This window comes from Rhodococcus sp. WAY2 (genome assembly GCF_009859915.1).
In the GTDB taxonomy this organism is placed as follows: domain Bacteria; phylum Actinomycetota; class Actinomycetes; order Mycobacteriales; family Mycobacteriaceae; genus Rhodococcus_F; species Rhodococcus_F oxybenzonivorans.
Window position 1 is genome coordinate 2,126,315 of the sequence record NZ_CP046572.1, and the last position, 57,146, is coordinate 2,183,460.

Annotated in this window: 53 protein-coding genes and 1 pseudogene (1 of these 54 cut by a window edge); 35 read left to right on the forward strand and 19 right to left on the reverse strand. The window is 66.3% G+C overall.

What is annotated here, in order from left to right; translation table 11 throughout:
• The first annotated feature begins 197 nt into the window (after positions 1 to 197).
• Positions 198 to 527, forward strand: coding sequence for an ANTAR domain-containing protein (locus tag GFS60_RS09905; protein ID WP_109328269.1), 330 nt, complete (start codon positions 198 to 200; stop codon positions 525 to 527).
• 75 nt (positions 528 to 602) lie between these two features.
• Here the strand turns inward: GFS60_RS09905 and GFS60_RS09910 are convergent, their stop codons facing one another.
• From GFS60_RS09910 to GFS60_RS09920, 3 genes are all read right to left on the reverse strand, one after another.
• Entirely contained in the window at positions 603 to 1,466 is an 864-nt protein-coding gene (locus GFS60_RS09910; RefSeq protein WP_201453540.1) for a class I SAM-dependent methyltransferase, read from the reverse strand.
• A gap of 71 nt (positions 1,467 to 1,537) precedes the next feature.
• A complete protein-coding gene (locus GFS60_RS09915; protein WP_159920844.1) occupies positions 1,538 to 2,491 on the reverse strand; it encodes a DUF808 domain-containing protein in 954 nt (317 codons plus the stop codon).
• Between the two features lie 645 nt (positions 2,492 to 3,136).
• Positions 3,137 to 3,958, reverse strand: coding sequence for an alpha/beta fold hydrolase (locus tag GFS60_RS09920; protein WP_159920846.1), 822 nt, complete (start codon positions 3,956 to 3,958; stop codon positions 3,137 to 3,139).
• Positions 3,959 to 4,207: 249 nt separating this feature from the next.
• Here GFS60_RS09920 and GFS60_RS09925 point away from each other — a divergent pair, with 249 nt between their 5' ends.
• Positions 4,208 to 4,810: a C40 family peptidase gene (locus tag GFS60_RS09925; protein ID WP_159920848.1), complete on the forward strand. Its 603-nt coding sequence runs from the start codon at positions 4,208 to 4,210 to the stop codon at positions 4,808 to 4,810.
• Between the two features lie 61 nt (positions 4,811 to 4,871).
• On the opposite strand, the gene GFS60_RS09930 is transcribed toward GFS60_RS09925, so the two are convergent.
• On the reverse strand, positions 4,872 to 6,458 hold the full coding sequence (locus GFS60_RS09930; protein ID WP_159920850.1) for a GMC family oxidoreductase: 1,587 nt from the start codon (positions 6,456 to 6,458) through the stop codon (positions 4,872 to 4,874).
• Positions 6,459 to 6,488: 30 nt separating this feature from the next.
• Positions 6,489 to 8,231, reverse strand: coding sequence for an aldehyde dehydrogenase family protein (locus tag GFS60_RS09935; protein ID WP_159920852.1), 1,743 nt, complete (start codon positions 8,229 to 8,231; stop codon positions 6,489 to 6,491).
• Positions 8,232 to 8,429: 198 nt separating this feature from the next.
• Between GFS60_RS09935 and GFS60_RS09940 the strand changes: the two genes are divergently transcribed.
• The 8 genes from GFS60_RS09940 (at position 8,430) to GFS60_RS09975 (ending at position 17,581) form a co-directional block, all read left to right on the forward strand.
• Entirely contained in the window at positions 8,430 to 9,608 is a 1,179-nt protein-coding gene (locus tag GFS60_RS09940; RefSeq protein ID WP_159920854.1) for a PucR family transcriptional regulator, read from the forward strand.
• Between the two features lie 86 nt (positions 9,609 to 9,694).
• A complete protein-coding gene (locus GFS60_RS09945; protein WP_159920856.1) occupies positions 9,695 to 11,638 on the forward strand; it encodes an acyl-CoA thioesterase/bile acid-CoA:amino acid N-acyltransferase family protein in 1,944 nt (647 codons plus the stop codon).
• Positions 11,638 to 12,939: a glutamine synthetase family protein gene (locus tag GFS60_RS09950; RefSeq protein WP_159920858.1), complete on the forward strand. Its 1,302-nt coding sequence runs from the start codon at positions 11,638 to 11,640 to the stop codon at positions 12,937 to 12,939. Before GFS60_RS09945 ends, GFS60_RS09950 begins: the two co-directional genes overlap by 1 nt.
• 154 nt (positions 12,940 to 13,093) lie before the next feature.
• Positions 13,094 to 13,498, forward strand: a complete 405-nt coding sequence (locus tag GFS60_RS09955) for a hypothetical protein (protein ID WP_159927026.1) — start codon at positions 13,094 to 13,096, stop codon at positions 13,496 to 13,498.
• Entirely contained in the window at positions 13,495 to 15,843 is a 2,349-nt protein-coding gene (locus GFS60_RS09960) for a WXG100 family type VII secretion target (RefSeq protein WP_159920860.1), read from the forward strand. The genes GFS60_RS09955 and GFS60_RS09960 overlap by 4 nt, the downstream gene beginning before the upstream one ends.
• Positions 15,840 to 16,586: a hypothetical protein gene (locus GFS60_RS09965; protein WP_236603424.1), complete on the forward strand. Its 747-nt coding sequence runs from the start codon at positions 15,840 to 15,842 to the stop codon at positions 16,584 to 16,586. The genes GFS60_RS09960 and GFS60_RS09965 overlap by 4 nt, the downstream gene beginning before the upstream one ends.
• A 99-nt stretch (positions 16,587 to 16,685) precedes the next feature.
• Positions 16,686 to 17,156: a MaoC/PaaZ C-terminal domain-containing protein gene (locus tag GFS60_RS09970; protein WP_159920862.1), complete on the forward strand. Its 471-nt coding sequence runs from the start codon at positions 16,686 to 16,688 to the stop codon at positions 17,154 to 17,156.
• Positions 17,157 to 17,248: 92 nt separating this feature from the next.
• On the forward strand, positions 17,249 to 17,581 hold the full coding sequence (locus GFS60_RS09975) for a hypothetical protein (protein ID WP_159920864.1): 333 nt from the start codon (positions 17,249 to 17,251) through the stop codon (positions 17,579 to 17,581).
• 51 nt (positions 17,582 to 17,632) lie between these two features.
• Here GFS60_RS09975 and GFS60_RS09980 read toward each other — a convergent pair whose 3' ends face one another.
• Entirely contained in the window at positions 17,633 to 17,995 is a 363-nt protein-coding gene (locus GFS60_RS09980) for a VOC family protein (protein WP_159920866.1), read from the reverse strand.
• Positions 17,996 to 18,241: 246 nt separating this feature from the next.
• Between GFS60_RS09980 and GFS60_RS09985 the strand changes: the two genes are divergently transcribed.
• From GFS60_RS09985 to GFS60_RS10040, 12 genes are all read left to right on the forward strand, one after another.
• Positions 18,242 to 19,000 carry a TauD/TfdA family dioxygenase gene (locus GFS60_RS09985; protein WP_159920868.1) on the forward strand — a complete coding sequence of 253 codons (759 nt, stop codon included), beginning with the start codon at positions 18,242 to 18,244 and terminating at the stop codon, positions 18,998 to 19,000.
• Positions 18,997 to 20,013 (forward strand): AurF N-oxygenase family protein, encoded by a 1,017-nt coding sequence (locus GFS60_RS09990; protein WP_159920870.1) that lies wholly within the window; start codon positions 18,997 to 18,999, stop codon positions 20,011 to 20,013. The genes GFS60_RS09985 and GFS60_RS09990 overlap by 4 nt, the downstream gene beginning before the upstream one ends.
• Complete coding sequence (locus tag GFS60_RS09995) at positions 20,010 to 21,323, forward strand: KamA family radical SAM protein (protein ID WP_159920872.1); 1,314 nt, start codon at positions 20,010 to 20,012, stop codon at positions 21,321 to 21,323. The genes GFS60_RS09990 and GFS60_RS09995 overlap by 4 nt, the downstream gene beginning before the upstream one ends.
• Positions 21,320 to 22,804, forward strand: a complete 1,485-nt coding sequence (locus GFS60_RS10000) for a GNAT family N-acetyltransferase (RefSeq protein WP_159920874.1) — start codon at positions 21,320 to 21,322, stop codon at positions 22,802 to 22,804. Before GFS60_RS09995 ends, GFS60_RS10000 begins: the two co-directional genes overlap by 4 nt.
• Positions 22,801 to 23,856: an Ldh family oxidoreductase gene (locus tag GFS60_RS10005; protein ID WP_159920876.1), complete on the forward strand. Its 1,056-nt coding sequence runs from the start codon at positions 22,801 to 22,803 to the stop codon at positions 23,854 to 23,856. Before GFS60_RS10000 ends, GFS60_RS10005 begins: the two co-directional genes overlap by 4 nt.
• Positions 23,853 to 25,079 (forward strand): ATP-grasp domain-containing protein, encoded by a 1,227-nt coding sequence (locus GFS60_RS10010; RefSeq protein WP_159920878.1) that lies wholly within the window; start codon positions 23,853 to 23,855, stop codon positions 25,077 to 25,079. The genes GFS60_RS10005 and GFS60_RS10010 overlap by 4 nt, the downstream gene beginning before the upstream one ends.
• Positions 25,076 to 26,344, forward strand: a complete 1,269-nt coding sequence (locus GFS60_RS10015) for a GNAT family N-acetyltransferase (protein ID WP_159920880.1) — start codon at positions 25,076 to 25,078, stop codon at positions 26,342 to 26,344. Before GFS60_RS10010 ends, GFS60_RS10015 begins: the two co-directional genes overlap by 4 nt.
• Positions 26,341 to 27,261, forward strand: coding sequence for a branched-chain amino acid transaminase (locus tag GFS60_RS10020; protein ID WP_159920882.1), 921 nt, complete (start codon positions 26,341 to 26,343; stop codon positions 27,259 to 27,261). The genes GFS60_RS10015 and GFS60_RS10020 overlap by 4 nt, the downstream gene beginning before the upstream one ends.
• A gap of 153 nt (positions 27,262 to 27,414) precedes the next feature.
• Entirely contained in the window at positions 27,415 to 28,008 is a 594-nt protein-coding gene (locus GFS60_RS10025; protein ID WP_236603426.1) for a hypothetical protein, read from the forward strand.
• A complete protein-coding gene (locus GFS60_RS10030; RefSeq protein WP_159920884.1) occupies positions 28,005 to 29,312 on the forward strand; it encodes an MFS transporter in 1,308 nt (435 codons plus the stop codon). Before GFS60_RS10025 ends, GFS60_RS10030 begins: the two co-directional genes overlap by 4 nt.
• 4 nt (positions 29,313 to 29,316) lie before the next feature.
• The gene (locus tag GFS60_RS10035) at positions 29,317 to 30,573 is read left to right on the forward strand and encodes an ATP-grasp domain-containing protein (protein ID WP_159920886.1); all 1,257 of its coding nucleotides are present in this window, start codon (positions 29,317 to 29,319) and stop codon (positions 30,571 to 30,573) included.
• A 114-nt stretch (positions 30,574 to 30,687) separates the two neighbouring features.
• Positions 30,688 to 31,503: an oxidoreductase gene (locus GFS60_RS10040; protein ID WP_201453542.1), complete on the forward strand. Its 816-nt coding sequence runs from the start codon at positions 30,688 to 30,690 to the stop codon at positions 31,501 to 31,503.
• 322 nt (positions 31,504 to 31,825) lie between these two features.
• On the opposite strand, the gene GFS60_RS10045 is transcribed toward GFS60_RS10040, so the two are convergent.
• Complete coding sequence (locus tag GFS60_RS10045; protein WP_109328315.1) at positions 31,826 to 32,044, reverse strand: hypothetical protein; 219 nt, start codon at positions 32,042 to 32,044, stop codon at positions 31,826 to 31,828.
• 168 nt (positions 32,045 to 32,212) lie between these two features.
• Positions 32,213 to 32,689: a DUF1707 SHOCT-like domain-containing protein gene (locus GFS60_RS10050; RefSeq protein ID WP_159920890.1), complete on the reverse strand. Its 477-nt coding sequence runs from the start codon at positions 32,687 to 32,689 to the stop codon at positions 32,213 to 32,215.
• Positions 32,690 to 32,792: 103 nt separating this feature from the next.
• On the opposite strand from GFS60_RS10050, the gene GFS60_RS10055 reads away from it, so the two are divergent.
• The 3 genes from GFS60_RS10055 to GFS60_RS10065 all read left to right on the forward strand — a co-directional run bounded on the left by GFS60_RS10055 (position 32,793) and on the right by GFS60_RS10065 (position 37,203).
• Complete coding sequence (locus tag GFS60_RS10055) at positions 32,793 to 33,326, forward strand: PadR family transcriptional regulator (RefSeq protein WP_159920892.1); 534 nt, start codon at positions 32,793 to 32,795, stop codon at positions 33,324 to 33,326.
• 246 nt (positions 33,327 to 33,572) lie between these two features.
• On the forward strand, positions 33,573 to 35,927 hold the full coding sequence (locus GFS60_RS10060) for an arylsulfatase (protein WP_159920894.1): 2,355 nt from the start codon (positions 33,573 to 33,575) through the stop codon (positions 35,925 to 35,927).
• Positions 35,928 to 35,937: 10 nt separating this feature from the next.
• Positions 35,938 to 37,203: a cation:proton antiporter gene (locus tag GFS60_RS10065; protein ID WP_159920896.1), complete on the forward strand. Its 1,266-nt coding sequence runs from the start codon at positions 35,938 to 35,940 to the stop codon at positions 37,201 to 37,203.
• 18 nt (positions 37,204 to 37,221) lie between these two features.
• Here the strand turns inward: GFS60_RS10065 and GFS60_RS10070 are convergent, their stop codons facing one another.
• Both GFS60_RS10070 and GFS60_RS10075 read right to left on the reverse strand, forming a co-directional pair.
• Entirely contained in the window at positions 37,222 to 38,829 is a 1,608-nt protein-coding gene (locus tag GFS60_RS10070; protein ID WP_159920898.1) for an SLC13 family permease, read from the reverse strand.
• Positions 38,830 to 39,074: 245 nt separating this feature from the next.
• A complete protein-coding gene (locus GFS60_RS10075) occupies positions 39,075 to 39,455 on the reverse strand; it encodes an SHOCT domain-containing protein (protein ID WP_201453543.1) in 381 nt (126 codons plus the stop codon).
• A gap of 195 nt (positions 39,456 to 39,650) precedes the next feature.
• On the opposite strand from GFS60_RS10075, the gene GFS60_RS10080 reads away from it, so the two are divergent.
• From GFS60_RS10080 to nhaA, 3 genes are all read left to right on the forward strand, one after another.
• Entirely contained in the window at positions 39,651 to 40,352 is a 702-nt protein-coding gene (locus tag GFS60_RS10080) for an alpha/beta fold hydrolase (RefSeq protein WP_159920900.1), read from the forward strand.
• Between the two features lie 106 nt (positions 40,353 to 40,458).
• Positions 40,459 to 40,899, forward strand: coding sequence for an SRPBCC family protein (locus tag GFS60_RS10085; protein WP_159927032.1), 441 nt, complete (start codon positions 40,459 to 40,461; stop codon positions 40,897 to 40,899).
• Between the two features lie 27 nt (positions 40,900 to 40,926).
• A complete protein-coding gene (gene nhaA / locus GFS60_RS10090) occupies positions 40,927 to 42,789 on the forward strand; it encodes a Na+/H+ antiporter NhaA (RefSeq protein ID WP_159920902.1) in 1,863 nt (620 codons plus the stop codon).
• Positions 42,790 to 42,791: 2 nt separating this feature from the next.
• Here nhaA and GFS60_RS10095 read toward each other — a convergent pair whose 3' ends face one another.
• On the reverse strand, positions 42,792 to 44,051 hold the full coding sequence (locus GFS60_RS10095; protein ID WP_159920904.1) for a protein kinase domain-containing protein: 1,260 nt from the start codon (positions 44,049 to 44,051) through the stop codon (positions 42,792 to 42,794).
• Between the two features lie 334 nt (positions 44,052 to 44,385).
• Here GFS60_RS10095 and GFS60_RS10100 point away from each other — a divergent pair.
• Positions 44,386 to 44,670, forward strand: a pseudogene (locus tag GFS60_RS10100) (WhiB family transcriptional regulator); the annotation flags it as partial.
• A 111-nt stretch (positions 44,671 to 44,781) separates the two neighbouring features.
• Positions 44,782 to 45,111 carry an amphi-Trp domain-containing protein gene (locus tag GFS60_RS10105; protein ID WP_159920906.1) on the forward strand — a complete coding sequence of 110 codons (330 nt, stop codon included), beginning with the start codon at positions 44,782 to 44,784 and terminating at the stop codon, positions 45,109 to 45,111.
• A gap of 26 nt (positions 45,112 to 45,137) precedes the next feature.
• On the opposite strand, the gene GFS60_RS10110 is transcribed toward GFS60_RS10105, so the two are convergent.
• The gene (locus GFS60_RS10110) at positions 45,138 to 45,485 is read right to left on the reverse strand and encodes a hypothetical protein (protein ID WP_159920908.1); all 348 of its coding nucleotides are present in this window, start codon (positions 45,483 to 45,485) and stop codon (positions 45,138 to 45,140) included.
• 127 nt (positions 45,486 to 45,612) lie between these two features.
• Between GFS60_RS10110 and GFS60_RS10115 the strand changes: the two genes are divergently transcribed.
• On the forward strand, positions 45,613 to 47,004 hold the full coding sequence (locus GFS60_RS10115) for a plasmid pRiA4b ORF-3 family protein (protein WP_159920910.1): 1,392 nt from the start codon (positions 45,613 to 45,615) through the stop codon (positions 47,002 to 47,004).
• 98 nt (positions 47,005 to 47,102) lie between these two features.
• On the opposite strand, the gene GFS60_RS10120 is transcribed toward GFS60_RS10115, so the two are convergent.
• Positions 47,103 to 47,744, reverse strand: coding sequence for a hypothetical protein (locus GFS60_RS10120; RefSeq protein WP_159920912.1), 642 nt, complete (start codon positions 47,742 to 47,744; stop codon positions 47,103 to 47,105).
• 337 nt (positions 47,745 to 48,081) lie between these two features.
• Between GFS60_RS10120 and GFS60_RS10125 the strand changes: the two genes are divergently transcribed.
• From GFS60_RS10125 to GFS60_RS10135, 3 genes are all read left to right on the forward strand, one after another.
• Positions 48,082 to 49,155 (forward strand): DNA polymerase IV, encoded by a 1,074-nt coding sequence (locus GFS60_RS10125; RefSeq protein ID WP_159920914.1) that lies wholly within the window; start codon positions 48,082 to 48,084, stop codon positions 49,153 to 49,155.
• Positions 49,156 to 49,914, forward strand: a complete 759-nt coding sequence (locus GFS60_RS10130) for a DUF6920 family protein (protein ID WP_236603427.1) — start codon at positions 49,156 to 49,158, stop codon at positions 49,912 to 49,914. It abuts the gene before it with no gap.
• A 77-nt stretch (positions 49,915 to 49,991) separates the two neighbouring features.
• The gene (locus GFS60_RS10135; protein WP_159920916.1) at positions 49,992 to 51,344 is read left to right on the forward strand and encodes a wax ester/triacylglycerol synthase domain-containing protein; all 1,353 of its coding nucleotides are present in this window, start codon (positions 49,992 to 49,994) and stop codon (positions 51,342 to 51,344) included.
• Positions 51,345 to 51,382: 38 nt separating this feature from the next.
• Here the strand turns inward: GFS60_RS10135 and GFS60_RS10140 are convergent, their stop codons facing one another.
• The gene (locus tag GFS60_RS10140) at positions 51,383 to 52,033 is read right to left on the reverse strand and encodes a response regulator transcription factor (protein ID WP_159920918.1); all 651 of its coding nucleotides are present in this window, start codon (positions 52,031 to 52,033) and stop codon (positions 51,383 to 51,385) included.
• A 100-nt stretch (positions 52,034 to 52,133) separates the two neighbouring features.
• Positions 52,134 to 52,580 (reverse strand): pyridoxamine 5'-phosphate oxidase family protein, encoded by a 447-nt coding sequence (locus tag GFS60_RS10145; protein WP_159920920.1) that lies wholly within the window; start codon positions 52,578 to 52,580, stop codon positions 52,134 to 52,136.
• Positions 52,581 to 52,755: 175 nt separating this feature from the next.
• Between GFS60_RS10145 and GFS60_RS10150 the strand changes: the two genes are divergently transcribed.
• Positions 52,756 to 54,462, forward strand: coding sequence for a sensor histidine kinase (locus GFS60_RS10150; RefSeq protein ID WP_159920922.1), 1,707 nt, complete (start codon positions 52,756 to 52,758; stop codon positions 54,460 to 54,462).
• A gap of 58 nt (positions 54,463 to 54,520) precedes the next feature.
• Here the strand turns inward: GFS60_RS10150 and GFS60_RS10155 are convergent, their stop codons facing one another.
• The 4 genes from GFS60_RS10155 to GFS60_RS10170 form a co-directional block, all read right to left on the reverse strand.
• On the reverse strand, positions 54,521 to 55,420 hold the full coding sequence (locus tag GFS60_RS10155; RefSeq protein ID WP_159920924.1) for a universal stress protein: 900 nt from the start codon (positions 55,418 to 55,420) through the stop codon (positions 54,521 to 54,523).
• A gap of 41 nt (positions 55,421 to 55,461) precedes the next feature.
• Positions 55,462 to 56,454: an Acg family FMN-binding oxidoreductase gene (locus GFS60_RS10160; protein ID WP_159920926.1), complete on the reverse strand. Its 993-nt coding sequence runs from the start codon at positions 56,452 to 56,454 to the stop codon at positions 55,462 to 55,464.
• 105 nt (positions 56,455 to 56,559) lie between these two features.
• Positions 56,560 to 56,835, reverse strand: a complete 276-nt coding sequence (locus tag GFS60_RS10165) for a hypothetical protein (protein ID WP_308202135.1) — start codon at positions 56,833 to 56,835, stop codon at positions 56,560 to 56,562.
• 231 nt (positions 56,836 to 57,066) lie between these two features.
• Positions 57,067 to 57,146: the end of an MBL fold metallo-hydrolase gene (locus tag GFS60_RS10170; protein ID WP_159920930.1), read on the reverse strand. It continues 919 nt past the right edge of the window; only the last 80 of its 999 coding nucleotides appear in the window; its start codon lies beyond the right edge, outside the window; it ends in the stop codon at positions 57,067 to 57,069.

Here is a 57,146-nt window from a genome sequence, read left to right on the forward strand (position 1 = left end):
CCGACTCGACGTCGAGGGCGGCCGCGCCGACGTGGATCAGAGTATTGGACACTTGTCTAGGTGGCAGCCGCCGTGACGTGTGCTAGAACTATTCGGGCATCGGTAGTGACATGACTCACACTTTATGACCGCTTGGGATTGGTTGCCGGCACACCGGCGCATCCCGGCCGATGCACGAGAGCAAAGGACAACGTCACATGATCGAGGACACCGCGGACTTCTCCCTCACTCCTGTTGCCGGCCCCACTCGCCTGATTCCCCGACGGCGTCCCGACGGTCGCGAGCTTCTCGCCACCGCGAAGGGCATCCTGATCGCAGCGCGCCGCTGCAGCGATGCCCAGGCATTCGATGAACTCCTCGACGTTTCCCGCCGCCATCACCTGACCGTTCTCGGTGCCGCCCGAAGCTTGGTCGACCTCGCCGCCGGATCCGCGCCCCATCGCCGCACAGCTGACGCCGTCCGGTTCGACGAGTGGGAGCAGCTGCTCGCCCAGCTTCCCTCACATCCGCACGCGCACGCGAGCTGACGCAGCAGACACGGTTCGCGTGTGAAGGCAAGGTCGGATTCGCAGATTCCGCGCTCGCCACTGATTGACAGATAGCTACCCGGCAGGGGGCGAAGTAGTGCCCGTGCCCCTGCCGCCGCGAGGGTTGACCCACCGCGCCTCACTGTGATCCCAATAGCGGCCCCGATCGTTGGGTTGTGCGCGCCCTACGAGCGGTGAACCGGGCGCCGCTGTGGCCGTCGCGGTCCCCGCCTGTGGTTCCGTGTAAACGCCGAGCGAACCGCTGGCTTGCCCGCGTCCGACGAAAAGGCTGCGTTGAGGCAGTCTGTGCGCGCGCAGGACCACGTCGTGGGTGTGGTGCGCTCCCGCGCCGCCGCTGATCGAGCGCTCCCGCACCTCGTTCACATCGATGTGCCAGCTGGTATCCAGTAGCTCCGCCACATCACCGGGTGCGACCCAGTCATCGGGATCGAAGCCGTGCTCGCGTGCCGCATGCCCGTCGCGCATGTCGTGATGAACAACCAGCAAGATGCCGCCGGGTGCGACCGCGGAGACCAACGCTCGTTCGGCGGCATGGTCGGCTGTGCTGCGTAAGGCGGGGTACTGAGCTGAGACCAGGTCGAAACCATCCGCGGGCAGATCGGCATCGAGTAGGCCGCTGCACACCCAGGTGATGTCGGTGTTCTGGTCGGCGGCATGTGCCGCCGCCCGATCGAGCGCGACTCGCGAAACGTCCAGCGCGGTCACTGCCCATCCTTGGCGGGCGAGCCAGAGGGCATCAGCGCCTTCACCGCAGCCGACATCGAGGGCGCGCCCGGGCGGTGCGCCGGTCAACTCGGCGACAAGTGCGCCGTTGGGTTCGCCGCTCCACACTTGATCCCGCTCGTTGTAGCGCGCATCCCATTCGGCTGCCTCGCTCAATACTGACGTGACCTCGATGACCTCGCCGGAATCTTCCATACCGACACAGTGCAATAGCTGCGACCATTCTGGCGAAGGTTCTTGCCGCATCGGCAAGAACCCCGGACGCGTCAGTGCGCCGAGACGCTCTTCTTCCGCTTCGGTATCAGGTGCATGATCAGGACGACGATCGCGCCGACGACGAGCCCGACGAGGGCAGACACCACGGTCCCCGAAGTCCAGGACAGAGCCCCACCGAAACCGCCGTGCGCGAGGTCGCTGAACCAGTGTTCGACATCGTGGAGGCGATCGGCCGGCCAGTGGAATCCTGCCTCGCCGACATTGACGAGCAGGATGTGGCCGCCGACCCACAGCATCGCGGCGATTCCGACCACGGTGAGCACCGCCATCACCTTCGGCATCGCGGCGACGAGGCCTCGGCCGATCCGCTGACTGAACGTCGACTCGCGTCGGGCGAGCGCCAAGCCCACGTCGTCCATCTTCACGATCAGGGCGACCACACCATAGACCAGGATGGTGATGAGGAACGCCACGACGATGAGCACCAGCAGCCGAGTGACGAACGGTTCGCTCTCGACCGAGGACAGGGAGATCACCATGATCTCGGCGGACAGGATCAGGTCGGTGCGGATCGCGCCGCTGACCATGCTTTTCTCGAGCTCGGGGCCCTGCAGCACTACCGGCGCATCTTCGTCGCCGTGGTGCCCACCGGTGATTGCTTCGTAGACCTTCTCAGCTCCCTCGTAGCACAGGAACAGACCACCGGCGATCAGCAGATAGGGCAGTGCCTGCGGCAGGAACTGACTCAAGATCATCGCCACCGGCAGGATGATCAGAAGTTTGTTGCGGATCGACCCGATCGCGATCTTGCGGATTATCGGCAATTCGCGATTAGGGGAGAACCCATGGACGTAGCGGGGGGTGACGGCGGTGTCGTCGACGACCACACCCGCTGCCTTGATGCTGGCCTTGCCTGCCGCGGCTCCGATGTCGTCGACGGATGCCGCAGCCACTTTCGCGAGTGCCGCGACGTCGTCCAACAGGGCGACGAGACCACCAGCCACGGGAACCTCCCACAGTTCAAAATGTGCAGAGCCGATCGAATGACACGCGGTCGCGGGTCGATACCGAACGCTACCGAATCCATGGTCCCACGCAACAATCATGCGGGCGCCGCTCGATGTGCCGCGTGCGGGCGCGGAGCCATGACGCTCCCTCGCACCCGAACCGAGAGGGTGGCCATCTCGTCACCCAGGGGCATCTGGTCGCGGGTTCCGCTGTCGCAGACGATGGAATCACCGCCGAACACGGTGACCCCGGCGGCCCTCGAGTTCTCGGAAGGAACCCGCCCATGTCGAAGAGTGGAACTACTCGCGGACGTATCGCTGTGCTGATCGCGGGGGCTGCGGCCGCGTTGTCGATCTCGGCCATCGGCCCTGTGGCCGTGGCGTCCGCTGTCCCATGCAAGGGAGTCAGCTGTCACGACACCAATCCCAAGCCGCCTCCCAAGGATCTCGGCGACGGAGGTTGCCAATTGTGCCCACCTCCCAGTCCCGGCCCTGGGAATTTCCCGACGCCTAAACCTCCGACTCCCGCGCCCCCGCCGTCGTGACGGTGACCTGAGTATTCACTGCCGAGTGCGGCCCCCATCGATGACCGGTGGGGGCCGCACTGTGGTGTGACAACCGCGGTTGCGGGGGCGATGCCACTCACATGGCGTCGAGCGCCCGGCCTATCGCGTCGGCGAACGCGGTGGGATCGTGGATCAGCCAACCGTGACCGCCCGCCACGGTGAGAACCGGTGGATTGCGGAGCGCTGACCTCAGCGACTCCAAGCTGGCCACCGGGATCGTACGGTCACCGAGGCCCCACAACAGCGTCACCGGCAGTCCTCGGTTCGCGAGAGTTCTGAGTTCGGTGCGCAAGTCCGCACGCCGGGCCAGATGTGCCGTCCGCCACACCGCACCTGGATCGCGCACGGTGTTGGGGATGAAACCGTTGACGAGGGATGCTGCCGTGTGGACGATCGACCGGATCGACAGGGCCTCGCCCAGCGCCGATGCGCCCCAATCCCACAATGGTCTTTCACCGATGTGCCGGATTGCCTGACCGCCGGCAGACCATGCCCCGCCGCCGACGGAGTTGACGAGAACGACTCGTGCTACCCGCTCGGGAAGGTCGTGGGCAGTCTGAATCGCGACGCCACCGCCGAAGGAGTGGCCGACCAGGGTCACCGGCTCGTCGATTCCGGCCGAGTCGAGAAACCGTCCGAGCCAGGCGGCGTAGCCCGCGAAGCTGCGCGCGTGCGGTGGATGGTCGGGAGTCCCTCCGAAACCGGGAAGTGTCGGTGTGACGACGCGATGTCCCTGTCGGACGAGGGTCGAGAGGCCGCGGCCGTACACCCGCGGGGTAAGTCCCCAGCCGTGGAGGAAGACGATGGGCGGACCCTGCGCCACCACGGTGAGGGTCGGGGCCTTCGGACCTGCGAGCGGCTCGAGGATCTCGGGTTCTAAGTTCTGGGTCAGTGACACGCTCCCCAGCGTGTCCGGCGGGTGTTCCGGCGGTAACGGCCGAATTACCCGCGGACATACCTGTTTTGCATTTTCGTCACGACCGGTCTGTTCGTTATAGCCCTGTGATCTACGTGGTTTTCCGAAAATAGGTATGTGTATGGGCCATTCGGCCGTTGCCCGCTGAGCCCGTGACCGCGATGTTATAAAACGTCTCGTCCGATCGGCACGAAAGTCGTCGGACATCGAAAAAATGAAGGACTCAGCTCAATGGCCAAGCATAGATTGCGTCGGGGCAATCGTCTGCAGATTTCGACCGGTGGCGTTCTGGTTGCCACCGCGGTGGGGCTGGGAGCATTCACGCTCCCTGCTGCCCCTGCTGCAGCGGAGCCGATCACCATCCCAGGTATTGGGACGTTCGACGTTCCAGGTGTACCGCCGCTGCCGCCCGCGCCGCAGGCGCCGGCACCGAACCCCGCTCCACCATCGAACCTGCTACCCGACCTGCCATCGGCCCCCGCCATGCCCTCCACCCGTGGTGCGCAGGCGCTGACAGCCGCCCAGTCGAAGATCGGCTCACCGTACGTGTGGGGCGCCACCGGACCGAACGCTTTCGATTGCTCCGGATTGATGCAGTGGGCATACAAGCAGGCGGGTGTCTCGATCCCGCGTACCACCTACGACCAGGTGAACGGTGGGACGCCTGTCGCCAAGGGAAATCTTCAGCCTGGCGATCTGGTCCTGTTCTACGGGGCGTCGCATGTCGGGATGTTCGCCGGAAACGGCATGGTGGTCCACGCCCCCAGCTCCGGCCAGCCGGTGAAGCAGGCACCGCTCGATTCGATGCCGTTCCATTCGGCCCGCCGGTACTAGGCGGCTCCGCCGCCCGTGCGCCTTTCTGGTAGCGGCAACTACCAGAAAGGCGCACGGGGCGCTAGCGCCCTATGAGGTCGGCGGCACGTTCCCCGATGAGCACGGCGGGTGCGTGTGTGTGGCCCCGGATAATCGTGGGCATGATCGACGCATCGGCGATGCGCAGGCGCTCGACTCCCCGCACCCGTAGGTCCGGGGTGACGACGCTGGCGGGGTCCTTGCCCATCCGGCAGGTGCCCACCGGGTGGTATAGCGTGTGCGCGTTCTCGGCGAGTGCGCGTTCCAGTATTTCCTCGAGCGGAGTATCCGGCTCGACCGAGGGCCGAATCAGTGTGCCCAGCTTCGACTTCAGCGTCGGAGCCGAGGCGAGGGCATCGCACAGGCGCAGTCCTTCGAGCATGGCTCGCCGGTCCGCGCCCTCGGGGTCGCTGAGGTAGCGGGGATCGATGATCGGATTCGCCGCAGGATCCGCAGACCGCAGGGTGATGGTGCCGCGACTTTCCGGTTTCACCAGAATGGTGCCGATGACGGCGGCGTGGCCGGTGGCCGGGATCAGCCCCTCGTCGAAGAACGGTGCGGGGCCGTAGATCATCTCGAGGTCGGGTAGTGGCAAGTCGTCCCGGCTCCTCACGAACCCGTATGCCTCCGCGACATTGGAGGTGAGCATGCCGCGTCGGCGCGTGAGGTAGTTGATCAGCTCGGGGATCTTCTCCGCCGCGTACAACGAGTCGGAGTCCACGCTGTAACCGAGGAACGAGACGAGGTGATCCGCCAGGTTCTTCCCGACCTCGGGAAGGTGGTGCTGCACAGGGATGCCGTGCTCGCGCAGCTGCTGCTCGTCACCGACACCGGACAGCATCAGCAGCTGCGGCGTGTTGATCGCCCCACCGGCGAGTATCACCTCTTTCGCCGCCCGGACGGTGTGGCGTGCACCGCCCTTCTCGTATTCGACCCCGACCGCGGCGGTTCCGTCGAACAACACGCGGGTGGCCAGTGCCTCGGTCACCACGGTGAGATTTTTGCGTTTCATCGCGGGCCGGAGGTAGGCGTCGGCGGTGCTCCATCGCGCACCCCGCTTCTGGGTGACCATCGTCTGGGAGAAACCCTCGGGCTGTGCGGTATTCGCACGCTCGACGGGATATCCGGTTTCCCGAACCGCGTCGAGGAACGCTCCTGTCAGTGCGCGTGGGCTCCGCTGATGGCACACGTTGATCGGGCCTTCGATGCCGCAGTCGGCTTCGGTGGCGCCTTCCACTTTCTCGATGCGCCGAAAATGTTTGAGCACCTCCCGGTACGACCATGACTCGTCGGCGAGTTCCGCCCACTCGTCGTAGTCGGCGGCGAACCCGCGCACCCACATCATCGCGTTCATCGACGAGGATCCGCCGAGCATCTTGCCTCGCGGCCAATAGATTTTGCGGCCACCGAGGGTTTCTTGCGGCTCGGTGAGGTAGTCCCAGTCCACCTCGCTGCGGAACAACTTCGAGAAGGCGGCGGGAATGTGCGCAAATTTGTTCTTGTCCTCGGGGCCGGCCTCGAGAACCACCACTGTGTTTCGGGAGTCGGCGCTGAGGCGTTCGGCCAGTGCGGCACCCGCCGAGCCCGACCCCACCACGACGTAGTCCGCCACCGACGGTGTCTGTTTCATTCGTTCCTCTCCAGTCGAGACAGCGGTGCGTCAGCCACGCAGCGCGGACGCGAAGATGGCCGGGAGCCGCTTCCATGACGGTGCTCCGGCGAAGGCGGTCAGTAGGCGCCCCGTGGTGGCGGCGGTGCGATTGTTCACGAACCATGGCGGTTTGGGTGAAATGGACAGCTCCCGCTTCATCACCGATCGCGGTGACGGGCGGAACGGTCCTCGCACCACGGTGCGTTCGGGGTGGTCGATCAACAGCGCGTTGTGGACCACACCGATTCCGCTCTGGACGTCGTTCACCGTGTGGCCTGGGAAGGCGCCCCAGGTGGCGGTGGCGGTGAGGTATCCCACGCCGGTCCAGGCGTTGATGGCGATGGTCCCGTATCGCAGACTCTCCACGAAGGAGTCGAACGCCGAACCCATCGAGCGAATGGTCTGCGGTGTCGCGACGATGTTCACCCCGAGCGTGCCGACGAAGTCGTCGTTCACGAATTGTGCCGCCCGCCTCGCGAACTCGTTTCCCTGGTACGGAAGGTCGATCACGCCGAGGACCGGAGCGAAGTACTCCGTCTGCAGCAGTGGCTCGTACTCGCCGGGATCGAGGTTCGTCACCAGCACGCGCCTACCGTTCTTGCCCAGACGCTCGGCCTTGGGGAACGACGCAACCGCTCCGGCCACACGGTTGTCGCTGCCCGGGTAGTAGGCGGAGCGGTCCGGTGCTCGGTCGAGGGCGTCGCGCAGAGCGGCGAGGAACTCGTTACGCTGCTTCCACTCCGAGGACACCACGACCGCTTGTGCCGCGACACAGTTGTAGCCACCGTTGTGTAGCCGCTGGGTGGCGATGTGCTCGGCCTGGAACTTGATGTCGGCGTGGCTCCATTCACCGGGCAGCACGATGGTGGGGGATACGCCACCGAGTTCGCTCGAGATCTCCTTTTCGAGGATCGGCTCGTTCGCGGCCTTGCGCCCCGCGCCTTCCTCGCCTGTGCCGAAGACGATCGCATCATGGGTGAGTGCGCTACCCGTCATGTGGACGTGATCGATCTGCTGATGGTGCACCAGATAGGTCCCGACGTCGGCGCCACCGGTGAGGAGGCGGACGGCGCCCACGGAGATGAGTGGCTCGAGCACCCGTGTGAGGACCGGCAGCAACGGGTCGGTGATCGGGTTGAGCTTGAGCGCGACGACGCGGTTGTGGGCGATCAGTTCGTAGAGCGTGTCCAGCGGGGCGATCGAGGTGATGTTGCCCGCGCCGAGCACCACACCGATGCCCCGGGTGTGGGAAGGGTCTCGCTGAGCCAACCCGGCGTCCCGCTGTGCCGTTGCACGATCGATCCCCGGCTGCAGCCACACCTCGGCGCTGAAACCACTGAGGAGTAGTTTGTCGAAAATGTTGAGGGGAAGAACCTTGACGGTGGTGCGGTTGCCGGGCGCCGTGCCGAAGGTGGCGCCGTCGAGGGGACTGCCGCCCGCCTCGAGTTTTGCCAGGCTTGCGGACAGTGCGGCGGTGGCGGTCGCGACGGAATACGGGCCGGACATCCATTCCTCACCGACCAGCGGCGACTTCGGGTCGAGGCCCTTGATCCCGACTGCAGCGTCCACCCAGTCCGCGGCGTGCTGCACGGTGAGGTCGTGGACTTTGTCGAGAAGCTTCCGGCGTTCGGACAGGGACAGGTCAGCCCAGTTCTTCTCGCCTTCGGCCAGGTCGGCGAGGGCTGCGTCGACGGCCGCGTGCTCGGCCGCGCCGGAGGGTGGGGGAGTGGCCTCGGGGTTTGAAGTGCTCACTGTGGACATCTCCGCTCGGGTCGATTACATGGAGAACATCGCCACAGACGCTGAACGGCTGTGGGCGTAGGACTGTGATTCTCGTCGCATCCCCGGCTGCTGCGCCATAGGCGGCGGCTGTCAAATGTCCACTTTGTCCCTATGCCGTCGCACAACAAGGGTGTGGCGGTACGGACGGCCGGTCGATAGTCTTGCCGAATGGTTGCCAGTCCGGACATCGCGCCGTCGCCCACTGATTTACTAGGTGACATGCTCGAATCGGTGAACGAGCTGTCCCAGACCCTCACCGAAAGAATCCTGTCTGCCGAGCACGGCTACATCGAGGCGACTCTGCTCACCCCCGAGCAGCTGTACGGGGCCTGCCTCGACAACCTGACGGCGATGCTCGGCAACCTCGCCGGCATCGCGCCGATCCGTCTGGAGGCGGCGCGGGCAGCCGGCCAGCTGAAGGCCGAACAGGGTGTGCCGCTCGCCGCCCTGCTCCACGCGTTCCGACTCGGTGGCCGACTGATCTGGGATGAGCTGATGGACCGCTCGGAGGGCCGGGCCACCAACGCGCTGCTCGAGATGGCTGCGCAGGTGTGGGCGCTGGTGGATGTGTACTCCGACAGTGCCGCGGAGTCCTACCGCGAGACCGCTGACCTCCGTGCCCGGGAGGACGCCGAGTCGCGCGGCCGGCTCGTGAGGACGCTTTTCGGGGAGCACTCGGCGAATCCGGCGGGAGCTGCCGATGCGTTGCGCACGTTCCGCATCCCCGAGCACAGCACCTTTGTGGTCGTGTCGGTCGAATCGGCGGCGTCACCGTCTTCGGCGGATCTGCTGGAGGCCGAGCTGCGCGGCGTGGGAGTCGAGTCCGTGTGGGACACCGAGGTCGACGGCCGAATCGGGTTGTTGTGGGCATCCACCGCCGACTTCGTCGAGGCAGCGCTCGCATTTCTCGGCCGCGCCGATGCCCGGGTCGGAGTCAGCTCCACATTCACCCGGCCTGCGGGGACGAGCGCCGCCGTCGAGCAGGCCCGTGTCGCCCGCCGGTGCGCGGGACTTGGTGGTAGCACGGTCACGCGATACGAGTCCGTGCCCGTCTCGCTGCTGCTGGTCAGTGCGCCGGAAGCGAGCAAGCTTGCGGCGGGCCAGATTCTCGGACCGGTGCTGGCGCTGCCGCCGGAGGAGCAGGACAGTCTGCTCTCCACACTCGACGCGTGGTTCGCCTGCCACGGCTCCACCACTGCGGCCGCCGCGCAGCTGCACTACCACCGCAACACTGTGCTGTACCGGTTGCGCAGGATCCACAGCCTCACCGGGCGGAACTTCTCGGATCCCATCGACGCCGCCGAACTTTATGTCGGCCTGCGGGCGCATCAACTCCTCGCTTCCTGAAATCGAGTCCCCGAACACGTCGCAGGCCCGACAATGAGTGCCAGTCGGCCGTCGTAGCCCGGGATGCCGGGCAGTGGGGCAGTGCAATGGGATTCGTCATCGGATTTGCGCCGTGGATCGTCTACTGGATTCTCGTGGGCAACACGGGGTTCGTCACTGCAGTCGCTGTCGCGTTCGGTATCGCACTGGCCGGGCAGGTGCTGCAACGGGCGCGCCGTCAACCGTGGCGCACTCTCGAAGTGGGCACCGTTGCCGTTTTCGCGCTGCTGCTCATTGCCGCCCTCCTCGTCGACGACGCCGTTCTGGCGCGATGGTTGCAGCCGCTGAGCAACTTCGGGCTGTTCGCGATCGCCGCGGTCGGCGTACTGGTGGGACGGCCGTTCGTTCGCGAATATGCGGTGGGAAGCGTCGACGCCGCGACCGCCGCAGGCGGCGGCTTCCGGTACGTCACCACGGCGATGACCTGGATGTGGGTGGCCGCATTCGGTGCGATGACGCTGGTGTCGCTGATACCGCCGATCGTCGATGGTGACGCAACCATGCGCGATGACGGGGACACCCTGTCGATCGTCTGCTACTGGGTTCTGCCCTACACGCTGATGGGTGTGGCCGGGTTGGTCTCGGCGATGTTTCCCGGGTGGTTCGACAAGACGTCGCATCTTCTCGCGAAGCAGTCCTCGATGGAGCCGACGGTGGTATCGCAACCGTCGCCGCCCGAGGACCGGGCGGAAGGGAGCCTGGTCCTCGACGTCGTCGAGGATTCCCGCCACGATCAACCCTTCGCGGTCGCCGTCCGCGGCGCGGAGCCGGGTGCCGCGCTCACTGTCCGGACCACAGGAACGGATCTCTTCGGCTCGCGGTGGCGTTCGGAGGCAATGTTCGTGGTCCCTGCCGACGGAACCGTCGACGTCGCCTCGCGGGCACCGGTGCGCGGCGACTGGGATGTGGCAGACAGCGACGCTCCGCTGTGGGCGATGCGGTCCGTGTCGGACGATCGCGTACCCGACCTGTTCGTGCCCCCGGCCGGTCCATGGAACGTCACGGTCGACGTCACGTCTGCGCGGGGAAGGGTGCGACGGACCGTGATTCGCCGCGCTGCCGCCCCGGGCGTCACGGTCACCGAACGGGAGGTCGACGGCCGCCCCGCGCTCCTCGCCTTACCCGCCGGCGACGCGCCCGCCGCGGGGTGGCCGGGAGTCGTGTGTTTCGGTGGCTCCGAGGGTGGCGTCGACTCGCAGCGCTCCAACCTGGAGATGCTCGCATCACACGGCTGGGCCGCGCTGGCGTATTCGTGGGTCGACGAGTCGGGCACGGAGCCGACATTGGTCGACATCCCGCTCGAACGGTTCGCGACTGCGGTCACGTTCCTGCGGACACTCGCACAGGTGGACCGCGATCGCGTAATCGCCGTCGGTACGTCCCGGGGTGCGGAAGGACTGCTCGCCGCCGCCTGCGACGGATTGATCGACGTGAATGGTCTCGTACTGACGAGCCCGAGTTCGGTGTCGTGGCAGGCCATCGGACCCGAAGGGGAAATCCCCGATACGCCGTCGTGGACGCGTCGCGGCCGGGCAGTTCCCTGGGCGCCGCTCCCAGGCGGGACCCTGATGCCGCAGCTCATCCGGAACGCGTGGCACGCCCACCGCGACATCGCCGCGGGGCGGCCCAGCCTGCTTCGGCTCGGCACCGCCTATCGTGCCGGTTTCGCCGCCGCACCAGCGAATTCGACATTGCACTCCGAGCGTGTCGCAGCGCCGCTCCTGTGCCTGACCGGTGAGGACGACGAGCTCTGGCCATCGGTCGACATGGCCACCGCCCTTCTGGCGCGGCGCGCGGAGCGACACGACGAGCACCGATGCTTTCCCGGCGCCGGCCACCTGGTTCGGTGGGGAATGTTTCCGTCGGATGCCCAGTGGACCGGTGGCATCGCCCTCGGTGGGGGCGGCATCGGGCAGGCGCGGGCCCAACGTGAAGCGATACAGTGCGTCCTCGGTTTCCTGTCCCGCACGGCCGCCACGACGAGTGCCTGATGGGCACCGGAGGCGGGAATACCGCACCCTCGGACCGCGTCGTGGGATCGATCGTCGATATGGCGGGTGTCTCGCGGGCCAAAGTGTTTCCGCGTTCACGGTTGTCGGCCTTCGCCGAAGCGGGGGCGGGGGCGTCATCGAGCTGGAGTGTGTTTTGCGTCGACGACCATCTCGCGTTCACGCCCTCCTTCTCCGTGACCGGCGATCTTCGGCTCCGCATCGACCCCGACGAGGTCCGGGACCTCGGCAACGGCACGTACTGGGCTCCGGCGGATCTGTGCGAGCAGGACGGAACACCGTCGGAGGCGTGCACCCGGGGCGCGCTGCGGCGGGTGACGACGCGGCTGGCGGAGTCCGGTCTGAGCGCACGAACCGGCCACGAGATCGAGTTCACGCTCTTCGACGCGGCGAGCACCGAAGAATGGTCCGCGTACGGCCTCAATGCCGTTCTCGCGCAGGAAGAATTCTTCGAACGGCTGCTGGCGGCGGCGTCGAGCGCGGAGCTGCCGGTCGAACAGGTCCACGCCGAGGCTGGGCTGGATCAATTCGAGGTGTCGCTCGCCCCCGCGGATCCCGTCGAGGCGGCCGACAATGCGGTGCTGGCCCGCGCCCTGATCAGCCGGGTCGCTCGCGTTCAGGGACTCCGGGCGTCATTCTCACCCGTGCCCGTCGCAGGTGGGGCGGGTAACGGTGCCCATCAGCACGTGTCGCTCACCGAACGCGGCGTGCCGATCCTGTCGGGAGGGCCGGGCCCGCACGGGCTGACTCCCGCCGGTGGCGCCGCGGTCGCCGGGATTCTGCGGGCGCTACCCGAGTTCACGGCCGTTCTCGCCGGATCGGTGCTGTCGCACCTGCGCTTGCGCCCAGGCATGTGGTCAGGGATGTTCCGCTGCTGGGGCCTGGAGAACCGCGAGGCAGCCGTCCGCCTCTGCGCGGACACTGCCGGGAATCCGCACGGCGCGAACCTGGAAATCAAACCTATCGACCCGTCCGCGAACCCGTATCTGAGTAGCGCCGCCATTCTCGGTGCCGCCCACGACGGCATCACCGGCGAGCTTACGCTCCCGGACGAGGTGTCGGTCGACCCCGCTGACTTGTCCGGCACCCACGCCGTCGATCTTCTCCAGACCCCGTCGTCCGACATGCTCGGAGCATTCGAGTCGTCGGCGCTCGCGCGCGACCTGTTCGGGCCGCTGGTCATGGAAGCGCTCGTGGCGGTCAGGGGTTACGAGCACGCCGAATACCGGGCGAAACCGGTCGACGAGGTCGCGCAACTTTTCCGGTACGCGTGGACGTCCTAGTCAGTTGCGGAACTCCGGATGCGGAACCGCGGTCACACATTCGTGTGAGGACGTCCGCTATTCTTTGCACGGTCGCCGAGCATGTCGGTGACCCGGGTCCGGGGGTGGGCCTCGATGCGGATATCAGGGGGAGAATTCGTTGTCAGAGGGCGATATGTCGTGGCCGGACAGTGTCATTGCGTCGCTGGACGGGACCGGTGCGACGCAGCTTCCGCTGGACACAGTCCGGGGGTTGCCGCCGATACTCGGCGGACCGGACGTTGCGGTTGTCAAGGTCGACCCCGACATGCTGCGCGCGATGTCCACTGCGCTCGACATCATTGCGCGCGAGGTCGAGGCGTTGGGTGGCCGCCGTAGCTTCGAGCATGCGGTTCGGGCCGTCGAGGGGTCCGACATAGCGGCGGCGTGCCGTGACGCCGGCGACATCCTCGCGTCCGCGCTGGGAGTCGCGGCCAGTCGCATCGACGAAATGGCGTTCATCGCGGGTGACGGGGCCGAGAATTACGAGGTCACCGACACGTCGTTCGCGTCGCAGTTGTCGGCGATGGGGGAGATGTGATTCCGCGTAGGTCGCAACTGCATGTCTGGAATCCGCGGGATCTCACACTGGCGGGCGAGGAAATCGGACGGACCGCCGAAGACACGCGAACCCGGGCGGACGACGTCCAGCGTGCTGTCGCGGATCTGGGCCGGAACGACGACTGGCGCGGTCCGGCGCAGGCGGCTGCCGAGCAGCGAGCGAACAGTGAACGCACGGAAATCCGAAGGCTCGCCGACGATCTGGAGGATCTGTCGAACGCACTCGTCGGTGGGGCCGATCGCCTCAGCCATGCGCGGGACTATGTCGCCACCGTGATCGACAAGGCGGCAACCGACGGATTCACCGTCTCCGACGACTGGCAGATCGTCAGCCTGCCGACGACGATGAGCGAGGCCGCGGCCGCCGAACATGCCGACTTGATGGAGTACTGGCGCAGCCAACTCAGTGGAGCGCTGACGGACCTCGACACCGCCGATCGGGACATGGCGACGGCGATCCGGGACGCGCTCGGCGCCGTGGCGGCGAGTGCCCCGGCGTCCGCGGGCCTGTCGGGGCACGAGGGCACCGCGCTGGGCGAGCAGGTTGCGCGAGCCGGTTCCGACATTCCGCAGGACGTCCGTGACCGTGTTGCCCGGGAGATCGCGGCCGCAGGGCTCACTCCCGAACAAGTGAAGACGCTGGCCGACGGCGGCAAGGTCACCGATCTTCCACAGGGAACGATCGACTTCCTGCAGCAGTTCTATACGGCGGCCGGCAAGGACGGCTTCCTCGCCCTGTCCGAGCAGTACAGCGAGAACGGACGCACCGAGGCCGCCAGCGCCCTGTCCAACGGTCTCGCCGTGGTGTCGAACTACAACGTCGGCAGTGCCGGCGGAGACGTCGGTGGTCGGAGCCACATCCCGGAAAGCCTTCGAGGGCTGTTCGTGGGCCCAGTGACGTCGACCGGCAACCTCACGAAGGGCGCGCACGACGCCCCACAACCGTCTGTGGTCGTCAACAACGGCGACGACCTGGCACGCTTCACCAAAGCCTTCGGTCTCGCGGACCCGGGCGTCCAGCAGGGCAGTGAGCTGAGCGAGAGCCTCCTCTCCCGTGCCGGCGAGATCGCCTCGGCCACCAACGACAAGAGTCTCTTGATCGGGGACTCGTTCGACCACAACACGCTGGGTCGCGACAGCGTCGACACCCTCCTACAGGACATGGTCGGCGTCGGTGGTCGCGATCATGTCGCCGTCCACAACATCCTGTCCGGCGAAGGCATGCCGGCCGACTACAACCGCGACGACATCATCATGCCTCTGCTGCAACGTAATTGGGTTGACGGCGGCGAACAGAAGGTGGCCGGAATGTTCGACTGGATCGCCGACGACGCAAGGCCCTCAGATCCGTCCGATCCCGGCGAAATCTTCCGGTCGCGACAGGCCGGCGAATCGGCATTCGGACTCGCACAGATCCTCGCCGCGAAAGACGCCGAGCTACTCGACATACCGGGGATGAAGGGGCAGGCAATCGGTGAGGTGAACCCCGACATCACGCAGGCGTTGGGCGCAACGCTCGCACCCTACATCGGCAATATGGTGGGGGTACCCGGCGACTTCGCAGGCACTTCGGGTTTCACTAGCTCGACCGGTGGAGAATTCGGGCTCGAGAACGCGCCCCGCCTCTTTTCGGTGATCGACTCCAACGTCGATGCGGCAAGCTACTTCAACGCGCAGGCGTTCGGAATGTCGGCTCAGCTCGAGCAAGCGTGGGCGTTGGATTCACCTGCTCCTCATATCTCGCACGATCAATACGGATGGTGGGCAGGAAGCATTCAGGGCGTCGTAGATAAAGGATTCGACCTCGAGTTCGCCGACCGATCTGGGGACGAAGCGTCAAGTACTTCGTCCGGGTTCGAGAACAAAGGCGTTGCCTACGACACCATCAGAACAGTTGTGAGTAAAAGCGTCGAGTTCATTCCTGGTGCCGGCCCCCTGATATCGAGTGGGATCGATCTTGCGGATCCGGCATTCAAAAGCGCGGTGATGGGCGCGGTGCCCGATAATACTGCGCAGCAGAACACTCAATTCTCCGATGAGTCGCACCTCGCGAAGCAGTACTACCAAATTGCCCTGGGGATTCAGTCGGCGAATGGTGGAGTGCTTGATCCCTACGAGGGTCTGGACAGATTCCGCGACGGGGAGAACGGCCCCTTGCTGTCATACAACGAGATCGCGGGTGACCGCCCCGATTCGAATCTCCCGGTTCTCGGTGCGAACCTTTCCAGTTACATCGTCGAGTCGGGATACACGGGATTGGGTGAGTTCATAGACCAACTGAACGCAGGGCGTGAATACGTTCAGAATGCGACGTACGGCCAGTGAAGAGACGTTTGATCGCCGTAGCGGTCACGGCATCCGTGCTGGCAGCAGGGTGCGGATCGAGTGGGTCGGAGCCCGAGCCACCAGCGGTCGAGACGGTCTCGAGGTACTCGGTTCCCGACAATGTGGGCTTCAATTATCGGTGGTCGGCTGATCCCGGCATCGATCTGCACAGCCGGCAGGCGACGGTTGTTCGCGCGTATGTGGAGTCCTATTACCTCTCGATCAACAGCAATTCTCTCTCGGCCGCGTATCCCGGATTCGCCGAGGCGGTTCCCCAGCGCAAGCGAGCCGACTTCGACCACCCCGTCGACCCGACCGAGCGGCGGTACGTCGGCACCCAGTTCCAACACCTGATGTGGATGATGAAGACCGAACGTGGTTGGTTCGCCACGATCTGCACGGGCGACTACTCGGTGATGGAAGTGGGTCAGGACGAGAAGTTCTACAACATCGGGTCGAAGTATGTGAATGCGGAGACCGTGGAACTGATCGCACCGAATGACACGTCAGCGACGTCGGTGAGGTCCTACGGACCGGAACGCGCGCCCACCATCAACGTGTTCGATGGTTGGACACTTGCCGAGCATGTGAAGGGCGCGCGCGATCAGAACGCTTATGCCGAGTGCGACTCGCGGATGCCGGATGGGAGGGATGTGCGACCGCAGAAGGCGAACCTCCCACACGACACCCCCTACCCGACGCTTGCTCCGTATCCGGGGTGGCCGCGGTACGACGAGAGCTGACGGCCGGCCCCGACCGCCGGTGGAAGGGCACCGTCACCGCCGCGTTCGCCCGGTCCTATCCTCGACTGCGGCCCCTGTGCTCGGCGGGGGTTTGTGGGAGTGATCGGACGGTATGAAGTGGGCAGCAGAAACGGCGTCGTCTACGCAGACGACCTCGCGGCGGGTGACAGGTTCGAGCTGGGCTCGTACACGGTGACCGAGCAGGAGCTGGTGGAATTCGCCGGCCAATGGGATCCGCAGTCTTTTCACATCGATCGCGAATCTGCAGAGGGCGGATATTTCGGCGGGTTGATCGCCAGCGGTGTGCATACGATCGCCATCTGCCAGCGGCTGACCGTGACCAGTCTCTTTAACGACTGGAGCGTCATCGCCGGCAAATGCCTCCGGAACGTCAACTTCCTCCGCCCGGTCCGACCGGGGGAGGTCCTCACCGGTTCCATGCTGATCGACAATGTCGTGCTGGACGACCGCGGGCGCGGCCTGGTGACTGCCGCCGCCGAAATCGTCAACGGGGACGGCCAGCCGATGCTCACGATGGTCACCGAGATGTTCATGCGCAGCAGGCCCTGACAGGAATTCCGAGGGAATTTTCGCCGTAAAGGATTGTTTGTCGATTCTTTGGGTATCGCCCATGGGCAGAGTCACCTACCTATGGAGGCATCATGAAGGTCGGCATCAGATTGGCCGCGGTCGCGGTGTGTGCGGCTGCGCTCGGTGTGGGAACCACCGGCGTTGCGTGGGGCGACGCTCTCGACTCGGCTGTGGTCCCGGTGCGAGCACCGGATGTGGTGCAGCCATTGCCCCCCGGAGTTCCGCAGTACGGTCCCGCCGGTTGCGACGACTGGGCAGAACCCTACGAGAACAACGTTCCGGCCTGGGGTGCCGACCCGTACAACCAATACGACAACTGGTGCGACGGCCCCGACGACGGCATCCCGCAGCCCGCCACCTACAACGGTGACGAGGGCGGCGGCGACTCCCCGAACGAACCGTAACCTCGGCTCGGCCCGACGCGCCCCGGCAGTGTCCAGGCCGGGGCGGCGACGTCATGCGCCGGCTGGAGGTTGGTGTAGGCCGAACGCGGATCCCTGGTCGTCGTGGCAGAGCGTGAATCGTCCGAACCGTGCCACCGACTCGGGCTCTTCTCCGAGGTCGACCGCATCGACCGTCCCTCCGAGCGCCAGGACCTTCTGTTTCGCGGCGTCGAGGTCAGCTACCCGGAAGAACACGTACGGGCCCGCGCCCGGGTCGCCGCCGTGGATGCCGCCCGGAACATTGGGCGTGTTGATCGCGTATCCGGACCCGCCTGGACCGGGTTCGAACTGCCAGCCGAACAGGGCCGAATAGAACTTTCGGCCCTGTTCGGCGTCGGCCACACCCAACTCGAAAAACGACACGTCACCTGACATGAGCACTCCTCCGTCCGAGATCGTGGAGGTGACGCTACGCCGGGCGACCGACTTCCGGACCGGCCTCGGCAGTCGAGTGACGGTGTCGTGAACTGTCACCGGGTGGCATTTCGGCTCCCCTAGGGTGGGTGGTGTCCGCGGCGAGGCGACCGCATCCTTGACGAAACCGATTCCGAACGATCCCGATCTCCGACGGTCGGCATCACGGATTTCACATCCCGGTCGGGTTTCGAAATGGAGGAACAGATGTCGCCCTATTGCCGTGTCGTTTCCGTGGCGGAAAGCTCAGAAGCAGGAGCGGACCGCCTCGACGGAAGGACGCTGGAGGAGGACGGCTACGTCCTCGTCCGCGACGTGGCCGATCGAGTCGCCGCCGCCGAAGTGGTTGGCTCCCTTGGGAATTTGGTACCGCAGTACAACGGTCATCTCACGCATGACGTGACCTACCGGCCGGGAAACGATCACCGGGCGTACTCGCAGAGCGCGAACACGATTCTGGCGCACACCGAGGCTCCCGGATGGAATCCGAGTCCCGCCTATCTCGCGTTGTTCTGTCACCGCCAGGCGCGCTGCGGGGGAGGGCACACCGACCTCCTCGACGTACGGCGATTGGTCGAGGCCCTCGAACCGGCCGAGCTCGCGCTGATGACCGACGCCGAACTCGTCTTTCCCGGCCCTGACGGCGGTGTGCGCACCACCATGCTGGGATCGGACGCCACCGGGCGCACCGTTCTGCGGTTCAGCTACAACCTGCTCACCGCCGCCGACTATGACCCCCACCGCGACGCCGACATCGACGACTCCCTGCTGCCGCTCGGTCAGGCCGGCCGCCGGTTGGCGCACCGCGTCAGCGACCTGTTCCAAACGCTGCGCACGCGTGTGCTGATCCCGGAGAACGCGCTGCTCATCTGGGACAACCAGCGCATGCTGCACGCCCGGTCGGAGTACGCCGACCGCACCCGTCACCTCACTCGTTTCTGGGCCGGCGACCGGAGCCGCGCATGACCATCGACGACCTTCAACTGCAACGCTCCGATGCCGATGGGCTGGTGCACTTTCCGGGACTGCCGGCGTTCGACCCCGCCGACGAAACCGAGAACGCCATTATCCGCCGCCTCGCGGGGAACTGGCACCGGCGGTCGACGGTGAAGCGCGACGAGCCCGACCTCGACGAGCTGTTCGTTGCCGGCCGGGCGGACTATCCGGAGAAACTCGTGCCGTTCCGCGCCCACCCGACGTGGCAGGCGATGCCCGATGCGATGCGGTCGCGGCTGCTGAGCTGGGCGTGGATCGCCTACAACCGGCATACGGTGCTGGCCGAGCAACGTGTCGCCAACCCGGCATTTGCGCTGGTAATGGACGGTGAATTTCCCGGACTCGGTGGCCCGGATTTGGAGATCGCGCTCGCCCAGGCCATGGTCGACGAGCAGTACCACTCCCTGATGCACATCAATGCGAGCGCGCTGACGAGACGCAAACGGGGGCACCTGTTCCCCGACTGCGCGCTTCCCGAGTCGCATACCTCCCGCATGCACAGTCGTTTGCGGGACGAGGCCGCGGAGCGCTGGAAGCGCAGCCTCACCACCTTGGCGTTTGCCACCGTCTCCGAGATTTCGATCAACGCGTACCTCGATCTTCTTGCCGGTGATCGGGACATTCAGGTGGTCAATTCCACTACCGCGCAACTGCACAACCGGGACGAGTACTGCCATGCGTCGATCTCCGACGAGATGGCGAAGCTCGTGTATGACGTGCTGGACGCCGAGAAGCGCCGCTTCTTCCTCGACATGCTCGTGGCAGGGCTGGAGGCGTTCGTGGCCACCGACTACTCCACCTGGGAGGCGATCTTGCGGATCGAGCGGGTCCCCGGCTGGGAACGGATGGTCGCCGACGTTCGCTCCGAGAGTTCCGGGGCGCGGCTCGTGCGCGACTACAGCGGCCTCCACTCGCTGATGTCGGACATGGATGTCCTCGGGGAAGTCGACTTCGACTGGGGTCTGGCGGTGACCAACACATGACACTCGCCCTCGATACCTACACGGCCCTCAACCCCCGGTCGATCAGCGGCGACCGGCTACGCAAGCTCGTCGTCGAACGCACCGGCGACCCGGTCCTCGCACACGAGGCACACGTGGTGTCCCAGGTACTGCCGTTCAAGGTCAGCAGCTACGTGGTGGACGAACTGATCGACTGGGATCGTGCACCCGACGACCCGATCTACCGCCTGACCTTTCCGCACCGCGACATGCTCGAACCCGAACACTTCGCGGTGATCGAGCAGGCGGTGGTGCAGGGCGACCGGGCCGGAATCCGCAAGGCGGCCGACACGGTTCGCGGCTCCCTCAACCCGCACCCCGGCGACCAGATGAGCATGAACGTTCCCCAGCACGACGACATCGACGGCTCGGGGATGCAACACAAATATGCCGAGACACTGCTGGTGTTTCCCCGCCAGGGACAGACCTGTCACAGCTACTGCGGCTACTGCTTCCGCTGGGCCCAATTCGTCGACCAGCCCGACCTCAGGATGGCCGTGTCCGGGCCGGAGGCGATGACCCGGTACCTCGATCGGCATCCGATGATCACCGACGTCCTGTTGACCGGCGGCGACCCGCTGGTCATGCGGACCGATCTGCTGGCGTCCTACCTCGAGCCCCTTCTCGAACCCGAACGCGCACACGTCGACACGGTCCGGATCGGAACGAAGGCCGTGTCGTTCTGGCCCTACCGCCTGTTGGCCGGACCCGAAGCGGACAGCGTGCTGCGGTTACTCGAGCGGCTGACCGCAGCGGGTAAGCACGTCGCGGTGATGCTGCACCTGTCCCACGTCGCGGAGTTGCAAACCGATGCGGCCAAGGCGGCGCTCGCTCGGCTGGCGTCCACGGGAGCGGTGCTGCGCGCCCAGGCCCCGGTGGTGCGTCACGTCAACGACGACCCGCGTGCGTGGGCAGATCTGTGGCAGGCGCAGGTGCGTCACAACGTGGTGCCCTACTACATGTTCGTCGAACGGGACACCGGCGCCCGGCCGTACTACGGTCTGCCGCTGGCGAGGGCCTACGACATCTATCGAGAGGCGTTGCAACAAGTCTCCGGTCTCGGCCGGACCGCACGTGGACCGGTGATGTCGGCATCACCCGGAAAGGTCGTGATCGACGGCGTCGTCGAGCTGGACGGCGGACGCGCGTTCGCGCTGCGTTACCTGCAGGCCCGCAACCCGGAGATGGTCGGCAGGCCGTTCTTCGCCGCATACGACGAGCACGCGCAGTGGTGGGACGAACTACGCCCGTACGGCCCGCGCGACCGCGAATTCTTCGGGGGACTCTCGTGAGAGTCACTGCACATGAAATCAGCCTGACGCAGAGGCACGTGTGGCGTTCGGCCAGGGAAGCGATCCCGGTTCAGCGGGCCCTCGTGGTCGAGGTCGAACAGGACGGTGTCACCGGATTCGGTGAGGCTTCCGCTTTCATGACCGCCCACTACAACTCCGGGGTGGACCAGCTCCACGCGGATCTGCGCCGGATCGCCCCGCTGCTGGCCGACCTCGGCCCCGACGACCCGTTCGCCGTGTGGCGCAGGCTGTTCGCGGCGCTGCCCGATTCACCGTTCGTCCTGGCCGCCCTCGATACCGCGGTGCACGACCTGCGGGCCCGGCTGCTCGGCGTGCCGCTGTGGCGGGCCCTCGCTCTGGACTCTCCGCAGGAATTGCGCTCGAGCTTCAGCATCGGGCTCGACGAGATCGAGATGATGGTCCACAAGCTGTGCGAGCGGCCCGGATGGGCGGCGTACAAGGTCAAGCTTGCTGATCCGGGTGATCTCACCGTGCTCGAGGAACTCCGCCGCCACACGAGTGCGCCGTTCTATGTGGACGGCAACTGCGGCTGGACGCTGTCTCGACTGCTCCCGGTTCTGCCCGCCCTGCAGGACCTCGGCGTGCAGTTGATCGAGCAGCCGTTTCCGCGGTCGGCGTGGTGGGACACGCGAACCTTGAAGCAGCACAGCCCGATCCCGGTGATCGCCGACGAGAGCATCACCTCGATGCAGGATTTCGCCGCGTGCGCCGAGGCGTTCGACGGAATCAACGTCAAACCGATGAAAGCCGGGGGCATCACCCCGTCCCTCGTGTTGCTGCGCCGGGCCCGCGAGCACGGTCTGCTCACCATGCTCGGTTGCATGCCCGAGTCGGTGGCCGGGGTGTCGGCCACCGCCCACCTGGGCGGACTGGCCGACTACCTCGACGTCGACGCCGTCGACCTGCTGGCCGTGAACACCGGCTTCGGGGTCTCGCTCGACGGTTCCGGCCGCGTCAGTCTCCCGGATCGGCCCGGGTCCGGTTACCTGCCCGACCCCACCGCCCACGGCTGGCGCGTTCGGCCGGTGAGCGCCGAAGAGGTACGACCGGTCCGCCACCGAGTGCTGCGGCCCGGGCAACCCCTGGCGACCTGCGCCTATCCCGAGGACTCGGCCAGCGGCGCCCGGCATTTCGCCGCCCTCGACGCAGGGCGCGTGGTCGGGGTGGCCTCGCTGTACGACGAGGATCCCGAGTACACCGTGCCGGGACTGGCCGTGGGCCGCGGCCGTCGCCTGCGCGGCATGGCCACCCTCGAGGAGGTCCGCGGCACCGGCGCGGGCAGCGCGCTTCTCCGCACCGTGCGCACCAACACGGTGCTGTCCGGCGCCGACGCGCTGTGGTGCAACGCGCGCACCACCGCCGCGGGCTTCTATCTCGCACACGGCTTCCGCGTTCTCGGACCCGAATACGACATCCCCGGCATCGGACCCCACGTCTTCATGTATTGGAGTGCTTCATGATCAACCCCGCTCGATGGCCCGAGCAGCAGGCGCGCGCCCTCGCCGCACGGGCGTTCCGCGAGGCCGGTGTCCCGGCGAGTGACGCCGAGCAGGTCGCCGACGCCCTGGTCGATACCTCCCTGCGCGGCATCGATACTCACGGTCTGCGGCTGCTTCCGCAGTATCTCGACGAGCTCGCGACCGGTGTCGCGAAGGCAACGGCCACGCCGACCGTGGTCTCGGACCGCGGGGCGGGCCTCCTGCTGGATGCGGACGGCGCGCTGGGCGTACTCGCCGGATTGGCCGCCGCCCGGCTGGCCGCCGAGCGAGCCCGGGAATTCGGTGTCGCGGCGGTGGGGGTGCGCAATTCCAACCACTTCGGTGCGGCGTCGGTGTACACCCGGCACCTGGCCCGGCACGGGCTGGTCGGCATCGCGGTGACCTCCGCCGCCTCGCGGGTGGCGCCGTTCGGCGGGGTTGAGCCGCTGTTCGGTACCGACCCGATCAGCGTGGCCGCCGGCGTCGGAGACGACGAGTTCGCGCTCGACATGGCCACCAGCCAGGTGTGCTTCGGTGAGGTGAAGCAGCGCCGGGCCGAGGGACGCCCACTGAACAGCGGCTGGGCGACCGACCTCTGCGGCCGTCCGACCGAGGTGCCCGAAGAGGCGTACGCACTGTCGCCGCTCGGCGGGTACAAGGGGCAGGGCCTCGCGATGGCGGTCACCCTCCTCGGGGCCGTGCTGACCGGATCGCCGCCGGATTGGCGGCTCGCGCAGGTCGGCGACGGAACACCGGGCCGCAGTCGCGGCGTCGGTCACTTCGTCCTGGCGCTGGACCCGGGTGCCTTCAGCGGGCAGACCAGTTTCACCGCCGGACTGGTCGACCTTCTGGATACCGTCCGCGCGGCGACGCCGGCCACGGACGCCCCCGTGGTGGCGCCCGGCGATCCTCAGCGCGCCCACCAACGAGAACGGTCGGAGCGGGGAATACCGCTGGAAGCGCGAACCGCGGAAGTGCTGGCCGGTCTGGCCGGGAACGTCGCTGCCGACCCGGAGAAGGAGATGGTCCGATGATTCTCGTGCTGATCAGCCCACGGGCTGCGGGGCTGCCGTTCGCCGCGTGGCTCCCCGAGGAGCGTGGACGGATGGTGGCGGTCTGCGCCGCGGGAGCGGAACCGGCCGAGGGATTCGCCGAGGTCATTCCGGTCGCCGACTACAGCGACGACGCCGCGGTGCTGCGTGCCGCTCGCGCTCTTGCGCGCTGGCACCGCCCGACCGCCGTGCTCGCCTTGGCCGAGGTCGACGTCGAGCGGGCCGCGGTGTTGCGCGGTGACCTCGGTCTGCCCGGACTCGACACCGGCACGGCGGCCGCCTACCGCGACAAAATCCTGATGAAGGAACTAGCCTGTGCGGCAGGACTGCTCGTGCCATCGTTCGCGTCGGTGTGCACCCCGGCCGACGTCACCGACTTCATGGCGGACCACCCGGGACGTGTGGTGGTCAAGCCGCGCAGTGGATCCGGTTCGTCCGGCGTGTACGTCCTCGATTCGCCCACACAGGCGGACGGCCTCGCCGACGACCTCGCGGCAACGCCGTACGAGGTCGAAGAGTTCGTCGACGGCGCGGTGCACCATGTAGACGCATTCCGGGTGGCCGGGCAACCGGTGGCGGCGGTCGCCTCCCGCTACACCGGCCAGGGCTGCCTCGAACACTGGACCGACGCCCCGTTCGGCTCGCGGTCGGTCGATACCGCAGACCCACTCCATGCGCGCCTGGTGAAGGAGACCTGGCGACTCGTCGATGCACTCGCCTCGCCTCCGACGATCTGTGTGCACGCCGAGTTCTTCGTCACCGGCAGCGGCGACATCGTCCTGTGCGAGGTGGCTGCCCGAATCGGTGGCGGACCGATTCCGATCATGTTGCGGCACATTCTGGGAATCGACCCACGGCACCTGTGGGCGCGCGTGGAATGCGGCCTGCCCGTCGACGTGGACGCGGTACGCCGGCACGTCGCAGCGGCACCGCACGCCGCCTTCTACGGCGTGCCACCCCGGCAGGGCCGGGTGCGGCGAATCCCCGACGCACCGCCCGGTGTCCACGACTTCACGGTGAACACCCATGTCGGGGACCTGTGGAGCGCCAGCCGATACAGCGAGCGTAAGTCGGCGGACTTCCTCGCTTTCTGGGTGGTCACCGACTCGGACTTCACCGCTCTCGGGCGCCGGCTCGTCACCACCGCCGACCGTGTTGCCGCCGAATTCGGCTGGGACCGCGACGAAACGGAGAACGCAGCATGACCGGCAGCAGCACCCTCACCGGTGGCCTCACCGCCCACCTCCTTCCCTCCGGTGCCCGCCCGAGCGCTCTGGATTTCGCGGGCATCGCCGAGCCGGACATCATCTGGGAGGACGCGCGGTGGTGCCGGTTCGTCGAACGCACCGACCTCCACGAGGTTCGCTATCTCGAGGTGCGGGAGGACGGACAGACCGTCGCCCTGGCTCCGCTGCTGTTCACCGCACAGCCCGGTGGCCTGCTCTTCTATGATCCGCCCAGGCTGGTGGGAACTCCGGGTGCGCTGGCCGAACCCGAGCTGCTCGACGAGACTGATCGGCAGCGCTGGGCGGAGCTCAGCGCCGCGCTGCCCGGCGCGCGCGAGGACCAGTATCCGTCGCTCGCGCTCGCTACGTTCGGGAACCACCACGGGGTGGCGCACACTCCCGGCCGCACGCGCGACGAGCGGCAGGCCATCATGGCCGTCCTGCCCGAGCTGCTGCAGCAGGCCGGCGACGAACTCGGCTGCCGCAGTGTGGCATTGCTGTATGTCGGCGAGTCGGAAGCCGAGGCAGTGGACCACTGCGCGTCCCGTGCCGGATACACGGCGGCACTGCTGGGCGCTGAGGGCGTGCAGGACCTGGCCGGTGACAGCTGGGCGGAGTACGTGGCGGGGCTGAGCAAACGCCGGCGTGTTCGGCTCCGCAAGGAGGTCGCGGACTACGAGCGGGCAGGCATGCGCACAGCGGTCCGGTGTGGGCCGGAGGCACTCGACGACGAGGTGATCGCCCTCCAGGTCGCACACCGGGCCAAGTACGGACTGCCCGGCGGCGAGGATCGGGTTCGCCGCGACTTCGACTCCGTTCGCGAGGAATTGGGTGACGCGTGTGTAGTGCTGCGCGCCGAACGCGCGGATCGGCTGGTGGGTTTCGTGCTGTATCTACGCACCCGGGACATGCTGTTCGCGCGGACCGCGGGGTTCGCCGCCGATGCTCGCGGTTGCTATCTCACGCTGACGTACCACGAGACGGCGAGGTGGGCCGTGGAGCACGGCCTCCGTCACGTCCATTACGGGATGGCCGCCTACGAGGCCAAACATGCTCGCGGGTGCCAACTACGCCCCCGCTGGGGCTGGTTCTCCTTCCGCGGCGCGGGCTCCGACATCTTGTCCGAGACCCTCGCGCTGCAGTCACAGAGCATCGAACGCCGGCTCGAACTGGTCGGTGCGCCCGCGGCGCCGGTCACCTCCCGACACCTCACTGCCCCTACCGAACCGAAAGTGGAACGATGAAACTGACCCCGACCAGCACTGTATGGATGGACGGCGAGTTCGTCGCGTGGGACGAGGCCCAGGTCCACGTGCTGACACCGAGCCTGCACTACGGATGGGGTGTCTACGAGGGCATCCGTGCCTATGACACGGAGAGCGGCCCCGCGGTGTTCCGGCTTCGCGATCACCTACGACGGCTCCACGACTCGGCCCGGGTGTATCTGATGGACCCGGGGTGGTCGGTGGACGAGCTCACCGAGGCCTCCCTCGAGTTGCTGCGCCGCACCGGCCTGGACTCCGGCTATCTGCGCCCGATCGTCTACCTCGGTTACGGCTCGATGGGCGTCGCTCCGGCGTTGGACAGCACCCGGGTGGCGATCGCGGCCTGGCCCTGGGGTTCTTACCTCGGTGAGTCCGCGGAACAGGACGGCTGTCGCCTGATGGTCAGCAGTTGGCAGCGCAACGGCATCCACGCCGTTCCGCCGCTCGCCAAAGCGACCGGTGCCTACGTCAATTCGGCACTGGCCAAGGTGGGCGCGCTGCGCGCCGGTTACGACGACGCGCTGATGCTCACCGCCACCGGTCACGTGGCCGAGGCGTCCGCAGCGAACATCTTCACCGTCCGCGACGACGTACTGATCACGCCGCCGATCAGCGACAATATTCTGCCCGGGCTCACCAGGGACACTGTGATCACCCTCGCCCGGGATCTGGGGCTCACAGTGAAGGAGCAGAGCCTGACCCGCAGCGAACTCTACGTTGCCGATGAAGCTTTCCTCACCGGCACTGCGGCCGAGATCGTCCCGGTGGCGTCGGTTGATGACCGCCCGCTCGCCGCAGGTGGTTGCGGTCCGATCACCAAGCAACTGCGTGACGTCTTCCACGACGTGGTCCGGGGGCGCGTGCCCGCCTACCGACACTGGCTGGAGTTCACATGAACACACGTTCCCTGCTCTCGACCACCGACCAGGTCGCCTACGCCTGGGCCGGTGGTGGCCTCGGCATCCTGGAAGGCTTGGTCGCCGACTTTCGTCAGCGGGACAGAACAATCCGGCGACACACCCACCGCTGTCGCTCGACGGGAGGAGGTCGTGGACCGGGTGGTGACCGTGCTGGGTGCACGGGCATGGCATGCGCTGCCGGAGGCGTCTCACGGTCGGGCACGCCGCGCGGCACGGCGCGCCGTCGCGTACTCGCTCGCCGCGGATGTCGCTTCCACCGGCGGGCCCACCGGTGCGCGGAGCGACTGCTGGGTGCTCACCGTCCACGCACTGGAACTGCTCACGGTGGCCGCGCATTTCGACGCCGTCACCGACCGGACCCGCGAGCTGCTCGGATCGGCGCCCGAAGGTCGGTTGCTCGCCGCCTGGCAGATGGTGAACGACGGCCTCGCCGTCGTGGCCACCACACGCCACGAATGGGTCGGGGCAGATCCCGCGACCGTCGCTGCCGCGGGATGGGTGCTGGTAGACAGGATGAGCCGGCTACTGATCGCCGCAGCTCTGATCGCGCAGGCCAGATCGACCGTATTGCCCGTTCCGACAGTCGAACTGCTCGTCAACGCGGCACGCCGGTATGCCTGGAATCATGTGCGCGGCCCTGCGCCCGAGGCCGCCACCGCCAACCACGTGCACCGTTCGGCGGATCTCGTCCGAGCGTTCGCGACCCGAGGAATCCTCCCGTGAACCCGGGCCTACGGCGACTCGGTGGTGTGCTGCTTCCCAGCAGTCCCGCGGGTCGCACGCTGGCCGTCGGTGCCGGAATCGACTCGCTCGGTACCGGCATGTTCTTCGCGTCCTTCGCCCTGTACTTCATCGGCGTCGTCGGCCTCAGCGCCAATCAGATCGCCCTTGCGACCACCATGGCGGGTGCGCTCGCCCTGCTCGCCCCGGTGCCCCTGGGCCGGATTGCCGACCGGGTGGGTCCGGCGCGGTTCTACGTCGCCCTGCTGGTAGTGCGCGGCCTCGGCTACGGCTGCTTTGCGCTTGTCTCCGACTTCACTGCCTACCTGCTGCTCACCGTGGTGCTCACCGCCGCCGACCGGTCGAGCAGTCCGATCCAGCAAGCCGTCATCACAGCCGTGATCGGCGGTCACGACCGCACCCGGACGATGGCCACCATCCGCGCTATTCGAAATGTGGGACTCACTGTCGGGTTCCTTCTGGCAGGCATCGTCTTCGCGACGGGCGCGCAGGCGGCCTTCACAGCGCTGTTCGTGGGAAACGGGATCTCCTTTCTCGCCGTCGCGGTGGCCGTGCGACTCGTCCTCCGCAGGACAGGAACGGTTGTGGAGCGCAAACCTTCTCGCGCCGACGAGGATCCGGCCGCGGCTGCAGTGCGCTCACCACTGCGCGACCGGTGGTTCATGGTATTCACCGTCGGGAACGGCGTGCTGGCGCTGTACGACACGGTGCTGATTGTTCTGCTGCCGATCTGGATTCTCGAGTACACCGCGGTGCCGATTGTGTGGGTGCCGGTGTTCATGGCCGTCAACACCGTGCTGACCGTGGTGCTGCAGGTGTATGTGGCCCGATTCGCCCGCGGCCCGGCCGCGGCCACGCGACTTCTGATCGCGACCGGAGCCCTGATGGCGATCTGCTGCGGGTTGCTCGCTCTGGGACACCTGGCCGCGACCCCTACCGCGGTGGTCGCCGTTCTGCTCGCGGTCGTGGTGCTGTCCGTTGCCGAGAATGTCCACTCGGTGGCGGCCTGGGAGTTGTCGGCGGAACTGTCGCCGCAGCCTGCCGTCGCCCGCTATCTCGGCGCGTTCAGTCTCGGAATGACCGGCCAGAAGGTGGTCGGCCCCACCCTCCTCGTCGTCGTCCTGCTACCGGCAGGGCTGATCGCCTGGCCCGTCCTGGCCGGAACGTTCGGTGCCGCAACCTTGGTCTCGCGGACGGCGGCGCGTCGCTGCCACGCCGAACGTGCACGCGCACAAACTCTCTCGGACGAGCAGCTACCGGCGTTCCCACTCCAGAAAGCAAGGTGAAAACATGACCGAACACGTCTTGGTCGTCGGCAGCGGCCGCGACCTTCCGAGCCGGGTCCGCAGCGCCCTCCCCGGCACGCAGACCTCCGTGATCTGCCGGCTCGACTTCGTTGCCAAGCTCCGGCAACTGACCGAGCACGCCCGGGTGATCGCCGTGCGGCACGACGCCCCGGACGAGGAATGGATAGCACTGGCCAGGGCGGCGCACGCCCGGCATCCGTTCACCCGCATCGCGACGTTCGGTGAACGCGATCAGGACCGCTGCGCCGCGATCGGCGAGGCGCTAGGCCTGTCCACCCACTCGCGGCGCACGGTCGCGTTGATCCACGACAAAGACGCCATGCGCGCGCAGCTCCGGGACGCGGGCATCGACTCCACCGCCTCCGCCATCGTCGCCGACGTGGACACACTGCACACGTTCGTGGGGAAACACGGCCTGCCCTGTGTCGTGAAACCGGTCTGCGGCGCGGGCAGCGCCGGGGTGGCCGTGGTTCGGGAGGAGGCCGCGCTCGCGGCGGCGTTCGAGCGCGCGGGAGGCAGCTTCGACGGCCTTCCGAACAGCGGCGTGCTGGTGGAGCAATTCCATGAGGGACCGCAATTCAGTGTCGAGGCGTTCTCGGAAAGCAGTGAACATCAGGTCGTCGCCATTACGCGCAAATTCTCCGACCCGGCCACCTTTGTCGAACTCGGCCACGTGGCACCGGCCGAACTTTCGGCGGCCGAGGAAGAACAGGTGCACACCTATGTGGAACGGCTGCTCGACGCACTCGGAGTGGAATTCGGGGCCACGCACACCGAGATCGTCCTCGGATCCCAGGGACCGAAGGTGATCGAGACCCACGTGCGAATGGGAGGCGACGAGATTCCAGCTCTCGCCTTCGACGCCACCGGCGTCGACCTCGCCGACTGTGTCGTGCGCCAAACGGTAGGGGAGAAGGTTCTTCCGGGAATTCGGGCGGTTCTCGCCGAGGAGCGGCCCGGTCGGTGTTCCGCGATCTGGTTCGCGGCCGCCCCGGTTGCAGGAGTGCTCACGGAGGTCGGCGGCCTCGACGACGCCCGGAACGTCGACGGTGTGACCGAGGTGCAGTCGCTGGTCCGACCGGGCAGCAGGGTCGAGGTCCTGGAGTCGTCGGACTCGCGGGTGGCCTACGCACGGGCCCTCGGAGACACGGCCGAGCAGGCGCTCGTCGCCGCTCGCGAAGCTGTCGGCTGCCTCGAATTCCAGGTGCGGGTGGCGGCAGCGAACGTGGTGTCGGTGTGACGTGGGGTCGGACGCGAGGAGTGCGAGCGACCTTGTCGCGGGTTGCGACTGAAAACCGATCGGTTTAGGGTGTGGAGGTAAACCGATCGGTTTCAGAAGTCAGGGAGTCCAATGATGACGTCAACTCAGCAGGTGGCCCTCGTTACGGGTGCGTCATCCGGCATCGGGCGAGAATCGGCACTCGCGCTGGTGAAGGCGGGTTTCACGGTTGTCGGCACCAGCCGCGACGCCTCGCGAAGCACCCCGCTCGACGGTGTGACGTTCTTCGACCTGGACGTGACCGATGAGGCATCGGTCAGCGCCTTGGTCGAGCAGGTGATCGCACGGTTCGGGCAGATCGACGTCCTGGTCAACAACGCAGGCATCGGTTTGATGGGCGCGGCCGAGGAAAACTCCGTTGCACAGTCATGGGGCGTCTTCGATATCAACGTCTTCGGCGTGATGCGTATGACGAGGGCGGTGTTGCCGCACATGCGAACGCTGGGACGTGGGCGCATCATCAACCTTTCGTCGGTCTACGGGCTGATCCCGGGACCGTACCTGGCCGCCTACGTCGCGTCGAAGCATGCGGTCGAGGGCTACTCCGAGTCGGTGGACCACGAGGTCCGCGAACACGGCGTGCGGGTTCTCCTGGTCGAGCCCGGTGGGACGAACACCGGGTTCGAGGCGAACAGTGCGCGGCCTGATTCGCCGTTGCCGGCCTACGAGAAGCAACGCCGGATCGCCGATCAGGTGCTTGCGACGTCGGTCGAAGGCGGCGACACCCCGGCCACCGTCGCACGCGCGGTCGTAGCGGCGGCGACGGATTCGAAGCCGAAGCAGCGCTATACCAGCGGCCCGCTGGCCTCACGTGTCAGCATGTTGCGCCGCTTCGCCCCAGTCCGGATCTTCGATACACAGATGCGCAAGTACCACCGCTTGACCAACTGATGCCTGCTCGGCATCACTTGGAATCTCGGCCCTTGGGGGCAACTGATGGGACAGTCGCGATTCGCGTCGCCTTGTCTCGGGGGAGCTACTTGGAGGCCGCCAGTTCCTCGGCGATTTCGATGTCGATTTCCTGCTCGGTCATTTCTCCGAACAGGTGATTGGTGAACATTTCTCGACTCGATCCCGTGGTGGTGGTCCGGTCGCTGGAGGCTCCAGCAGCGGCTCTACTGAATGTATCGCCGTGGGGTGCGCTGGTGTTTCACCCCAGCTCCGGGTTCTTTCAAGGTGGTCGGCGGGACCGGCGGTGTGCGCCGGACCCCGCTCATTCGCGCATTCCGTCGGCAAGCTCCAGAACGCGCCCGACGTATCGGCTCATGAATGTGTTGAACGCCAGTTGTGACAGTTCGGGGCACCCGGCCTTGCGGAAGAAGTGCTCCAAACCGACGAGTTCGGTGCCGATACAGACTCGTTGGTCATCGAGGTCGGCGAGCCGGCGTACGAGGCGCTCGAGTTCGTCGGCCTTGCTCATCACTTCGTCCATCGGACTTCACCTCGTACTCGATGCGATGGTGGTTTCTCGGTAGGGCGAGCGCGTCAGATGGGGGTCTTTCCGCGTCGCGACTCCGAGTCTACCAGCTATTCGAACGTGTGTGCGAATAGCTCGCCTGCATGCGAACGAGGCCTTCGGCACGGCGCCGTCGAGTGGTGTTCAGTTGTGGGCCGCGGCGCTCAATCGGTTATTGCACCGCATGGTTCCTGTGATCTTGCTGCACGTGCCTTCGCGGCCGAGCAGCGTTCGGCTCAGCAGTACCAAGCCCCAGGGGCCGATCACCCAGACCGGCCAGAAGTAGATCATGACGCCGGTGGCGAGCGAGATGATGCCCCAGATCACGATGTTGAGGCTTCCGGCGGCGAGCCAGGCAAGCCACTCGATGCGTTGGTGGCTCGGGAGACGCCGGCGTGCAGGCTGGGGTGATCGGATCCGGCGCGAGGCAGGTGCGGGGGCGGCCGGAAGGTCGCGCAACACCTGACGTACCTGTGCTTGGGTGACCGACCGATACACCTGGGCTACCCGCTGGTCGAACTCGTCGATTGTCAGTCGCCCAGCGGTGAGATGCCGGCCGAGTTCGTCGACGACCTTCTCGCGTTCGGAATCGGATATCCGGATGTTGTCCGCGTACTCCATCGGACCCTCCTCGGCGGTGACATTCCACTGTGGAATGTCGATGTCTTCTATGATCGATATGACACAGTGGAATGTCAACCCCTCACTTACGAAGGACGATGTCATGGCCGAACGCCCCCTCAATGCCACCGCCGCGTCGCTTCTCGGTTTCCTCCACGAGGGATCGAAGACGGGGTGGGACCTGGTGGTCACCGCCCAGGAACGCATCGGCAAGTTCTGGTCGATCACGACCAGCCAGGTCTATCGGGAGCTTGCAGCGATGGAGCGTGCCGGGTTGATCGAGGCGGGGGAGCGGGGCACCCGCGAGCGTAAGCCCTACACCCTGACCGATGAGGGTCGGCGGGCGTTCGCGGACTGGATCGAACTCGACCCCGCAGCGGAGAACATTCGCTATCCATTGCTGCTCACCGTCGCGTTCGGCGCGCATCTTCCGCCCGAGCGGTTGGACGCGATGCTGGACTCCCACCGCACCGCACACGAGCATCAGCTCGCCGAGTACGAGCGCGAGGCCGAAGTGCACAGCTCCAACGAATATGCGTTGGCGACACTGGACTTCGGGATCGTGTACGAGCGCGCCGTCCTGGAATGGTTCGATCGCGTCGGCAAGCGGCTGGGGCGCGGGAGGCGGAGCCGCTGACGGGTCATCTCGTGCGTCGGTACCCGCAACGAGGGGCGTCCTCCTCGCCCCTCGGAGTCTTCCACCGTGAGATCGGCGAACGCCGTCAGTACTCCGCCGGCCGGCGGCGTGGCGAGCTCACCCGCAGTGGGTGAGGTGCGGGCTGGCTACGCCCGGGCACGCTGAGGTCAGGCAGTGCTGTGCACTCCGGGCCCAGCAGAGGACCCGCGAGCGTTCCGACGACACGCGAAGAGGTTGTGAGTAGTCATGGTGGAGCGGCGTGAGGTTTTACCGATACCCGACCGGCAGCACCTCGGACTGATCACCTATGACGCGAAAGACCCGGACACCGCTTTCCCACCGATCCAACCTCTGCTTCCACCGGAGGACGCCCCGAACGTTCTGGTGATCCTCCTCGACGACGTGGGTTTCGGCGCCGCCAGCGCCTTCGGCGGCCCGGCACACACCCCGACCGCGGAGCGACTGCAACGGGGCGGCCTCACCTACAACCGCTTCCACACCACCGCCCTCTGCGCACCGACCCGAGCCGCGCTGCTCAGCGGCCGCAACCACCACTCGGTGGGGATGGGCATGATCACCGAAACCGCGACCTCGGCGCCGGGCTCGTCCGGGCTGCGGCCGAACACCAAGGCCGCACTGCCGATGACCCTGAAACTCAACGGTTACTCGACCGCCCAGTTCGGGAAGTGCCACGAGGTGCCGCCGTGGCAGACGTCCCCGATCGGGCCGTTCGACGCGTGGCCGACCGGCGGCGGTGGCTTCGAGCACTTCTACGGCTTCATCGGCGGCGAGAACAACCAGTACTATCCGGCGCTGTACGAGGGCGTGGCGCCGATCGAGGTGGACAAGACACCCGAGGACGGCTACCACCTCACCGAGGATCTCGCCGACCACGCCATCGACTGGATTCGGAGCCAGAAGTCCCTCGCCCCGAACAAACCGTTCTTCGTGTACTTCGCACCCGGGGCCACGCACGCCCCGCATCACGTGCCCCCGGAGTGGGCGGACAAGTACGCCGGCCAGTTCGCCGGCGGATGGGACGCGCAACGCGAGTCGACTCTCGAGCAGCAGAAGCGGCGCGGCGTCGTCCCTGCCGACACCGAACTCACGGCGCGCCCGGAGGCTATCCCCGGGTGGGAGGAGATGGACGACGCACTCAAACCGGTGCTGGAACGCCAGATGGAGGTGTACGCGGGATTCCTCGAGCACACCGACTTTCACGTCGGCCGCGTGATCGACGCGATCGAAACGATAGGCGCCCTGGACAACACCCTCGTCTACTACATCATCGGCGACAACGGTGCCTCCGCCGAGGGAACCATCAACGGCGCATTCAACGAGATGGCGAACTTCAACGGTCTCGCCGCCATCGAGACCCCGGAGTTCATGGCCGAGGTGAAGGACAAACTCGGCACCCCGGAGGCCTACAACCACTACTCGGTGGGCTGGGCGTGGGCGATGTGTGCGCCGTTCCAATGGACCAAGCAGGTCGCCTCGCACTGGGGTGGCACGCGCAACGGCACCATCGTCCACTGGCCCGCCGGGATCCGCAGCAAGGGTGAAGTTCGGTCGCAATTCACCCATGTCGTCGACGTGGCGGCGACGGTGCTCGAGGCCGCCGGACTGCCCGAGCCCACGTTCGTCAACGGGGTGCAGCAGACTCCGCTCGAGGGCCCGAGCATGCTGTACAGCTTCGATCAGCCGGAGGCTCCGGAACGACACGACCTGCAGTACTTCGAGATGGCCGGTAATCGCGGCATTTACTACAAGGGCTGGAGCGCGGTCACCCGGCACAGCACCCCGTGGTTGCCGAACGAGGTGCTGCCCGCTCTCGATGACGACGTGTGGGAACTGTACGACGGGTCGACCGACTGGTCGCAGGCCCATGACCTCGTCGCCGAGATGCCCGATAAACTTGCTGCACTGCAACGGCTCTGGTTGATCGAGGCGGTGAAATTCAACGTTCTTCCCATCGACGACCGCCGCTTCGAACGGCTGAACCCGACCATCGCCGGCCGACCGCAACTCGTGACGGGAACCTCGCAGGTGTTGTTCCCGGGGATGAAGCGGCTCAGTGAACACAGCGTGATCGACATCAAGAACCGGTCGTTTTCGGTAACCGCGGCGATCGAGACGCCGAAGGACGGGCCCACCAACGGTGTCATGATCGCCCAGGGCGGTCGCTTCGGCGGCTGGGCTTTCTACGTCAGGGAGGGACGAGTGAGATTCGTCTACAACCTGCTCGGCATGAGCGAATTCGTCGTCGGGGCAACGGAAGACCTCGACACCGGCAGTCACCAGGTCCGCGCCGAGTTCGCCTACGACGGGGGCGGTCTGGCGAAGGGCGGGACCGTCACCCTCTACATCGACGGCCGCAGCGTCGGCAGTGGCCGGGTCGACCAGACGCAACCGATGGTCTTCTCGGCGGACGAGACCACCGACATCGGCAACGACTTCGGTATGCCGGTGAGTACCGACTACATCGGCGCCGCCAAGTTCAATGGGCGTATCGAGGTCGTGAAGATCGACGTCGGCGAAGACGACCACTCCCACCTCGTCGACCCCGCCGAGGTCGTCCGGGTCGCGACCTCCCGCCAGTAATCGGTCCGCCATGACCTGGGCACTCCCCGCAATCGCTGCGATTCTGCTCGCCTACGCGGCGGTCTCCGGCCGGACTGCGGGCACGCCGATCACCGCCCCGATCGTCTTCACCGTCGGCGGTCTGCTCCTCGGTGCAAGCACAGTGGGGCTGATCGACGTGCATCCCGCCGCCGAAACGGTGAAACTCCTCGCGGAGGTGACGCTCGCGCTCGTGCTCTTCTCCGACGCCTCCCGGGTCAACCTGTCAGCCCTCCGTGCCGAAATCGCCCTCCCAGCCCGTCTGCTGGGTATCGGCCTGCCATTGACCATCGCGACCGGTTTCGGTGCCGCCCTGCTCCTACTCGGTGATCTGGCGTGGCCCGAGGCGCTCCTGCTTGCGGTGATCCTCGCGCCGACCGACGCTGCTCTCGGCCAGGCCGTGGTCACCCTGCCGATCCTGCCGTCCCGAATACGGCAGGGTTTGAACGTCGAGAGCGGGCTCAACGACGGAATCTGCGTGCCGCTGTTCTTGATCGTGCTGGCGATTGCGCAGGCCGAGTCAGGGGCGATCGGCGGCGGCGCCGCGGCCCGGTTGGTCGCCGAGCAGATCGGTTACGGCATCGTCGCGGGAATCGGTGCCGGGGCGATAGCGGCGGCGATCCTGGTGATAGCCGGCCGCCACCGCACGATCGACCCGTTGTGGGCTCAGACCGTTCCCTTGACGGCGGCCCTGCTCGCCTACACCGTCGCCGTGCCGTTGGGCGGTTCCGGTTTCATCGCTGCGTTCGTCGGCGGACTCACCTTCAACGCCATCCGCCACCGCGCCGAGGTCAACCACGGCGATGGCGAGAGCAGTGACGGTGCCGACTCCCTCGACGAGGCCGGTGACCTGTTCAGCGCGATCACCTTCATCGTTTTCGGCGCCGTGCTGCTCGGACCCGCTCTCGGCCATCTGTCGTGGGCCGTGCTCGGCTACGCGGTCGTGAGTCTGACCGTCGTCCGGATGGTTCCCGTCGCGCTGTCGCTGGTCGGGACACGTCCGCGCGCCCCCACCGTCGCCTTCCTCGGATGGTTCGGGCCGCGCGGACTCGCGACCATCGTCTTCGTCATCCTCATCTTCGAAGAATCCGGCGAGCTGCCCCACGAGGAATTACTGCTGACCACCGCCGTCATCACCATCGGACTTTCGGTGCTTGCCCACGGACTCACTGCCGCGCCGTTGGCCGATCGCTATGCCACATGGTTCCGTCGCCACCCCCGAGGTGAGGGTCTCATGGCACCAGATCCCGGTCGATGACATGGCCGCACCGACTGATCACCCACCGCCGAGGCCGACCACGGCGATCATCAGGGGCAGGAAGACGATGATCAGAACCGCACCGACGATGTCGAAGGTGATTCCGCTTCGGATCATCGTGGTAATTCGGACGGCTCCGGAGCCGTAGACCACGGCGTTCTGCGGCGTCGAGACCGGCAGCATGAATCCGAACGATGCGGCGAATGTGGCCGCGAGCGCAGGCACGAAGGGGTTGACACCGGCCGCCAACGCCACCGGGATCACGATCGGCACCACGACCGCCGCCGACGCCGTGTTGCTCGTCGTCTCCGATACGGCGATGGCCAGCAGCACCGCGAACACGGTGATGGCGACGACGCTGGTCAGGCCTAGCGAGTCCGCGACGGATGTGCCGATCGTCTCGGCGAGTCCGGTGTCGGCGAGCAGTGAGCCGAAGATGATGCCGCTACCGAACAGCACGATCGTGCCCCAGTCGATTTCTGCTGCGTCCCGCCAGGTCAGCGTGAATTCGCGATTTCCCCAATCTGTCGGCAGCAGATAGAGCAATGCCGCTCCGAAGACCGCAACCATGCCCTCGTCGAGTCGGTCGCTGATCGTGCCGTAGAGGTCCGAGTCGTTGCCGGCGATCACCGCGACGACACCGGGCAGGATCCACAGCGTCACTGTGACTCCGAACGCGATGAGCGTGTTCTTCTCGGCACGCGACAGCGGACCCATTTCTGCACGCTGCTCCGCCAGGTAGTCGGCGACGCCTTCGATGCGCCGGATCTCCGGTTTGTTGATGCGCAGCAGGATGATGGCGAGCGCGATGAACATCAGCAGGCAGATCGGGATGGCCATCACCATCCACTGCCCGAAGCTGATCCGCTCCCCGGTGGCCTCCTCGATGAGCCCGCGTCCGATCAGGTTGGGTGGGCTTCCGACCGGTGTCAACAGGCCGCCCACGCTGGCGCTGTATGCCAACATCAGCATGATCGCGGCACCCACCCGGACCCGCAGGGGGTCGAAGTCCTCGGCCACGACGCCGCGGCGCTGCATGAGTTTCGCGATGACGCCGAGGATGCCCAGGGCGGTGGGCAGCAGCATGGCCACGGTCGCGGTGTTGGATACGAACGCCGAGAGTCCGCACGTGATCGCGCCGAACGCCACGATCACACCGGTGGTGGACTGGCCGACACGCGGCAGGGTCAGGATCCGAAACGCGAACCGCCGTGCGACGCCGTGTTTGAGCATCGCCTGGGCAAGGATGAACGCTCCGATGAACGTGAAGATCGTCGACGACCCGAACGCGGCGAGCACCTCGTCGGCCGGCGCCACGCCCAGAAACACCACGATCGCCACCCCGAGCAGCCCGCCGATCGGGATCGGCACCGCCTCGGTCACCCACAACACGATGACGCCGAGCAGCACGCCTGCCAACGTCTGCTGGTTGGGCGGTATGTCGATCGGCAGGGCGAGGAAGACGATCGTGATCAGTGGCGCGAGAAAGAGCCCGATCGTGCGGCGGCCCTTCTCGAATCGCTCCTCGGCGGGTGAGAGCTGCTGTTCGCCGAGGCTGCGATAGGTGGTGTGCCCGAGCAACGCCTTGTCGACGTCGGTGCGGTTGCCCTGGTTCTCGGTTGTCATGGTCCCTCCCCGGCACAGATCGGTACGGAAGTAGTACCCGTGAACGAGCGTGATAGTCGTGTCACGACCTGTTCTCTCGGCACGACCGAGGCCTGTGACCAGTGTCGGACCCGACCCGTCCTGGGACTACGTGTCCGGTCAACCGGCGGAGCCACCCGTGCACGAAGCGCGCCGGCACCTGCGAGTCCGCGTCGGGGTCCTCCAGATACCATGCGCGATAGCAGAATCGGAATTGGTGATATTGCTCAGCCGAGCGCCTTCGCTTTGAGAGTGTCGTACTCGGCCTGGTTGATGGTGCCCGCGTCGAGGAGTGCTTTCGCGTCGGCGATCTGCTCGGCAGCCGACTTGCCGGCCACTTCCCTGATGTAACGGTCGGTTGCCTGCCTCGCCGAGTTGTGTGCCTCGAGTTGCCTTTCCGCAATCCCGCGACCGCGGGCGATGAGATACACGAACGCGGTGATGTACGGCAGCACGATCAGAAAAATGATCCAGAGAGTTTTCGTGAATCCGGACATAGCGCGATCGCGGAACAGGTCACCGAAAATCTGGAACAGAATCATCAGGTAAGCGACGAACGCGAACACGACCACCGTGTACCACAGGAAGTCCCAGAATGAGTCCATCATGAGTTAGCTCCTTCGCACTTGTGGACTGCGCTGGTGTGCAGCCCGAAACGTGCACCACTTACCTGGTCAGCATCGTCCTTCGTGCCCGCGATTGTGCGCAGTTCCGCATAACGGGCAGCACGACGCACGCCGACATCGGGTTGCTCCTGCGACCGCACCGTGGTGTGCTTCTGCTCGTGGAAGGGAGACGATGAGATGGCCGTGACTTTCGTCTTGTTGCCCGGCGCCGGATCCGACTCGTGGTACTGGCACCGAGTCGTGCCCATTCTGACCAGCCACGGGCACGCCGCCATCACCGTCGACCTGCCGTACAGCGACGAGAGCGCAGGTCAATACGAGTTCGCCGACGTCGTCGTCAAGGCGTTCCGCGACGTCGAGGGTCCCGTCGTGTTGGTCGCGCAGTCGATGTCGGCGTTCACCGCGGCGATCGTGTGTGAACGAACCGACGTCGACGTCGATCTGCTGGTCCTGGTAGCTCCGATGCTTCCGGCGCCCGGGGAGTCGGCGGGCGAGTGGTGGGCGAATACCGGGCAGTCCGCGGCGCAGCGTGCGTTCGCGGTCAGCGAGGGACGTGACCCGGCTGCCACCAACGATCTGCGGGAACTGTTCTTCCACGATGTGCCGGAAGAGCTCATCGAGGAAGCGTTCCAGGCCGAAGAGGTCGCCATGTCGGACACTCCGTTCGAGACGGTATGGCGGGCGGAGGAGTGGCCGCACGTGAAGACCCGTGTGATCGCGGGCAGTCGAGACCGCCTCTTCCCGGTCGACTTCATGAAACGGATCGTGCGGGAGCGTCTGGGCATTGCACCCGACGTGATCGATGCGGGACACCTGATCGCCTTGGCCCGACCCCGGGAACTGGCCGCGGCGCTCGAGGGCTACGTCGAGGGCCTCTGATCGTCACGGTGACCGTCGCCGAGCGCCGACCCCTGAACCGCGGTTAGTCTGCCGAGAACGGCGCAATCCGTTCCCGAGGTCCGAACACATGGAGGTGCGAGACACGATGTCGTTGTCGGTATCAGGCGAGTTCGAGATCGAAGCAGCCCCCGAACAGGTCATGCGTGCCCTTGTCGATGTCGAACGGATCCCCGAGTGGTCGGCGGTGCACAAGGAAGTCATCGTGGAGTCGCGGTTCGAGGACGGACGACCGCGGACCGTGCGGATGACACTCTCGGTGCTCGGTGTCTCGGACACCCAGTTGGCCGAGCACAAGTGGATCGACGACGAGCAGATGTCCTGGGTTCTCGTCGAGAGCGACAAGCAGCGGAGTCAGGAAGGCGAGTACCGCCTCACGCCCACGTCGCGCGGCACCTCTGTGCGGGTCACGATGTCGGTCGACCCGAAGATCCGGTTGCCCCAGGCGGTGCTGCGGCAGGGGCAGAAGCAGGCGATCCGGACCATCCGCAAGGGCCTGACGAAGTTTGTCGTCGACAACTACGTGTGATCAGCACGAGCGTGAGCGAGGGGACAGATGGCGGTCGAGGACAATCCCACACGCCTGGGGCGGTTGTCGGCACGACTTGCCGGAATTCGTGACGGCACCGACGACGACACGTTGTCGGCCGGCTTCCTGCTCGTGGCCACCGTTCTGGCGTTGGTGTGGGCGAACATCGGGACCACGTACGAGTCGTTCTGGCACACGCCGATCACCATTCAGGTCGGGGATTACGGAATCAGTCTCGACCTGAAGCACTGGGTCAACGACGCATTGATGACGCTGTTCTTCTTCGTCGTCGGCCTCGAGGTGAAGCGGGAACTCACTATCGGTGAACTCACCGACAGAGCCCGTGCCGCAGTGCCTCTGGTCGCCGCCATCGCCGGTCTGGCGTTGCCGGCCGCGCTGTTCCTCGTCCTCAACCCGAGCGGCGACGAGGCCGCCGCGTGGGGTGTGGTGGTGTCGACGGACACGGCGTTCGTGCTGGGTGCGCTGGCGCTCGTCGGACCGAGGTGCCCTGCGCGACTCCGCGTGTTCATCCTCACCCTCGCGGTTGCCGACGACATCGGCGCGCTCGCCATCATCGCCTTCTTCTACACCGACAATCTGCGGCTCGGTCCGTTGGTGCTCGGCGCGGTGGGACTACTGCTGATCATGCAGTTGCGTCGACTGGAGGTGTGGCGTGGAGTCGCCTACTTCATCGTCGCGGCCGGTACGTGGGTGGCCTTCTACGAATCCGGTGTCCATCCCACGCTCGTGGGCGTGCTGATCGCCCTGATCCTTCCCGTGTATCCGCCCAGGCGTCGCGAGGTGGAGCGGGCGGGCGAACTCACTCGCGCGTTTCGGCAATCACCGAACTCGGAGTACGCCCGGGCCGCCCAGCTCGGCGTCCTCCGGGCTGTCTCCGTCAACGAGCGGCTCCTGCGGTTCTATCAGCCGTACACCGCCTTCCTCGTGGTGCCGATTTTCGCGCTGGCCAATGCCGGCGTGGTCGTCACCGGGCAGACCCTCGCCGACGCTGTGAGGTCGCCGCTCGCCTGGGGCATCGTGCTCGGCCTCGTGGTCGGCAAGTTCGTCGGCATTACCGCCTCCACCGCACTCTTCTCGAGAATGCGGCCGGGCAGCCTGCCACCCGGACTCAACTTGTCCCAGATCAGCGGCGGCAGCGCGCTGGCGGGCATCGGCTTCACGATCTCACTGTTCATCGTCGATCTCGCCATCGAATCGCCTGTCCTGGCGAACGATGCCCGTGTCGGCGTCCTGACGGCAGCGGTGATCGCGACCGTCCTCGGGTGGGCGCTGTTCCGGTTCTCGGACTGGCGCACGCCGCCGACCGAGGCGATCGGAACCACCCTTCTGCGGCCGGTGCAGCCGGGGCGTGATCACCTACGGGGACCGGTAGACGCACCGCTCACCTTGGTGGAGTACGGCGACTTCGAGTGCCCGTTCTGCACCAAGGCCACCGGCAGCATCCGTGACGTGCGCGCGCATTTCGGTGATGCGCTGCGCTACGTGTTCCGGCATCTGCCTCTCGACGAGGTGCATCCGCATGCGCGTTTCGCTGCCCACGCCGCGGAGGCAGCCGACCGGCAGGGCCGGTTCTGGGAGATGCACGATCACCTGTTCGCCAACAGCGATGCCCTCGATGAGGACGAAATCTACGGGTATGCGGCGGAACTCGGCTTGGACATGAACCGGTTCGAGGAGGAACTGCGGACCGGTGAGTACCTCCACCGCGTCGACGACGACGAACTCGACGCCCAGACCAGTGACTTCCGGCAGACACCGACGTTCTATCTCGGAGCCACGGGCGCCGACCTCACCCGGCACACCGGACCTTTCGACGCAGCGACGCTTATTCGCCGGCTCGAAGAGGCACGGGACGCGCAAGGCGACTGATCTCAGTTTCCGCCGCGCCCGTTTTCCTTCTCCTTCTCCTTGTCCTTGTTATTTCCGTTCCCGCCGTTGTTTCCATTCCCATTCCCACTGTTGCCGTTCGGGTTCGGCGGTTCGGGGTTCTGTACCGGTGGGACAGGAACGGGAACGCCGACCGACACAGGTGGTGCAACCGGAAGTTCTTCGGTGCCGGTGGGCGTCGGCATGGGTGTAGGAGCCTGACTCGACGTTGCCGGTGCCACAGCGGGACTTCCGCCACCGTCGTTATCGCGCGAGGCGATCGCCAGGGCGCCCACGATCACTGCTACCACGACAGCGGCGATCGCTGCCAGGATCAGCCCCGTCTTGCGTGGCCGCCGGGGATCGGTCGGGGGGAGTGGGGCCGCGGACAGAGTGGCGGGCGCGAACGCCATGGTTCGAGGTGGCGCACCCATCGGAGGGGGTGCCGTGACCCGCCCCGCATTGCCCAGAATCGCGTTGCGCATGGCCGCGGCGTCGCCGAATCGGTGCGCAGGATCGTGCGCCATCGCCTTCTCGACGGTGGACGCCAACTCGGGGTCGACGTCGGGTCGCATTTCGGTCAGCGGGGGAGCGCCGCCTGCCAGGATCGCGCGGGCCAACGACAGAATGTTCTCGCCGGCGAACGGGCGGCGTCCTGCGAGAGCCTCGTATCCGACAACACCGACCGCATAGAGGTCGTCGGCGACCGTCGCCGGTTTCTCCGCGATGCGACTCGGGCTCAGGTACGCGACGGTGCCCAGCACCTGACCCGTCGTGGTGTGGCCACTGTCTGCACTCTTCGCGATGCCGAAGTCGGCGACCTTCACGACACCAGTGCTACTGAACAGCACATTGGCCGGTTTGATGTCGCGGTGCAAAATCCCGCAGTCGTGGGCAGCGCCGACGGCGGCGAGTATGTCGGCGAGAATCGCGCGTGCTCGGGCCTCCGGAAGTGGTCCGCGGGCGATGTCGTCGGCGAGGGTGCGGCCGGGGAGGCGTTCCATCACGATGTACGGAACACCGCCGTCCTCGCCGCAGTCGTGAACGGCCACCACGTTCGGGTGGTTCAACGTGGCGGCCACCCGGGCCTCCACCTCGAACCGTCGCCGGATATCGGGAATGGACGCGTACTCGGGACGCAGCACCTTGACGGCGACCGGCCGCCCGAGCCGCAGGTCCCAGCCGTCGTGGACATCGGCCATCCCGCCTCGGCCCAGCACTGCGCGCAGCTCGTACCGAGCTGCGAGAGTCTGGGGCGCCGACATACCTTTCACGCTAGCGCCAGCAGTCCCTTCGCGGCCAATGGAGCTGTTGGCGGAGAGCGCTGGTAGTCGGCGCCATCCGCGAGGTCGTCACACAGGCCCCGGCAATTAGCTGTATCTGTCTCCCTTGGACCGGCTTGGTGCCTAGGCAGGACTAGGGGAAGCTCCTGTGTTCACTGTCCCGCCGTTCGGGGAGTCTGAAGTGACGACGGGCAACGTCGGCGGCCACGGGCAGACCACCCGCCGGTTGCCGCCTGCAACGACTGCACCGCCGACACAGCAGAAAGGACTTCTCGTGCCTACCGACACCTCAGTAGTTCCCGGACGAGGCCTTTCGTTGATCAGTTCCGCCACGCGTGAGGAGACCGTCACCCTCGTTCCCGGTGACTGGCAGCTGCGTGCGGCGTGCCGTGGCGCCGATCCGGCGGTGTTCTATTCGCCCGACGGCGAACGCGGTTCGGCTCGCGTCCTGCGCGAAGCGAAGGCTCGGCAGATCTGCAGGCCCTGCCCCGTGCTCGCGCCGTGCCGCGAGCACGCTCTGGCGGCGGGTGAAACCTACGGCGTGTGGGGTGGCTTGACCGAGGCGGATCGAAGAAAGCGCACCCACCGACTTCGCCGCGGCGAGCCGGCCACTCGGCTCGACCCATTCGGTCCCGGTGGCGGCCGTTCGAGCAACGTCGACTCGCCCCGACAGTTACGGTGAGAACACACTGTGCCGAGGTCAGGAGTCGTCGTGCCCAAGTTGGAGATCAAGCGGACGTCCGAGCTCACCCGGAAGGAGGTGTCCGACAGGCTAATCGCGCTCGGACAGGCCCTCGCGAGTGGCTCCGAGGTGGAGCTGGGATCGGGTGGCGACTCGATCACCATCGATGTTGCCGACCAGGTTCGCTGGGAGCTGGAGATCGAGGTCGAAGGTGACCAGATCGAGTTGGAGATCGAAATAAGTTGGCGCGATGGCCCGTCCGGTAACGAGGAGGTCGAGGAGACGCCATCGGAATCGGAGACTGAGGTCCCGGCCAAGCCGGCACGTCGTGGGCGACCGCGCAAAGTAACCGCCAAGTGATCTGCCTGCGCATGCCGGTCAGTTACTCACCGTCGCCGTAGATCGGGCCACGGCGGACGGCGCAAAACGGCCAACGTGGCGATCACCGCCGACGCCAACCCGATGAACTCACCGAGTAGCGCGATGCGCGTGGAATCGACGGCCGGCTGCCACCACACCCGGCCGGCGTGGATGACGAACACCCCGACCGGTGACGCCGTGAGATCACCGCCCCGCCTGGTCTCTCGTCCGCTCGGCTTGCCGAGGCGAAACCCGCGGTGAACCCGCGCGACGGTGATGACCGTGGAACCGTCCGCCGTCTCATAGGGCTCACCGAAGACGCGCGGCGCCCCGGCATCGTCCTGCCGAAGGTCCACGACTTTCCGAACTTCCATTTCGCTCTCCACACGGTCCCGGGATGCCGACGAACTTCACCATCGTCACACGCCTCGGTGTCCCAGATGCCGGATTGGACTCGCCAGCGTTGTCGCGGCTGTCCGGAGCTGGCCCTACCATGACCCCATGGCAGCTTCGGGCTCACGCAGACACCTCTCCGTCGTTCCCGACCAACCGGTCATCGACCGGCCTTCGCAGCGCTCGGGACGACTCGACGTCGTGAGCTACCAGCTGCGCATCGAGCTCGACGACGTGTCGCCCACCATCTGGCGGCAGTTCGTCGTCCCGTCGAATCTGCGGCTCAACCAGCTGCATCCGGTGCTGCAGACGGTGATGGGGTGGTACGACAGCCACCTGCACGTGTGGGTCGGTGGGGAGCCGCCCGCATCCGAGCGGTACGAGATGCAGGAGAGCATCGACGAGGGTTTCGCCGACGAGGACGACGAGTTGTGTGAGGACGACATCCGGCTGGACCAGGTGCTGGTGCAGCCGGGCGACCAGTTGTCGTATGCCTACGACTTCGGGGACGGCTGGGACCATACGATTGTCCTGGAGCAGATCAGGGCCGGCGATCCTGAGCCGAAAACGCAGTGCCTCGCCGGTGCCCGGGCGTGCCCTCCCGAGAATTCGGGCGGTCCCGGTGGATACGCCAATCTGTTGAGGGTGCTGGCCGACCCGAGTCATCCCGAGCACCACGACGCGAGCGAGTGGGTGGGTTCGGGATTCTCGCCCGAGTCTTTCGACCCCGCAGTCGTCAATGCGAGTCTGGGAGGACATGAGGCGGTCCGGGCGCACGGTCCGGTGTCGGACTCGGCATTCGCCGAGTTGCTCCGCCACATGCCGCCCCGCGCTGCGCCGCAGGTCTATTCGATGCTCGAACGTGCCCACCTGACTCAACGATCGGGTGACTACCTGGTCGCGCAGGAGGCGGTGACACTGCACCTGCGCTGGTTCCTGCAGCGCATCGGACCCGACGGCATCACCCTGACGAAGGCCGGTCACCTTCCGCCGGCCGTGGTGGCCGAGGCCCGGGAACTACCGGGATTCGACGGCTGGCCGTCGACTAATAACCGCGAAAACGACCAGCGGCCGGTGCACCTGCTGCACATGTACACGAAGACACTCGGGCTGGCGCGCAAGTACAAGGGCAAGCTGGTGCAGACCAAGTTGGGGGCCGAGTTTGCGGGCAACGCGCGCGGAATGTGGAGCCACCTCCTCAACAGGCTGCCACTCGGCGCCGACCGGGTGGAGCGGGAGGCCGGATACCTGGTGCTCCTCGCCCTCGCCGCCGGTGCGTCACCGAAGGAACGCCAGAGCGTGGTCGCCGAGGGACTCGCGGCCCTCGGGTGGCGGGCGAGCGACAAAACCGTGGTCGAGGGTCTGGAGGCCTACTGGATCGCTCGGCCCACCATCGAATTCCTCAAGCTCACCGGTGCGATCGGTGAAGGTTACGGCGTGCACGACACCAGCGACCCGGAGTGGGGTCGACTCCTCGCGCGCATGGTGTTGTCGATGTGAGGTGGCGGCTCAGACAACGAGGGGGACCTGGAACCCGCCTCGTGACGGAGTGATCCTGCCAGTCTGGCGTCGTTGATCGCTGACTTCTGCGAAATCGATCACTCGATCGCTTGGCAGTCCGGTGGATCGAGGGCGAGTGCAGTGTCGGCTGGCGAGAACCTGGTGCTGATACGTACGTGGTCGACCGAATGCTGCTGCCCCAATAAGGAATAGGGTTCGTAGGGTCCGAACTCGACGTCGAGTGAACGTAGCGCACCCTCGTCGGTGAGCTCGACGGCAATGGGGCCACCCAGTCGCCCAAGAATCCAACGATCTCCCCAGACCCGGTCCGGTGTGTCCACGAACTCATCTTCCGGCTGTGTGGCCGAGGGCGTGAGTTCGACCTCGAAGGTATCGAGTGCTGGATCGATCATTCGGGCCTGTTTGATTTCGCCGCGCAGGCTCTCGACGACTGCTCCAGTGACCCGCAGCGCTTCTTCGACACTTATGGTGTCGGTGAAGTAGCCAACCGGCGCGTGGGGGTTCATCCAACAGCGCTGCCCGGCGGCACCGATGGATCCACCGACAGTCTCGCTCACCGTGTTTTCTGCGCCCTCCCCACCAAGCCCGATCACCGTCCCGATCTCGAACTCCGCGTGGGGCTGCGTCTCACCGACCTCGAACCGGAATCGACCCTCGGATAGGGCGATGCGGCCTTCGCCTGCCCAACGCGCATCCGCACTCTCGGCCCCTACTGACACCGTGAGCACCTCTGCGACAAATGCGTCGTTCGCCGCCGCCCGTACGAGTGACTCGGGCGCGACCCCTCCTCCGGGTGGCGTCGGCGTGTTATCGGAGCAGCCAACTGTCAGCACTGCAGTGATCATGCACAGGACGCTTACTGCGAGGGTTCTCATGCCGCTATTTTCCGGCCAACTCGACATGCACGGCATCCCTTCGCTCGACTAACGCCCGTGGGTGCCCTGCCACATGTCGCCTGTGCGGGGGGATCGAGGCAAAGCTTATCGCGACACCGTCCAGTAGCTTCCGCGTCGCGTTTCGAGGTGCAGGCTCGGTCGATTCCGGCACACTGATTCCATGACCACGCCGCCGCACCGCAGGTGGGTGCTGCATGTCGATCTCGACCAGTTCATCGCGGCGGTGGAGGTGCTGCGCCGGCCCGAGCTGCGGGGCAAGCCCGTGGTGGTCGGTGGACGCGGCGACCCCACCGAACGCGGAGTGGTGTCGACGGCGTCGTATGAGGCCCGCGAGTTCGGGGTGGGGTCCGGGATGCCGTTGCGGACCGCGGCCCGCAAGATCCCCGACGCCGTGTTCCTGCCCGTCGACGCCGAGGCCTACACCGAGGTATCCGCGGTGGTGATGGATACGTTGCGGAAGATGGACGCCGTGGTGGAGGTGATGGGCTGGGACGAGGCATTTCTCGGTGTGGAAACCGAGGATCCCGAAGGGTTCGCCCGCGCCATTCAGGCGGCGGTGCTCGAGGCGACCGGACTGCATTGCTCAGTGGGGATCGGCGACAACAAGTTACGTGCCAAGATCGCGACCGGATTCGGGAAGCCGCAGGGCATCTTCCGTCTGACGGGTGCGAACTGGTTCGACGTCATGGGGGAGCGGGACACCCGCTCGCTGTGGGGGATCGGCAGCAAGACCGCGAAAAAGCTTGCCGCCCTGGGATTGAACACGGTGAGCGAGTTGGCGGCGGCCGCGGATGAGGACCTCGCAGCAACGTTCGGACCGACCATGGGACCGTGGTACGGCAGGATCGGCCGCGGCATCGACCGTTCCCCTGTGACCGCCGACCCATGGGTTGCCCGCTCCCACAGTCGTGAGACGACTTTTCAGCAGAACCTCGCCGACTGGTCCGCCGTCACAGAGGAGATTCGCCGTCTCGCCGTGCGGGTGCGGGAAGACATTGTGGCAGAGAATCGTCCGGCCGTGCGCGTCGCGTTGAAGGTGCGCTACGCGCCGTTCATCACCCGCACCACCAGCAAGGCGCTGCCGGAACCGACGTTCGACGTCGACATCATCTGCGACGCCGCCGCGGCCCTGGTCGACCGGTTCGACCACGACCGCGAAGTGCGCCTCCTCGGCGTGCGGTTGGAGATGACACCGCCCACAAGGACGATCACCACCCGTATGGAGGGGCATTGAATGTCTGAGCCGTTGTCCGTTCCTCGGGCCGCCCGCCACGTGAGGGGGCAGTGGACGAGCTTGGCGAATGTGTATGGGACCGGGGAACAGTTTCATGCCACACTCGCCGAGGATCTTCCACTCGTGGCCCGCCGGTGGATCGTCCGTGCCGTCGCCGAGAACTCGCCGCTTGCTCGGGCGGTACAACTCGAGATGCGTGGACAGATCCGGCTCGGAGAGTGGCGGCACTTTACCGCCACCCAGCTCATCGCCCCGGGGGAAGGGTTTATCTGGGCCGCTACGGCGAAGGTTGGGGGTTTGCCGATTATGGGTTACGACCGTTTCACCAGCGGTAGCGGTGAGATGCGGTGGCGACTCGGCGGACTGATCCCCGTGATGTCCGCCCGTGGTCGTGATGTCACCGCCAGTGCGGCCGGACGCCTCGCCGGGGAGAGTATCTTCGTGCCGACCGCATTTCCCCTGGCACGCTGGACCGGCGACAGGAACGATGTCTCGGCGACGTGGACCGTGGCTGGTCGCGAGGAAACCGTGCACCTGAACATTGCCGACGACGGCACCCTGCGCGGTGTGCGGATGCAGCGGTGGGGCAATCCCGAAGGGCAGGGGTTCGGCCGCTATCAGTTCACCGTGGCCGTTGAGTCCGAGCGCACATTCGCCGGTATCACCATCCCGGCGCGCCTGCGCGCGGGATGGGACACCGGCGACGCGTCGACCGGCGAATTCTTTCGCGCCGAGATCACCGACGCCCACTTCCGCTGACGCCACAGCCGCACGTCGCGTTGGGTGCAACTGTGCAAGCCTGCATGCGGAGGGAACATGTCTGGCATCCTCGGATCATGGCGGAACAGCGCAGAATTGAGCGCCTAGGCCCGAGCGACCTGACGGAACTCGCCTCAGACGTCGGGCCGGTGCCCATGAATGTCGGTGCCGTACTCTTCCTCGTCGGTGATGGGACAGCCGGTGACGGGACAGTGGATTCGGCGACTATCGAGGCCACCCTCACGAAGCGGATCAGCGGGATTCGCCGGTTGCGGCAATGCCTGGTCGACCCGCCACCGGGCCTGGGCCGGCCGTACTGGGCCGACGACGAACACTATGACGTCGGTGCCCATTTCGCACGGGTGCGCTGCCCGGTTCCAGGCGACCGCGACACCGCTCTGGCGATCGCGGTGGACGCAGTCATTCAGCCGCTGCCTCGCTCACGGCCGCTGTGGAGAGCGATCATCATCACGGACCTTGCAGGCGATTGCGGATCCGTCGGCCTGGTGATGGTGCTGCACCATGTTCTCGCCGACGGAATCGGTGGCCTGGCGATCTTGGCGCATCTGGTCGATGGCATGGCCGCGGCGGGATCGGTGGACGAGATCCCCACTTCGTCCCCGCCACCACGGCCGATGGAGCTTCTCGCCGACTGCGCCGTCGAACGCCTCCGCGCGCTGCGGCGATTCCCGGGAGCCGTGGCAGGCGTGCGCGGAGGCTGGAATGAGCTCGGGCACAGTATCGGTCGCCCCGCACCCCGCTGTTCCCTGAATGTGCCAACCGGGCCGCGCCGCAGGGTGACGACGGTGGAGACCGACCTCCGCACTCTTCGGGAAGCAGGGCGGAGTTCCGGGGCAACCGTCAACGATGTCCTCCTTGCCGCGATCACGGGTGCCCTCGCCGTACTCCTGCACCGACGGGGCGAGTTTCCGCAGGAGCTTGTGGTCTCGGTACCGGTCTCTGCCCGACGGTCGACAACGAGCGGGCACCTCGGGAATCAGGTGGGGGTGATGCCGGTCCGGGTACCGCTGGCGGGAGGTTCGGCGGAGCGGTTAACCGCCATTTCAGGCATTACCCGTGTCCAGAAAAGGAGAACCCGTGGTACGTCAGCGGCACTGATCGGGCCCCTTTTCCGGTTTCTGGCAGCTGTGAAGCTGTTTCGGTGGTTCGTCGACCGTCAACGGCTCGTCAACTCGTTCTTGTCCAACCTGCCAGGGCCGCCGTCCCCACTGGCCATCGCCGGGCTTCCGATCGCGTCGATGGTGCCGATTACCGTCACTGCGGGAAATGTCGGTGTCGCGTTCGCGGCACTGTCGTATGCCGGCACACTCACGGTCACGATCATCGCCGACCCCGATGTGGTACCCGAGATCGACGACCTCGCCGCAGCCCTGCACGAACAATTCCAGGTGATCGACGAGGAAGGTTAGCTGGCTCCCGCCGCAGCCGGGACTGGGATGATGCGACGTCAACGCGGCTTGGTGCGGGTGCGCGGAAGTTTGGTGGCGATGACGGCGGCCTGAGTGCGGCGTTCGACGCCGAGCTTGCTCAACAACCGGGAGACGTAATTCTTCACGGTCTTCTCCGCGAGGAACATGCGCTCCGCGATCTGCCGGTTGGTCAATCCTTCGCCCAGAAGGGTCAGGAGTGTGCGTTCCTGATTGGTCAGTCCGGCGACCAGTCCTTCTTCGACGCTGGGTTTTGCCCGCAGTTTTTCCATCAGGGCGGCGGCCGCGCGGTTGTCGAGCAGCGACTTCCCGGCACCGATTTCGCGGACGGCGTGGGCCAGTTCGGTGCCGCGGATGTCTTTGAGGGCGTATCCGCTGGCACCGGCAAGGATGGCGTCGAGCATGGCCTGTTCGTCCGCGAAGGAGGTCAACATCAAGCACCGCAGGTCGGGCAGCTGGGAGAGGAGGTCGCGGCACAGTTCGATGCCGTTGCCGTCGGGCAGCCGCACGTCGAGGACGGCGACGTCGGGTTGTACTGCGGGAATTCGTGCAAGAGCCTCGGCGCAGTTTCCGGCCTCGCCGATGATGCTCAGTTCCGGATCGGTGGAGAGCAGATTCGCGATACCCCGGCGCACGACCTCGTGATCATCGACGAGGAAGACTGTGATCATGCGGCTCAGAACTCCATTTCCGGTGGTCAGCGCCCTGCCTGACAGGGTACGTGATGAGGCGGACGCGCAATTGCTGTCTCGAAAATCATCGCGATGGGTGTCAGCGGAGATCACCTGCCGGGCGGAGCAGCGTGGTGCGGTGCCCGCTGATCTGTTCGATGTCGATCACGAGGTAGCGGTCGTCACGCGAGCTGCTCCACGGTATGCGGGCCGGATCGGCGAACCCGATCAACCCGTCGGTGCCGGACAGTAGCCGTGACCTGCCCATTGCCAGAACACTCCAGCCGGTGCGGGTGGCCGGGTCGATGGTCCCCGCCTCGAATGCGAGCACAACCCGGTCGAAGCGGTCGAACCACGGGTTGTTGCCGGTGGGGATGACGAGATCGCCGTCGAGGGCGGCGAACGTGACCGGCCGCACCGCGGGCAGGGCGTCCTCGGTGTAGACAAGCCGGCCGGTCGGAACCGAGCGCAGCAACTTTCGGCATTCGGCAGTGGGGAGCGGACCGTCCGATCGCGCGGTCACCACGGGTGGCTTTTCCTGATACATGACTGCTTCTTCCGCGGGGAGAGTACCGACCCCACCAGCATCGGGCCCCGTCCTAGGGGTGCAACAGAGGACAAAGTCGTCACTGTCCTGATCGATCGGGAGAACCGCCCTGCCGGATTCGGTGGGCGTGGTGTGATGGATGAGTGTCGATACTTGGCAAGTAGGAGAGCGAACGATGACCGCCGACGAGGAACCGTTACTGACAGGTGCATTGTCGCAATTGCGGCTGCGAGAGCTGCTGGTCGAGGTTCAGGACCGCATCGGCCAGGTGATGGACTCCCGCGACCAGATCGACGCTCTGCTCGAAGCGGTGCTCACCGTCGCGTCCGGACTGGAATTGAATGCGACCCTCAAACGGATCGTGCACGCGGCAATCGAGTTGGTCGACTGCCGGTACGGCGCCCTCGGAGTGCTCAATCCTTCTCGGGACCGCCTGCAGGAATTCGTCTACGAGGGTATCGACGAGCACACCCGGGAATTGATCGGTGAACTCCCGACCGGCCACGGGTTGCTGGGGTTGTTGATCGAGCAGCCGAAGCCCATCCGTCTCGACAGCATCGCCGCACACACGGCGTCCTCCGGATTCCCTGCCTACCACCCGCCGATGCGCACATTCCTGGGCGTACCGGTGCGAGTGCGCGGGGAGGTCTTCGGAAATCTTTACCTCACCGAAAAGGCAGGTGGGCAGTCCTTCACCGAGGACGACGAGGTCGTTGTCCAAGCACTCGCCGCCGCAGCGGGTATCGCCGTCGACAATGCTCGACTATTCGAGGATGCCCGGCTGCGACAGCGGTGGCAGCACGCGACCAGTGAAATTCGCGGGGAGCTGCTCGCGGCCACCGATACCGGGGAAGTCCTCGACCTCATCGCCCAGCGAGCGCGCACACTCGCCGGCGCCGACCACGTACTGATCGCCCAGCCCGACGATCCCGATGTCGAGACGGCGGAAGTCACCACGCTGACGGTCACTGCATACGCCGGAGACGCCACCGCCGCCTTCCACGGCCGGCAGATTCCCGTCGACTGCTCCGACATAGGACGAGCGTTTCGCACCGGAGAGCAGATGCGCGTTCCGCAGATCACGGAATGCAAGAGCTACGGCACTGCGCTCCTACTGCCACTGCGGGTATCCGTCGACACGATAACCGGGGTGCTGGCGATCATCCGAGAACTCGGGGCGGATTCGTTCGACGATCGGCAACAATCGTTGGCCGCCGAGTTCGCCGATCAGGCTGCCTTGGCGCTCAAGCTGGCTGATGATCAACGGCAGCTGGCCGACATGTCGCTGATCTCGGACCGTGACCGGATCGCGAGGGACCTTCACGACCACGTCATCCAGCGTCTGTTCGCCCACGGTTTGAATTTGCAGAGCACCCAGGCACGCACCCGGGCGCCCGAGATTCGCGCACGACTCGAGGACATGATCGACGACGTGCAGCAGATCATCACCGACGTCCGGACGACGATCTTCGATCTGCACCGCGGAATCGATCAGAACTCCCGACAGCTGCGGCACGTACTCAACACCGTCGTTGCCGAGCAGACCGAAAACAGTGGCCTGCGCACCACGGTCCGGATGGCCGGGCCGCTGAACGTGGTGACCGGTCCTCTCGCCGACCATGCCGAAGCGGTAGTGCGGGAGGCGCTCAGCAACGTCGTGCACCATGCGCGAGCCCGCGCGGTCACTGTCACCGTCTCGGTCGGTGACGACCTCACCGTCGACGTCCTCGACGACGGCATCGGCCTCCCACCGACAGTGGCACGTAGCGGTTTGCACAATCTCGCCGCTCGAGCCGAGCAGGCCGGTGGAACTTTCACGGTTGTACCCCGGGACACGGGCGGGACTCGATTGACGTGGGCGGCCCCGCTACCGGACGTCTGAGCTGGTGGTCGTCCGGGCTTTTCCCACCCGTGGCGTCGGCACACGCGCAATTCCCGGGTCAGTCACGGACGATCATCACCGGGTATCGCGCGGAATGGAGCACCGCCCGGCTGGTCGACCCGAGGAGCAGGGAGGTGAAGCCGCCACGTCCGCGACTGCCGGTGACGACGAGCTGCGCCTGTCGGGACAGTTCGACGAGGTGGTCGATCGGCCGATCCCGGACGACCACCTTCCGGACAGTGACGTGCGGGTACGACTCGTGCCAGCCGGCCAGGCTTTCGGCGAGTACGGCCTCTTCCGCGACAGCGATTGCGGGCCAGCTCAAATCGTGAAAATCCGCCTCGTCGGTGGTGAAGACGGTCGACAACTCGACATCACTCCACGCGTGCACTGCGACAAGATCGGAGCCGCGGAGAGCGGCTTCCTCGAACGCCGCGCCGATTGCCGGTGTGCTGCGCGCCGAACCGTCGACCCCGACTACTACCGGGCCGTCGAGAACAGCGTCCACCGGGTCGGGCATGCCACGAACCACGACCACCGGGCACGGCGAGTGGCCGGCGACCGCCGTGCTCACCGACCCGCGCAGACCCCCGGCGACACTGCCCAGCCCCCGGGATCCCACGACGAGCATGCGGGCCGATTTCGCCAAGTCCAGAAGGACGGCGGCTGGGCTGCCCTCCCGAATGGTGGTGTGCACCGTCAGCGGTGAGTCGCCGACCGCCTTGGTCGCCAGTTCCGCCGCCCTGTCCAGACGTTGCTTCCCGACGTCCTCGAGATCCGTGAAGGCACCCGCCGAGAGGTTGATGGCGTCACCGTAGGTTCCGCGCCGCACCACAAGGGATGAAGCCAGCAGCAACGGAGCGCCGCGAACCACCGCATCGTGTGCCGCCCAACGCACCGCGTCCAGTGCATGGGCCGAGCCGTCGACGCCGACGACGATGGGAATGTCTACGCGCATGGTGGCTCCTGCCAGTGTGACCGGTCTCCGACCAGAATCTCTCAGCGACTGTTTTCTCGCCGAGACCTGTTCACCGAGAGCACGGTATCCACCTCACGCCGGGGAGTCTGCCGGGGAGCGCGGACAACGACCGTGCCCAGGCGAACCAATGCCTGGGCATAAGAGGGCTCGGGGAGAAGATCTCCGATCATCGCTCGGCTCTGCGGGACCTCGGTCACGTGGGTGAGCGGGCAGGTGGCAACTTTGTTCACCGTTGCGTCGAGTAGTAAAGCGGAAAGCGCTTCGCCGCAGCGCAGCCAGTCCATCCGAGTGTCGGTTCCGGTGCTCAGCACCACCACGGTCGACTGATCGATCTGCGTCGAGTCAGCTCCGTGTGTGTCGGTTCCGGAGGGGAAGTTGCGCCCGATGCCGACGCGCGCTCGCTCGTCCGCGGTGGCCAGCGCGGTCGGTGGGATTCCTCCCGCCGGAATCGAATGACCCGCCCACCAATGCAATTCGGTGTGATACATCGCGTCGTAGCGTCGCGCAGCCGCGGTAAGTTCCGTCGCCTCTGCCAGCGTACGACGCGCGTCGGCGGGGAGCACGGTCAAGCGTGCGCCACGTCCGCGAACCATGTCGGACAGGGTGCCCGGACCCCAGGTCTTCACGGGGTCGAACGCCCGTCGATCCGAGTAGCGATGCCTCATCGCGGCCGCGAGGTCGAAGTCGTGCGATTGGGGGCGAGCATCATGCTGGAAGCGAATGGTCGCGAGATGGGGTGAGCGAGGGCCTTCGGGGAGGCGAACGATCTCGGCTGTCCATCGCACCGCAGTGAGAGCGACCTGCAGATGATGGAGGGCCGCTCCGCAGCTGATCACCATTTGCCGACCGTTGGGGTCCGCTGTTTTCAGGAGTCTTTCCGGATCGGTATGAAGTTCGAGGCGATCGTCGGTCAGCGTCCAGTGCCATGGCTGGCTGTTGTGGACCGACGGCGCTCGGCAGGCCAAGTCGACCGCGTGCCGCACCACATCAACACCGGGAATATCGACATTCATGGTCTGCTCCTCACCCACACGCTCGCCGACACCCCGACGGAATCGGCGCAGCGCCCTTCCGTACCCATCCTCGTCCTCGCCTGGCCTCCGCGGGAGGGCCGATGGTCACCGCAGTGGGGGTCCGAGCGTCCCGGTGTGTGCCCTGCGTGTCCGGCGGGGCATCAACATTGCTGCCGCAAGGCACAGGATTCCGACAAGAATCGCTGCCGCACCCACACCGACGAGAGGCGTCGCGAGCCAGACACCGAGAAAAGCGACCAACCCTGCCACAGTCGCCCCGCACAGCACCGCAAGCGCCATCCCGGCCGGGTGCAAGTATCGAAGATCGTCGCCCTCCTGGCGGTACTCACCGGCGAATGAGCCCTCGCGATGCTGTCCCACGATGTCCTCTCCGTTTCGCGCCGATCGGTGTGTGTCGGCTTCCATGACTACGGTCCGATAGCGGCGGGCCTTATTCCAGGGCCGAAGGTCACCGATTAGGCACTGTGGTCGTCGCCGGGTATGGGCGCTCGTGGACGAGTCGGGGACCGGAACGGAGAACGCACTTTGGAGCATCGATTGGCTCGCCCGACACGATGGGCGAGCCAATTCGCCTGCGCTTGCGTCTCCGGATCAGACGCGCACGAACAGGGCGGGATCGCTGCCCGGAACCTGCGCGACGAGGCCGCGGGCGACCAGGTGCCGCAGATGGG

Excerpts from the sequence above, each read along its gene's own strand:
- GFS60_RS09905 (WP_109328269.1), top strand. The coding sequence starts at position 198 with ATGATCGAGGACACCGCGGACTTCTCCCTCACTCCTGTTGCCGGCCCC.
- GFS60_RS09910 (WP_201453540.1), bottom strand. The coding sequence starts at position 1,466 with ATGGAAGATTCCGGCGAGGTCATCGAGGTCACGTCAGTATTGAGCGAG.
- GFS60_RS09925 (WP_159920848.1), top strand. The coding sequence starts at position 4,208 with ATGGCCAAGCATAGATTGCGTCGGGGCAATCGTCTGCAGATTTCGACC.
- GFS60_RS09930 (WP_159920850.1), bottom strand. The coding sequence starts at position 6,458 with ATGAAACAGACACCGTCGGTGGCGGACTACGTCGTGGTGGGGTCGGGC.
- GFS60_RS09940 (WP_159920854.1), top strand. The coding sequence starts at position 8,430 with ATGGTTGCCAGTCCGGACATCGCGCCGTCGCCCACTGATTTACTAGGT.
- GFS60_RS09945 (WP_159920856.1), top strand. The coding sequence starts at position 9,695 with ATGGGATTCGTCATCGGATTTGCGCCGTGGATCGTCTACTGGATTCTC.
- GFS60_RS09950 (WP_159920858.1), top strand. The coding sequence starts at position 11,638 with ATGGGCACCGGAGGCGGGAATACCGCACCCTCGGACCGCGTCGTGGGA.
- GFS60_RS09955 (WP_159927026.1), top strand. The coding sequence starts at position 13,094 with ATGTCGTGGCCGGACAGTGTCATTGCGTCGCTGGACGGGACCGGTGCG.
- GFS60_RS09975 (WP_159920864.1), top strand. The coding sequence starts at position 17,249 with ATGAAGGTCGGCATCAGATTGGCCGCGGTCGCGGTGTGTGCGGCTGCG.
- GFS60_RS09980 (WP_159920866.1), bottom strand. The coding sequence starts at position 17,995 with ATGTCAGGTGACGTGTCGTTTTTCGAGTTGGGTGTGGCCGACGCCGAA.
- GFS60_RS09985 (WP_159920868.1), top strand. The coding sequence starts at position 18,242 with ATGTCGCCCTATTGCCGTGTCGTTTCCGTGGCGGAAAGCTCAGAAGCA.
- GFS60_RS09990 (WP_159920870.1), top strand. The coding sequence starts at position 18,997 with ATGACCATCGACGACCTTCAACTGCAACGCTCCGATGCCGATGGGCTG.
- GFS60_RS09995 (WP_159920872.1), top strand. The coding sequence starts at position 20,010 with ATGACACTCGCCCTCGATACCTACACGGCCCTCAACCCCCGGTCGATC.
- GFS60_RS10005 (WP_159920876.1), top strand. The coding sequence starts at position 22,801 with ATGATCAACCCCGCTCGATGGCCCGAGCAGCAGGCGCGCGCCCTCGCC.
- GFS60_RS10010 (WP_159920878.1), top strand. The coding sequence starts at position 23,853 with ATGATTCTCGTGCTGATCAGCCCACGGGCTGCGGGGCTGCCGTTCGCC.
- GFS60_RS10015 (WP_159920880.1), top strand. The coding sequence starts at position 25,076 with ATGACCGGCAGCAGCACCCTCACCGGTGGCCTCACCGCCCACCTCCTT.
- GFS60_RS10020 (WP_159920882.1), top strand. The coding sequence starts at position 26,341 with ATGAAACTGACCCCGACCAGCACTGTATGGATGGACGGCGAGTTCGTC.
- GFS60_RS10035 (WP_159920886.1), top strand. The coding sequence starts at position 29,317 with ATGACCGAACACGTCTTGGTCGTCGGCAGCGGCCGCGACCTTCCGAGC.
- GFS60_RS10040 (WP_201453542.1), top strand. The coding sequence starts at position 30,688 with ATGACGTCAACTCAGCAGGTGGCCCTCGTTACGGGTGCGTCATCCGGC.
- GFS60_RS10045 (WP_109328315.1), bottom strand. The coding sequence starts at position 32,044 with ATGGACGAAGTGATGAGCAAGGCCGACGAACTCGAGCGCCTCGTACGC.
- GFS60_RS10050 (WP_159920890.1), bottom strand. The coding sequence starts at position 32,689 with ATGGAGTACGCGGACAACATCCGGATATCCGATTCCGAACGCGAGAAG.
- GFS60_RS10055 (WP_159920892.1), top strand. The coding sequence starts at position 32,793 with ATGGCCGAACGCCCCCTCAATGCCACCGCCGCGTCGCTTCTCGGTTTC.
- GFS60_RS10060 (WP_159920894.1), top strand. The coding sequence starts at position 33,573 with ATGGTGGAGCGGCGTGAGGTTTTACCGATACCCGACCGGCAGCACCTC.
- GFS60_RS10065 (WP_159920896.1), top strand. The coding sequence starts at position 35,938 with ATGACCTGGGCACTCCCCGCAATCGCTGCGATTCTGCTCGCCTACGCG.
- GFS60_RS10070 (WP_159920898.1), bottom strand. The coding sequence starts at position 38,829 with ATGACAACCGAGAACCAGGGCAACCGCACCGACGTCGACAAGGCGTTG.
- GFS60_RS10075 (WP_201453543.1), bottom strand. The coding sequence starts at position 39,455 with ATGATGGACTCATTCTGGGACTTCCTGTGGTACACGGTGGTCGTGTTC.
- GFS60_RS10080 (WP_159920900.1), top strand. The coding sequence starts at position 39,651 with ATGGCCGTGACTTTCGTCTTGTTGCCCGGCGCCGGATCCGACTCGTGG.
- GFS60_RS10085 (WP_159927032.1), top strand. The coding sequence starts at position 40,459 with ATGTCGTTGTCGGTATCAGGCGAGTTCGAGATCGAAGCAGCCCCCGAA.
- nhaA (WP_159920902.1), top strand. The coding sequence starts at position 40,927 with ATGGCGGTCGAGGACAATCCCACACGCCTGGGGCGGTTGTCGGCACGA.
- GFS60_RS10095 (WP_159920904.1), bottom strand. The coding sequence starts at position 44,051 with ATGTCGGCGCCCCAGACTCTCGCAGCTCGGTACGAGCTGCGCGCAGTG.
- GFS60_RS10110 (WP_159920908.1), bottom strand. The coding sequence starts at position 45,485 with ATGGAAGTTCGGAAAGTCGTGGACCTTCGGCAGGACGATGCCGGGGCG.
- GFS60_RS10115 (WP_159920910.1), top strand. The coding sequence starts at position 45,613 with ATGGCAGCTTCGGGCTCACGCAGACACCTCTCCGTCGTTCCCGACCAA.
- GFS60_RS10125 (WP_159920914.1), top strand. The coding sequence starts at position 48,082 with ATGACCACGCCGCCGCACCGCAGGTGGGTGCTGCATGTCGATCTCGAC.
- GFS60_RS10130 (WP_236603427.1), top strand. The coding sequence starts at position 49,156 with ATGTCTGAGCCGTTGTCCGTTCCTCGGGCCGCCCGCCACGTGAGGGGG.
- GFS60_RS10135 (WP_159920916.1), top strand. The coding sequence starts at position 49,992 with ATGGCGGAACAGCGCAGAATTGAGCGCCTAGGCCCGAGCGACCTGACG.
- GFS60_RS10140 (WP_159920918.1), bottom strand. The coding sequence starts at position 52,033 with ATGATCACAGTCTTCCTCGTCGATGATCACGAGGTCGTGCGCCGGGGT.
- GFS60_RS10145 (WP_159920920.1), bottom strand. The coding sequence starts at position 52,580 with ATGTATCAGGAAAAGCCACCCGTGGTGACCGCGCGATCGGACGGTCCG.
- GFS60_RS10150 (WP_159920922.1), top strand. The coding sequence starts at position 52,756 with ATGACCGCCGACGAGGAACCGTTACTGACAGGTGCATTGTCGCAATTG.
- GFS60_RS10155 (WP_159920924.1), bottom strand. The coding sequence starts at position 55,420 with ATGCGCGTAGACATTCCCATCGTCGTCGGCGTCGACGGCTCGGCCCAT.
- GFS60_RS10160 (WP_159920926.1), bottom strand. The coding sequence starts at position 56,454 with ATGAATGTCGATATTCCCGGTGTTGATGTGGTGCGGCACGCGGTCGAC.